The sequence below is a fragment of the Rhodanobacter sp. FW106-PBR-R2A-1-15 genome, assembly GCF_058789735.1.
Genome location: NZ_JBYTEM010000008.1, coordinates 1 through 54197, shown reverse-complemented (window position 1 = coordinate 54197; position 54197 = coordinate 1). Strand labels below are relative to the sequence as shown.

Sequence of the window (54197 nt, the reverse complement as noted above, 5' to 3'; positions counted from 1 at the left end):
CTCTGGCCGAGGTGCGCCCCTGGCTCAACGACGGCGCGCCGGAGACGCGCCACCAGGGTTTCCCGGTAGTGGACGAGAGCGGCCGGGTGTACGGCGTGCTGACCAGGCGCACTCTGCTCGATCCGCAGTGGCACTACACCCAGACCCTCGGCGAGCTGGTGACGCGCGAGCCCATCGCGGTCAACGAGAACCACTCGCTGCGCGAGGCGGCCGACCACATGGTGGCCGAGAAGGTGGGGCGGCTGATCGTGGTGGGCAAGGACGACTCGCGCAGGCTGGTGGGCATCCTCACCCGCGGCGACATCCTTGCCGCCCATGCGCGGCGCCTGCGCGAGGCGCGCGAGTCCTCGCGCCACCTGCGTTTCCGCGACGGCCTGAAACCACGCCCGGCTGCCGGCGACCTGATGGAAGGCTACGGGCACGCCCGCGGTTCGAAGAAGCGCTGAGGCAGACAGAGGCGGCGGCCCGCTGCGCCGGGCCGCCCACGCCTCACATCTCGCGGTCGCCGATCAGCACCACGTCCGCCGGCCTCCGCGCGAACAGGCCGACCGTGACGATGCCGGGCAGCTGGTTCAGCTCGCTCTCCAGCGCGGCCGGGTCGACGATCTGCCAGCCGTGCACGTCGATGATCCAGTTGCCGTTGTCGGTGGTGACGCCGTCGCGCCACACCGGCTGGCCACCGCGCTTGACGATCTCGCGGCCGATCAGGCTGCGCGCCATCGGGATCACCTCGATCGGTACCGGGAACTTGCCGAGCAGCTCGACCCGCTTGCTGGAGTCGATGATGCAGACGAACTTCTCGCTGGCCGCCGCGACGATCTTCTCGCGGGTCAGCGCGGCGCCGCCGCCCTTGATCAGCCGCTTGTACGGATCGCACTCGTCGGCGCCGTCGACGTAGAGCGTCAACGGGCCGGTGGCGTTGAGATCGAGCACCGGAATGCCCAGCTTCTTCAGCTGCGCGGTGGACTGCTCCGAGCTGGACACGGCGCCCTGGATGCGCTGCTTCAGGTCGGCCAGCGCGTCGATGAAGAACGCCACGGTGGAGCCGGTGCCGACGCCGACGATGGCGCCATCCTCGACGTAGCGGATCGCGGCTTCGCCGGCCAGGCGTTTTTCGTTGGCATTGCTCATGGATGGGGTCCGGTGCAAGAGGGTCGGGCAGCGCTCATTCCAGCGCGAGGATGTATTTCCAGTGCGCGGCATCGACCGGCATCACCGACAGCCGGTTGCCCTTGCGCAGCAGCGGCATGTCGGCCAGCGCGTCGTGGCCCTTCAGCTCGTCCAGGCTGATCGTGCGCTTGAGCTTCTTCACGAACTTCACGTCGACCAGCATCCAGCGCGGGTTGTCGCGCGAGCTGCCGGGGTCGAAGTATTTGCTCTTGGGGTCGAACTGGCTGGGGTCGGGGTAAGCGTCGGTGGCGACCTCGGCGATGCCGACGATGCCGGGCACGGCGCAGTTGGAGTGGTAGAAGAACACCTTGTCGCCGGGGCGCATGTCGTCGCGCATGTAGTTGCGCGCCTGGTAGTTGCGCACGCCGTCCCAGGCTTCGCGCTTCTTGCGCTTGAGGTCGTCGATCGAGAACGCGTCCGGTTCGGACTTCATCAGCCAGTGGTTCACGCGGCGGTCTCCGGGTGGGGGGCTGGCGCGTGGCAGTCGATAAGTTCGCGCTCGGTGGCGACGAAATCGAGCGGAACGTCCCATTCTGCCTCCTCGATCGCGGGCAGTTCCTGGAACGCGTAGGCGATGCCGACCAGCAGCGGTTCGGTCGGGCGTACCTGCTCGTTGAGGAAGGCGAAGCTGCGGTCGTAGTAGCCGCCGCCGTGGCCGAGCCGGTGGCCGTGGCGATCGAAGCCGAGCAGCGGCACCAGTATCAGGTCGAGCTGGAACGGCTCCAGCAGTTCACCCGGCGCGACCGGCTCGGGTATGCCGTAGCGGTTCGGCTGCACCTCGTCGCCGGCTTGCCAGGGCGCGAAGCGCAGCTGTCGGCCCGCCGTGATCACCGGCAGCAGGAACTGCTGGCCGCGGCCGGCCAGCGGCGCGATCGCCAGATTCAGCGGCAGCTCGCCGTGGCTGGCCCAGTAGCCGGCCACGCGGGTATCGGTGAGGTATTCGGGCAGCTGCTCAAGGCTGCGACGCAGGCCCTGGGCAGCGGCGATGCGCTCGGTCGGCGGCAGGGCGCGACGCTGGTCGGCCAGGCGTTGGCGAAGCTCGCGTCGTCGGGCGAGGGCGTCCACGGTGCGCGCAACTCCGTCGTGGTGCGCCCCGTTCGTCGCTGGACGAACGGGGCGGGGGAATGAGTGGCGTCAACCGCGATGCCGCTGCCCGCCGAACGACCTTGATCCACGATGGATCAGGTGGGAGAGCTACATGGCCTCAAGGCTTTCCGCACGTGGCGGACATGCACAACAGCCGATGTGAAGCCGACCCGGGGCCGTATTTAGGAACAAGGCAAATGTAACGGCGTGCTGGCGCACATCGCAGAAAACGCCGGGGCCGATTTTAGGCGCTTGTTCCGGAATGTGCCACTGCCGGCGAGCGTGCGGACCGCTGTTCAGCGCCGCAGCGGTTCGCCGTCGAGCGCGGCATCGAGCTTGCTTCGCAGCGTGGCGAGGCCGTCGCTGAGGCGGCGCTCCTGGTTGTCGTGCTGCTTGCGCAGGCTGAGGAATTCGTGCGCCACGCTGATCGCGGTAAGCACGGCCAGCCGCTCGAAGCTCGGCGCCTTGGCGTTGGCGCGCAGTTCGCGCATCTTGCGGTCGAGGAAGCCGGCGGCCTCGAGCAGGCCCTCGCGCTCTTCCGGCGCGCAGGCGATCAGGAATTCGCGGTCGATCAGTCGCAGTGCGACCGGTTCACTGCTGCTGGACATGGGCACGCTCAACCGTTGTTCTCTAGCGATTTGAGCCGCTGGATCATCGCCTCGACGCGGCTGCGGGCCTGCTCGTTGCGCGCCAGCAGGCCGGCGCGCTCGCCGGACAACTGTTCCTGGCTCTGGCGCAGGCTGCGGTTCTCCTCGGTGAGGCGACGCACCGTATCGAGCAGCCGGTCAAGCTGCCGGGCCAAGGCGGCCAGCTCTTGATGGACCGGATCGGTCTGGACGGGTTCGGGCGTGCTCATGTCCAAAACTATAACAGGACGCCGGCGGAAAACAGCCGGCTCGGTGGCGGTGCCGGGCTGCATTAGACTGGCGGCCATTTCCTGCAGGAGCATCGCCATGGCGGCACCCGAATTCGTGGGCCACGACGAGATCGACGCGCTGGTCGGGCGTCTGCGCCTGGGCACCACGGCCAGCGAGCTGCATGGCTCGCTAAGCGGCTACCTGGCCGGCGGCGGCTCGTTGCGCGGCAGCCCGGTGCTGGCCGCGCTGCAACTGGATGGCGAGGTCGCCGACGTCGGCGCGCAGGACCTGGCCCTGCTCGACCGGCTGGCCCGGCAGAGCGAAGCCGAATTGGCCGATGCCGAGCTGGGCTTCGAGCCGCTGCTGCCGGAAGACGACCGCCCGCTGGCCGAACGCGCCGAGGCGATGGTCGACTGGTGCCGCGGTTTCCTGGGCGGTTTCGGTCTGGCTGGCGCCGCGGCGCACGCGCAGCTGTCGGAGGAGGCGCAGGAGGTGTTGCGCGATCTCGGCACGGTGGCCGCCTCGTCGTTCGATTTCGGCGATGAAGACGAGGACGAGGACGCGCTGGTCGAGGTGCAGGAGTTCGTGCGCGTCGCGGCGATGTTGCTGTACGCCGAATGCGCGGCGCCCGACCCGTCGTCCAGCGGCCGCGTGCATTGATCCCTGATGCCTCGAAACTGGCTGCGCTGGCGATCGGCGCGGAGGAGTTCGCGCGACGGCGCCGCCAGCTGATGCAGATGGCCGGCGAGGATGCCGTGGTGCTGGTCGCCGCCGCGCCCGAGCGCATGCGCAACGCCGACGCGGCGTGGCCGTACCGGCAGGATTCGGACTTCCATTACCTGGCGGGTTTCCCCGAGGCCGACGCCATGCTGGCACTGCTGCCGGGGCGCCGGCACGGCGAGGCGGTGCTGTTCTGCCGCGAGCATGATCCGGCGCGCGAGCGCTGGCACGGCCCGTCGATCGGCACCGAGCGGGCGGTGGCCGACTTCGGGCTGGACGACGCCTTCCCGATCGAGGACATCGACGACATCCTGCCCGGCATGATCGAAGGGCGCAGCCGCGTGTACTGCCACTTCGGCCGCGAGCCGGATTTCGACGCGCACCTGCTCGGCTGGATGCGCCGCCTGCGCCAGCTGCGCGGCGGCGGCGTGGTGCCGAAGGAGTTCGTGGCGCTCGGCCACCTGCTGCACGACCTGCGCCTGTACAAGTCGCGCGCCGAGCTGAAGCTGATGCGCACGTCCGCCGCGGTCGCCGCGGACGCGCACCTGGCCGGCATGCAGGCCGCCACGCCGGGCCGCCATGAGTACGAGGTGGAGGCCGAGCTGCTGCGGGTGGTGCGCAGCCGCGGCGCGGTGGCGGCGTTCCCGCCGATCGTCGCCGGCGGCGCGAACGCCTGCGTGATGCATTACCAGAGCAACCGCGCGCCGCTGCGTGCCGGCGAACTGCTGCTGATCGACGCCGGCGCCGAACTGGATTGCTATGCGTCCGACATCAGCCGCACGTTCCCGGTCAACGGCCGCTACAGCCGCGAGCAGCGCGCGCTGTACGAAGTGGTGCTGGCCGCGCAGCTGGCGGCGATCGAGGAGGTGCGGCCGGGGCGGCCGTTCGGCGCCGCACACACGGCGGCGGTGCGCGTGCTGGCCGAGGGCCTGTGCGAACTGGGCCTGCTCAAGGGCAGCGCCGACGAGGCGGTTGCGAGCGGCAGCTACCAGCGCTACTTCCCCGCCAAGACCGGCCACTGGCTGGGGCTGGACGTGCACGACGTGGGCGACTACCGGGTCGACGGCGAATCGCGCCTGCTCGAACCGGACATGGTGCTGACGGTGGAGCCGGGCCTGTACGTGCCGCCCGATGACCGCTCGGTGGCCGAACGCTGGCGCGGCATCGGCATCCGCATCGAGGACGACGTGGCGGTGACCCGCGACGGCCACGAGGTGCTGAGCGCCGCGGTGCCGAAGGAACCCGAGGCGATCGAGGCGCTGCTGGCCGCACGCGGGTGAACGGATTGGGGCGTCGCTAGGTCAGCGCGTCCGGCAGTTCGGAATCCTCGCGCTGGCGGTTCGCCTCGTCGGTGGCGTGCAGCTCGTACCACATCGCGTTGAGGATCGCGAAGGCGCAGGCCAGACCCAGGCCGAGGATCCATGAGAAGTACCACATGGTCAGACCACCTCCGGTTCGTTGCGCACTCAATAACCGCCATGCGCCTTGCGTACCTGTTCCAGCGTGACCCGCCCGCGCATCACCCGGTACACCCAGCCGGTGTAGAGGATCACCACCGGCAGCAATACCGCCGTGGCTACCAGCATCAGCTGCAGCGTGCCGCGGCTCGACGAGGCGTCCCACACGGTGAGGCTGGAACGCGGGTCGAGGCTGGACGGCAGCAGGAACGGAAACAGCGCGAAGCCGGCCGAGGCGATCGTGCCGCCGACCATCACGCTGCTGGCGAGGAAGCCTGCCATGTTGCGTCGGCCCACCAGCGCCTGCACGCCGACCGCCGCGGCCAGCGCCAGCAGCGGCGCGGCCCAGAACCACGGATATTGCAGGTAGCTGGCGAACCAGCTGCCGCCGACCGCGACCTGCTTGAACAGCGGGTTGGAAACACCTGCGGCCGCCGCCGGCCCGACGACCGCGTAGCCGGGCACGCCCCAGGCCAGCCACAGGCCGGCCAGCACGTACAGCGCGGCGAACACCAGCGTGGTCCAGCGCGCGATCGCCACCGCGCGCGCGGCGATCGCGTGGTCGGCTTTGAACGCCGCGAAGCACGCGCCGTGCGCCAGCAGCATGGCGAGCGAGATCAGTCCGCACAGCAGCGCGAACGGATGCAGCAGGTCGAGGAAGCCGCCATGCCAGCTCATGCGCAGGTCGTCGTCGAGGCGGAACGGCAGGCCGAGGAACAGGTTGCCGAACGCGACGCCGGCCAGCAGCATCACCGCCAGCCCGGAACCGGTCAGCACCCAGTCCCACAGCGAGGCCCAGCGCGCGTCGTGGATCTTGCCGCGGAAGTTGAAGCCGACCGGGCGCAGGATCAGCACCAGCAGCACCAGCGCGATGGCGAAGTACATGCCGGAGAACGACACCGCGTAGAGCATCGGCCACGCCGCGAAGGTGGCGCCGCCGGCCAGGATGAACCACACCTGGTTGCCTTCCCAGGTCGGCTCGATGCCTTCCAGCAGCACCTGCCGTTCCTCGTTGTCGCGCCCGAGCACCTTCAGCAGGCCGGCGACACCGAAGTCGAAGCCGTCCATGATCGCGAAACCGATCAGCAGCGTGCCCAGCAAGGCCCACCAGATCACCCGCAACGTGGCGTAGTCGAGCATGGCGATCTCCTCAGGGCCGGTCGGAGGAAAGGACGGTGGTCGCCGGCGGCCAGATGCCCAGCCCGTCCGGCCCCTTGCGCGCGAACTTCAGCATCAGCACCACGTCGACCACCGCCAGCGCGGTGTAGAACAGCACGAAGCCGCCGAGCGAGGTGAGGACCTGCCCCGTGCTCACCGCCGACACGCCCAACGCGGTGGGCAGTACGCCCTCGATCGCCCACGGCTGGCGGCCGTACTCGGCCACGATCCAGCCCAGCTCGATGGCGACCCACGGCAGCGGCAGGCTCCACAGCGCCAGCCGCAGGTACCAGCGCTGGCTGTCCAGCGTGCGCTTGCTAGCCTTCCAGAACGAGAGTGCGAGCAGCGCGATGAAATAGAAACCGCAGGCGACCATGATGCGGAACGACCAGAACAGCACCGGCACGTTCGGAATGGTGCTGTCGGCGGCCTGCTGGATGTCCGCCGGCGTGGCCCGGCGCGGGTCGTCCACGTACTTCTTCAGCAGCAGCGCGTAGCCGAGATCCTTGTCGTGCGCAGCGAGCGTCGCTTTCGCCTGTGCGTCGTCCTTGTTCCGGCGCAGCATCAGCATCGCGTCGTAGGCCTGGATGCCGTTGCCGATGCGTCCCTTCGCATCATTCACCAGTTCGTTGATGCCGGGCATTGTCTGGTCGAGCGAGCGGGTGCCGATCAGCCCCATCACCCACGGGATCTTCAGCGCGTAACGGGTGGTGCGCTGTCCCATATCGGGCAGGCCGAACACGGTGAACGGGGCCGGCGCCGGCTCGGTCTCCCACATCGCCTCGATCGCGGCCATCTTCATCTTCTGGTTCAGCGACACGCCGTAGCCGGATTCGTCGCCGAGCACCACCACCGACAGCGCCGCGGCCAGGCCAAAGCTGGCTGCCACCGTCATCGAGCGTTTGGCGAAGTCCACGTTGCGCCCGCGCAGCAGGTACCACGCGCTGATCGACAGCACGAACATCGCGCCCAGCACGTAGCCGGCGCTCACCGTGTGCACGAACTTCTCCTGCGCCACCGCGTTGAACAGCACCTCGGAGAACGAGGTGACCTCCATGCGCATCGTGGCAGGGTTGAACGCCGAGCCCACCGGGTGCTGCATCCACGCATTCGCCACCAGGATCCACAGCGCCGACAGGCTGGTGCCCAGCGCGAGGAACCAGGTCACCAGCAGGTGCTTGATCCGCGAGAGGCGGTCCCAACCCACGAAGAACACGCCGATCAGGGTGGCTTCGAGGAAGAACGCCATCAGCCCCTCGATCGCCAGCGGCGCGCCGAAGATGTCGCCCACGTAGTGCGAGTAGTACGCCCAGTTCATGCCGAACTGGAATTCCATGGTCGCCCCGGTGGCCACACCCATCGCGAAGTTGATGCCGAACAGCACGCCCCAGAACTGCACCATGCGCTTCCACACTTCGCGCCCGGTCATCACGTACACGCTTTCCATGATGGCCAGCATCCACACCAGCCCCAGCGTCAGCGGCACGAACAGGAAGTGGTACAGCGCGGTCAGCGCGAACTGCAGGCGCGACAACGTGACCACGTCGGCGTCGATCAGGATCATGGCTGGGCTTCCGGCGGTGCGGGCGAGGCAGGGGCCAGTCGTTGTGCGACCGCAGCCGGGCTGACGTCGGGTTTCGGCTGCGGCGCGAACACCATCCACCAGATCAGCGTGAGCGCCGCGAGCTTCAGCGCGACAATGCCGAACAGCTCGAGCGTCAGCCGCCGCAGCGGACGTGGTGCCGTCCGGAGGCTTGCGGGCGGAACGCTGGAAATCGCGGGACCGGACATGCTACGGATCCGTGCATCACCTGTTCGTCAGCATACGCCGCACGGATGTAGGCGCGGTGTGGACGAATATCGCAGCGGAGGCTGGTACCGGGCGCGGTGTCGGTCGCGATGGTCCGGCTCAGCTCAGCGCGAACGCGTCGCGCGTGAGGTTTTCCGGCGCGCCGTCGGTGCACACCACGTCATCCTCGATGCGGATGCCACCGTACTGGCGGAACGCGTCGACCTTCGCCCAGTCGACGTCGGCGGCGACCGGCTGGTTGCGCAGTTCGGCCAGCAGCATGTCGATGAAGTACAGGCCGGGCTCGATCGTCACCACCATGCCCGGTTCCAGCACGCGGGTCATGCGCAGGTACGGGTGGCCGTCCGGGCGCGCGATGCTGCCGCCGTGCTCGCTCTGCTGGAAGCCGGCGACGTCGTGCACCTGCAGGCCGATCGGGTGGCCCAGGCCGTGCGGGAAGAACGCGCTGCTGACGCCGGACTCGACCGCGCTTTCCGCGCTCATGCGGATGAAGCCGTGCTCGCGCAGCACGCCCGCGATGACGTGGTGGGCGTGGATGTGCAGCTCGGGGTAGCTCTGCCCGGCGCGCACCTTCGCCACGAAACCCTGCTGGGCGGCGTCGAGGCTGTCGATCAGCGCCTGGAATTCGGCCGCGTGGGGCGCGGCGTAGGTGCGCGTGATGTCGCTGGCGTAGCCGGCGGCGCTGGCGCCGGCGTCGATCAGGAACGAGCGGCTTTCATGCGGCGGTGTGCGGTCGAAGTGCGTGTAGTGCAGCACCGCGCCGTGTTCGTTCAGGGCCACGATGCTGGCGTAGGGCAGTTCGGCGTCGATCTGGCGCGCAGCGGCGAGGTAGGTCAGGTGGATGCCGAACTCGCTGCGGCCGGCGCGGAAAGCGGCCTCGGCGGCGCGGTGCGCGCGCGTGCCGATGCGGCTGGCTTCGCGCATCAGCGCCAACTCGTACGGGGTCTTGTACGAGCGGTGCCAGTGCAGGTAATCGAGCACCGCTGGCGGGTTGTTGACCTCCACGCCGTCGATGCCGGGGCAGGCCGGGGCAATCACCGCGCACCTGCCGGCCGGCAGCTGCGCGACGGCTTCCGCCGCGCTGCGCACGGTGACGATGTCGAAGTACTCGACCCAGTAGCCGCGCGGCGCTTCCGGCACTACGTGCCAGTAATCGCGCGGCTGCACGAACACCAGCTTCGGTTTCGCCCCCGGGGTGTACGCGACCCAGCTGCCCGGCGCGCCGTCCAGCGGCAGCCAGTGCCTGAAGTGCGGGTTGGCGATGAATGGGTAGTCCTGGTCGTCGAGGAACTTGCGCAGCGGCGTGCCGGCGGCGACCAGCAGGTGGTCGAAGCCGCCCAGCGCGAGGGCCTTGTCGGCGCGCTCGCGCAGGGTGGCCAGGTGGTGCGGATACAGCGAGCGGGGCGGCCTGCTCGTGCATGGTGACTCCTCGGCGGCGCGGGCGGATCGGCGGCGGCCAGTGGCCGCGTCGCGCGGGCGCCGGCGCGGCCCGTGAACGGGGAAGGGGAAACAGGTGACCATGATCGCGCGTACGCGCGCTGCCCGCCAGCGAACGACGGGCGGAGGCGGCTCAGAGCTTGTGAAGAAAACCACATCCCGTGGTTTTCTTCGATCGCGAGTCCGGTACACGCCCGGACCCGCTCACATGAAACAGTCACTGGCGTGACTGTTTCATGTTCGGCCGTCCCTGGCCGACCTGAGAGGTTGAAAAAATCACAACCTCTCAGTCCTGTGCCAGCCAGCTCTCGATGCGCGCGGCGTCGGCGTCGGTGATCGCCACGATGCGGTAGCCGGCCCAGATCTGCCCCGAACTGGCGGCGGCTTCATGCCACTGCTCCTGGATGCCGACTTCGATCGGTTGCGACGGCGCCAGCATTCGCTCCGCACCGGACAGCGTCAGGCTGACCTGGTACAGCGCTTCGCTGCGCGGCGCCTGCGCGCCGATCAGCAGCATGCCGGTCATCGACAGGTTGCCCAGGTGGCCGATCGGCAGGCCGCTGATCGCGTCGGTGACCACGGCGTTGGCGCTGGCGCGCTTGCGTTCGGCGCGGCGCTGGTCGCTGCTGCTCATCGGTGTGCGTCCTCCGGCGGGGCGTGGCGGCGTGGCGCGGTGGCCTGGCGCAGGCTGCCGGTGAGGCTGCGCCAGGCGCGGTCGAGCAGGCTCTCCGGTTGCGCCGGTACTTCGCAGGCGCGACCGCTGGCCACCTCGCGGGCCAGCTGCGCCAGGCTCGTCTCCTCGCCGCGCTGGCCGCGCTGGCTAACCAGCAGGCAATGCCCGGAGACCGGCGAGTACCAGGCCAGCTTGCGCCGGGCGATCCGCCCGCTGGCCGGGTCGACGAACTCGAACCAGCTGCCGAACGGCAGCTGGCGCAGGTGCTGTTCGATGTCCCGTTCACGCGGGCTGGGCTCCGGCGCCGCGGCTGGCGGCGCCAGCGCCGGTTTCTGCGGCGGAGCGGACTGCAATTCGCCGAGGCGCTGATGCTGCTTCAGGCGCAGCGCGAGGTCGGTGGTGCTGGGCAGCTCGCCGACAGGGTCGGGGGCACCCGCGCCGAGCAGCCGCTGCGCCACCTGCACGGCTTCCTCGGCGTGGATGCCGATCCGCTGCAGGCCGGCTTCCACCTCCGCCTGCAGCTGCCGGCGGTCGCCCACCGGCAGGCGGCCGAGCAACTGGTCGGTGATCGCCAGTTGCGTGTCGAACGCCTCGCTGTCCTCGCCATGCCGCAGCAGGGTCAGGGCCAGCACGTCGGACCAGGCGCGGTCGAGCAGGGCGCGCAACAGGCCGCGCGGCGGCGACAGCGCGAAGCGTTCGGCCATCAGTTCGCCGGCGCGGTGGCGGGCCTGGTCCAGCCGCTCGCGCCCCTGCGCGGCTTCCACGTGGCGCCGTTCGGCGGCCTGCGCCTTGCGCGTGAGCAGGGCCAGGTGGTGCTCGATGTCGGCCAGCAGCGTGGTGTACAGCCCCGCACTGGGCGGTTCCCGGCTGGCGCGGGCGACCAGTTGCTCGAGCTTGCTGGCGAGTGGGCGGTTGCTCTCGTCGTCGCTGCCGTCGAGCCAGTCGTTCGCGGCGGCAGTCACCGTGTCGAGCAGCCGGCGCGCCGGATGCTCGCGTTGCTCGAAGAAGCCGCGGTCGGTCACCGCCATGCGCAGTACCGGCAGTTGCAGGTCACCGAGCAGCTGGCGGGCGTTGCCGCCGCGTTGCAGCTGCTGGCCAAGCTGTTCGAACAGCCGCGCAACCAGTTCGACCTTGTCGCTCTGCTCGTCGCTCAAGCGGGTGCGTGGCGCGTCGCCGGGCTTGCCGGCGTTGAGCTGGGCCAGCAGCTCCTCGCGCAGCCGTGCCGCGCTGCGCAGTTCACGGCCGGCCTGGTCGGTGAGCTGGGCCAGGTGTTGCTGCAGCGCGCCCAGCGCGGATTGCAGCTCCTGTTCGCTGGCGGCGCGGCCGGCCGCCTGGCCGCTGACCCCGCTCTGGCTGGCGCGCTGGCGCGCGAGCAGGTCGCGCAGGGATTCAAGCACCTCGATCGGCGCGCCGCTGCCGGCGCTGACGCCGGTGTGGGGTGCGCCGGTGGGCGCGGCAGCCGGTTCGCTGGCCGCTGCAGCTCCGCTGCTGGCAACAGGGCGCGATCGTTTGCCGACGTGGCGCGGGATGGGGATGCTGCGCAGTTGCGGCAGGATGCCGTCGCCCTGCAGGTGCGCATTGATGACGTCGTACATCGGCGCCAGCGCCTGGATCACCCACTGGTCGAAGTGCTGCAGCAGCATCAACTGGTGCTTCAGCGGCAGTTCCAGCTCCGCCCCCGCCTCGTGGCAGGCCCGGGCCAGCGCGTAGGGACCCAGCGGCAGCGCCAGCCCCTCCAGTGGCGGTGCACCGATCAGCACCGCCAGCCGATGACCCAGCTCGTACAGCACACTGGCGTGGCGCACCTCGCCTCGGACGCCCAGCTGTTCCAGGCTCATCGACACTTCCTGCTCGCCGGGGTCGACCAGCGCCAGCGTCTGCCACGGCTTGGGGCTGGCGGCGGCCGGCGCGGACCGGGCGCTGTCGATGCCGTTGAACGCGCGGCCGATATGCAGGACGAAACGTTGCGTGTAGGCGGCGCGGCCCTGCAGCACACGCTGCCGGCTGGAGAAGCAGTCCTGCTGGTCGCCGGCATGGTGCGCGCGCTCGGCTTGCGCGAAAAGCTGCTTCTCGAACTCGCTCAGGCAGCGCCGCAGGGGTTCCTGCAAGCCTTCCACGCACTGATGGCAGCTGGCTTCCAGCAGGCGCTGCGTACGCGCCGGCCAATGCGCATTGCCGATGCGGCTGCCCTGATGCAACGCGGACGAATGACGTCGATCGTGCCCGACATCCATGCATGAACCCTGGTGAATCCCCCGAAGCGGCAAGTCTATGCCGGTTGCGGCAGCGACGCCATCCGCGCGGGTGGCCGCAGCGCGCTTTTCAGTCCAGGAAAAGGCCGATCACGTCGTTGAGGAAGCGCTGGCCCAGCGCGGTGGTGTGCAGCCGCTGCGGGTCGTCGTGCAGCCAGCCGTGCCGGCGCGCCGTTGACAGTGCGGCGGCGATGCGCGCCGACGGCAGGCCGGTGCGCTCGGCGAAGGCGGCCATCGGCACGCCGTGGACCAGGCGCAGCGCGTTGAGCATGTATTCGAACGGCAGCTCGTCCGCGCCGACCATGCTGTCGCCGCCGATCCGGTCCGGACCGCCGTTCGCTTGCATGTAGGCGCGCGGGTGGCGGCTCTTCCAACGCCGCCGCACCAGGCCGCTGGCCGCGTCGCTGAGCTTGCCGTGAGCGCCGGCGCCGATGCCGAGGTAGTCGCCGAATTCCCAGTAGTTGAGGTTGTGCAGGCAGCGTCGGTCAGGCCGGGCGTACGCGGAGATTTCGTACTGGCCGTAGCCGGCCTCGGCTAGGCGCGCCTCGCAGGCCTCCTGCATCGCCCAGGCGTGGTCGTCGTCGGGCAGCGGCGGCGGGTTGGCGGCGAACACCGTGTTCGGCTCCAGCGTCAGCTGGTAGTGCGAGATGTGCGTGGGCGCGAGCGCGACCGCGCGTTCCACGTCGGTCAGCGCACCATCGAGATCCTGCCGCGGCAGCGCGTACATCAGGTCGAGGTTGATGTTGGCGTAGCCGGCGTCCTGCGCCGATTTCACCGCGGCCTCGGCCTCGCTGGCCGAATGGATGCGGCCGAGCCGCCGGAGCTTGTCGTCGTCGAAACTCTGCACGCCGAACGAGATGCGGTTGACGCCGGCGGCGAGGTAGCCGTCGAAGCGGCCGTGCTCGACCGTGCCGGGGTTGGTCTCCAGGGTGATCTCGGCGTCGTCGGCCAGCGGCAGCCGCTCGCGCACGCCGTCGAGCAGGCGCGCGATCAGCTCCGGCGCGAACAGGCTGGGCGTGCCGCCGCCGAAAAAGATGCTGATCAGCGGGCGGCCTTCCAGCGCCGCGGCAAACTCGGCGCGGTCGGCGTCGAGGTCGGCCAGCAGGTGGCCGATGTAGGCGGCGTAGGGCGGCGGCTCGCTGCGCAGGCCGTGCGAGTTGAAGTCGCAGTACGGGCACTTCTTCACGCACCACGGCATGTGCACGTACAGCGACAGTGGCGGTGCGGTCAGCGACACGGCAGATGGCCGGGATGTGCGGATGTATCAGAGTAGTGGCGCATGAGGTCTCAGCAAGGCGACGGTCGCTGCCAGTTCGTGTCGCAAATAGCTGTCAAACAACTCTTCGGTCGTTCTCGGTGGGTTCTTGAGCGATGCGCGGTGACTGCGAACGGCCATAATCACGGCCGATCGGTCGATGCCGAAGGCATGCTCGATGAAGGTGTCGGGATGCTGTGCGGTGATTCCGTGTGGCGCGAGCGCGTTGTCAGGGAAATCCTTTAGGTTGTAGGTCACGATGGTTCCGGCGTGGCTGAAAATTGCTGCAGCAAGTATGTGGCGGTCGTCGGAATCGGGCAGGAGCAGCCCGTTCTCCAGATGTTCGTATCCCGTGATCAGGCAGTCGGGTATCGCTTCATCCATCAGTCGTCGAGTTCGCTCCAGATCGTCGCGGGAAAGATCGGGACGCTGGCGCACAATGCCCTGATCCATTCTTCGTGTACGCGCGCAGTCCAGCGCGCGCGGTACAAGCCACTCAGGGCGAGATGTAGCAAGAGATTGCGCAGGGATTCGCGGTACAACACGCAGGCGTCGAACATCGCGATGAAGTTCGACATGCCTCAATAGTCCAGATCGAGTTTTTGTGCCTGTTCGGCTAGGGCGTCCAGTGCTGCATGGCTCTGCATCAGACGTTGCTCGCGGTACGCCATCAGGTCGCGGAAATAGATACGTCGATGCGTGCCGACCTTGTGATGGGTCAGCTCGCCGCGATCGATCAAGCCGACCAGGTACGGCCGTGAGACGTTGAGAAAATCCGCGGCTTGCTGCGTGGTGAGCTCGGCATGGACCGGGACCAGGCTCATCGCGTTGCCTTCGGCCATGTTGGCGAGGATGTCTACCAGCATTCGCAGTGCCGCCACCGGCACCTCGATCTCCTGCTCGCCGTCGATCACGCGCAGGCGTGCGGTGGAGCCGTGGCCGATACAGGCCGCCAGCAGGCGGCTGCTGGTGCGCGCCAGTTCGGATTCCTGGGGAGTGGCGGGCGGGTTGACGAGTTGTTCGTTGCGCAGGGCGGTCATAGCAGAGCCTCCCGTGGATGGAGGACGAGCGTAACGCGGAATCGAAATAAACGCAATAAACGCAATAAACGCAAAAGCGAAACAAGCGAAAGAGGTACCTGTTAGTTGCGGCGCCAACATCGTGGCGGATGCTGCCTGCGGCCAGCACCTTCATGCAGCCCGACACCAAGTCGTGGTGTGGTAGCGGCGGCGCAGATGCTTGCCCGGATCAGGCCGGGCGAAGTTTCGCGTGCAATTGCGCCAGCGCCTGGCCGCGGTGGCTGAGCGTGTTCTTCAGCGCCGGCTCGAGTTCGGCGGCGCTGCGCGACTGGCCGTGCGGCAGGAACAGCGGGTCGTAGCCGAAACCCCGCTCGCCGCGCGGCGCATCGAGCACGCGGCCGTGCCAGCGGCCTTCGGCGATCAGCGGAGCGGGGTCGTCCGCGTGCTGCAGCAGGACCAGCGCGCAGAGGAAGAACGCGCCGCGCTGCGCCGCCTGCACGCCGTCCAGCGCGCGCAGCAGCTTGGCGTTGTTCGCCGCGCTGTCGCCGTGCTCGCCAGCATAGCGTGCGGAGTACAGGCCGGGCGCGCCATGCAGGTGATTCACGCACAGGCCGGAGTCGTCGGCCAACGCGGGCAGGCCGCTGGCGCGCGCGGCGTGGCGTGCCTTGAGCAGCGCGTTCTCGACGAAGCTGAGTCCGGTTTCTTCGGCGTCCTCGATGCCCAGGCTCGATTGCGTGACCACCTCGAAGCCGCTGTCGGCGAGCAGCGCATTGAACTCTGCGAGCTTGCCGCGGTTGCTGCTGGCCAGCACGATGCGCTGGGTCATGGACTCACTCCGTCAACCTTTGGAAATGCGTGTAGGGCGGGCACTGCCCGCCGGCTGCTGGGTGGCAGGACGATGGCGGGCAGTGCCCGCCCTACGCTATCGGGCCAGTGCCGCGCGTTGCGCCGCGACCAGTTCGCCGATGCCCTTCCCGGCCAGCACCAGCAGCGCGTCCATCTCGTCGCGGCGGAACGCGTGGCCCTCGGCGGTGCCCTGCACCTCGATGAAGCCGCCGCCGTCGTTCATCACCACGTTCATGTCGGTGTCGCAGTCCGAATCCTCGGCGTAGTCGAGGTCGAGCACCGGCACGCCCCTGTAGATGCCCACCGAGACCGCGGCGACCGCGCCCACCACCGGGTTGCGCCGCAGGTTCTCGCGCTTCATCAGCAGGTTCACCGCGTCCACCAGGGCCACGTAGGCGCCGGTGATCGCCGCGGTGCGGGTGCCGCCGTCGGCCTGCAGCACGTCGCAGTCCAGCGTGATCACGCGCTCGCCCAGTGCCTGCCGGTTGACGCAGGCGCGCAGGCTGCGGCCGATCAGCCGCTGGATCTCCATGGTGCGCCCGCCCTGGCCGCCGCGGGTGGCCTCGCGCTGGGTGCGCGTGTTGGTGGCGCGCGGCAGCATGCCGTACTCGGCGGTGATCCAGCCCTCGCCCTTGCCGCGCAGCCAGGCCGGCGCGCGGTCCTCGATGCTGGCGGTGCACAGCACGCGGGTATCGCCGAAGCTGACCAGCACCGAGCCTTCGGCGTGGCGGGTGTAGTGGCGTTCGATGCTGACGCTGCGCAGCTGGTCGCTGGCGCGGCCGCTGGGGCGGATGACGGAGTTCATGGGCGGTCCTGGGGACGCTTGGCCAGATTGGGCAACGCGGACCGGAGAGTTTACCATTGCATCCTTTCCCCATGTCCGGAAGACGCCGATGATCCGCAGCATGACGGCCTATGCCAGTGCCGAGAACACCGGCCCCGCCGGCACGCTCAGCTGCGAGCTGCGCACGGTGAACCACCGCTATCTCGAGCTGAGCCCGCGACTGCCGGACGACCTGCGCGGCTTCGAGTCGCAGTTGCGCGAGCGGGTGGCGGCCAAGCTGTCGCGCGGCAAGCTGGACCTGACCGTGCGCCGCACCAGCGATGCGCGCAGCGGCTCGCTGCAGGTGGATCATGCGCTGCTGTCGCGCCTGTCGGAGCTGAACCTGGACATGGCCGCGCTGTTTCCCGGGCTGCAGGTGCAGTTCACCGAGTTGCTGCGCTTCCCCGGCGTGCTGCAGCAGGCCGAGGCCGATCCGCAGGCGCAGCAGGCGGCCTTGTTCGACGTGCTCGATCGCGCGCTGGACGCGCTCGCCGCCACCCGCGAGCGCGAGGGCGAGAAGCTGGGCGCGATCCTGCGCGACCGGCTGGATGCGATCGAGCGCGTGGTGGCCGACGTGCGCGGCTGGATGCCGGAGATCCGCGCCGCGCTGCGCAGCCGGTTGGAAGCACGGCTGGCCGATTTGAAACAGCCGATCGAGCCGGGCCGGCTGGAGCAGGAACTGGTGCTGCAGATCACCCGCACCGACGTCGACGAGGAACTGGACCGGCTCAGCACGCACATCGGCGAGACGCGCCGCGTGCTCGGCCTGAAGGAACCGGTCGGCCGCCGGCTGGATTTCCTGATGCAGGAGTTCAACCGCGAGGCGAACACGCTCGGCTCCAAATCGGTCGACGCGCGCAGCACCAACGCAGCGGTGGAGCTGAAGGTGCTGATCGAGCAGATGCGCGAGCAGGTGCAGAACATCGAATGAACGCCCCGCTCGAAGGCACCCTGTTCGTGGTCGCCGCGCCCTCGGGTGCGGGCAAGTCCACCCTGGTCAACGCGTTGCTGGCGCGCGAGCCGGGGATCTCGCTGTCGGTGTCGCACACCACGCGGCCGCCGCGGCCGGGCGAGCAGTACGGGCGGCACTACTACTTCGTCGAGCGCGCCGAGTTCGAGCGCGAGATCGCCGAAGGCGTCTTCCTGGAACATGCCGAGGTGCACGGCAACCTGTACGGCACCTCGCGCACTGCGGTGCAGCAGCTGCTGGGGCAGGGCCGCGACGTGCTGCTGGAGATCGACTGGCAGGGCGCCCAGCAGATCCGCGCGAGCAAGCCCGATTGCGTCAGTGTGTTCATCCTGCCGCCGTCGCGGGCGGAACTTGAACGGCGCCTGCGCGGCCGTCGATCGGACAGCGCCGAGGTGATCGAGCGCCGCCTGCGCAATTCGCGCGGCGAGATCGCCCACGCGCACGAGTTCGACTACATCCTGGTCAACGACGTGTTCGACGAGGCGCTGGCCGGGCTGCAGGCGATCGTGCGGGCGGTGCGCCTGCGCAGCGCGCTGCAGTGGCAGCGGCATGAGGCGCTGATCGCCGAGCTGATGGCCGGAGCCTGAGACCCGTGACCGTTTTTACATGGTCTTCGCAGCGCGCTTCCATTACCTTGTCTCCTCTCCCCACGGCTTTCTCCGCCCATGACCGAAACCGTTCGCGCCACGCCTGACGACGCCACCCTGGTGCGCATCCGCGGCCTGACCACGGTGCTCGGCGGCAAGACCATCTTCGACGCGCTGGACCTGGACATTCCGCGCGGCAAGATCACCTCGATCATGGGCCCCAGCGGCACCGGCAAGACCACCCTGCTCAAGCACATCACCGGGCAGATGTACGCCGATGCCGGCAGCATCCACGTCGACGGCCGCAACGTGGCCGAGCTGTCGCGCGATGAGCTGTACAAGCTGCGCGAAGGCGTGGGCTACTTGTTCCAGAACTCCGCCCTGCTGACCGATTTCGACGTGTTCGAGAACGTGGCGTTCCCACTGCGCCAGCACACCAAACTGCCGGAGGTGCTAATCCGCAACCTGGTGCTGATGAAGCTGCAGGCAGTCGGCCTGCGCGGCGCGGCACGGCTGATGCCGAACGAGCTGTCCGGCGGCATGGCGCGACGGGTAGCGCTGGCGCGGGCGATCGTGTTCGACCCGCAGTTGATCCTGTACGACGAGCCGTTCGTGGGGCTCGATCCGGTCGCCCTGAACCAGGTGATCAAGCTGATCCTCACCCTGAACCGCACCCTGGGCATCACCAGCGTGGTGGTGTCGCACGAATTGGCTGCCGTGCAGCAGATGGCCGACCACGTGGTGCTGCTTTCCAACGGCAAGGTGGTGGCGCAGGGCGACCCGGCGACGATCGCCGACGACGGCTCGCCGTGGACGCGGCAGTTTTTCGGCGGCGAGGCGGACGGCCCGATCCCGTTCCGCTATCCGGCCGGCGACTACGCCACCGAGCTGGGCTTTGCCGGAGCGGCGAAATGAACGCACGCGCTCCGCGGCCCCGCAACGTGCTGACCCAGTCGCTGGCGCAGATCGGCGCCTGTGGCCTGTTCCTGTTGACCCTGCTGGCGGCGGTGCCGCGCAGCTTCCGCTACCTGCGCGAAACCATCCGCCAGCTGTGGTTCGTCGGCGCGATGAGCCTGACCATCATCATGGTCTGCGGCCTGTTCGTCGGCATGGTGCTGATGCTGCAGCTGTACCACGTGCTGTCGATCTTCGGCGGCACCTCGGCCAGCGGCATGGTAGTGGCGCTGTCGGTGTACCGTGAACTGGGGCCGGTGGTCACCGCGCTGCTGTTCGCCGGGCGTGCCGGCACCGCGGTCACCGCCGAGATCGGCCTGATGCGCGCCACCGACCAGATCTCGGCGATGGAGATGATGGCGGTCGACCCGGTCGCCTATGTCGCCACGCCGCGCTTCCTGGCCGGGCTGATCGCGATGCCGCTGCTGAGCTGCGTGTTCTGCGCCATGGCCATTTTCGGCGGCCACCTGGTCGGCGTGACCTGGCTCGGCATCGACAACGGTACGTTCTGGTCGAACATGACCGCCCAGGTCGACGTGCGTACCGACATCGTCAACGGCGTGCTGCTGAAGAGCCTTGCGTTCGGCGCGGTGGTGTCGCTGATCGCGGTGTTCCAGGGCTTCACCACGCCGCCGACCAGCGAAGGCGTGGCCTACGCCACCACGCGCACCGTGGTGGCGTCGTCGATCGCCATCCTGGCGCTGGATTTCGTCCTCACCGCCTTCCTGATGTGACCGCCATGACTTGTCGTTTTCCGAGGATTCTGCCGTGAGCCAACCGAGAAGTTCCTACGCCGTCGGCACCGGCCTGTTCATCGTGCTCGGCTTTGCCGCGCTGGCCTACCTGGCCACCCAGACCAGTTCGGTGGCGAACGTGCGCCAGGGCGACAGCTACGTCGTCGACGCGCAGTTCACCAACATCGGCCAGCTGAAGGAGCGCGCGCCGGTGAAGGTGGCCGGTGTGCGCGTGGGCCAGGTGCAGTCGATCACGCTGCAGCCGGGCCGCGACGTGGCCGAGGTGAAGCTGTCGATCGACAAGCTCCACGACAGGATCCCGCAGGATTCGGTGGCGACCATCTTCACCAGCGGCCTGCTCGGCGACCAGTACGTGGGCATCGAGTACGGCAGCGCGAAGCAGGTGGTGGCGGCCGGCGGCACGCTGGCGCGCACCAAGTCGACCCAGCCGCTGGAGGAGATGCTGGGCAAGTTCTTCGGCGCCGGCGGCGTGGTCGACAACGTCGGCGGCAGCTATGCAGTGAAGGCGAGCTTCACCAACGTCGGCACGCTGTCGGCCGGCGCGCCGGTGAAGATGGCCGGCGTGGTGATCGGCAGCGTGCAATCGGTGCATGCCGACCCGGTCAAGTTGAACGCCGACGTGGTGCTGTCGATCGACAAGCGCTACGACGCGATTCCCGACGATTCCTCCGCTGCGGTGTTCACCAGCGGTTTGATCGGCAGCCAGTATGTTGCGATCCAGCCGGGCGGTTCGCCCGACGCGCTCAAGGACGGCGACGAGATGATCCTGACCCAGTCCGCGTTGCAGCTGGAGGACTTGATCGGCAAGTTCCTGGTCAACGGTTCGCCCGGCGACAAGAAAGACGCCGGCAACGGCAACAAATAAAATAGCCCGCCATTCCCCGCCGGCTCGCCGAGCCGGTTAGCCCAAGGAGTTACCCATGTTGCGCAGACTGGCTCTTGCCACCGCCATCGCATTCGGCGCCGTCGCATTCGGCGCTGTCGCCACGGTTCCGGCGTTCGCCCAGGCGGTCCCCCCGGTCGCAGCCCCGGCGGCGACCCGGCTGGCTCCGGTGCAGGTCGTGCAAGCCATCGCCGACCAGCTGGCCACGGCGATCGAGGGGCATCGCGACGAGCTGAAGAGGAACCAGGAGAAGCTCATCAGCGTCATCGACGAGGCGTTCCTGCCGCACTTCGACATCGACTACGCCTCGATCCTGGTGCTCGGCCAGCATGCCCGCGAGGCCACCCCGGCGCAGCGCGAGCGCTTCGCCCGGGCGTTCTACAACTCGATCACGCACCGTTACGCCGAGGGCCTGTTGAACTACACCCGCGGCCGGGTCAAGGTGCTGCCGTTCAACGGCGATCTCAACGACAAGCGCACCGTGGTGCGCACCCAGGTGGTACTGGACGACGGCAAGCTGGTGTCGGTCGACTATGCCTTCCGCAAGGGGCGCAACGGTGACTGGAAGGCCTACGACGTGATCATCGAGGGCATCTCCTACGTCACCAACTACCGCAATCAGGTGGACGCGGAGATCCGCAAGGTCGGCGTCGAGCAGCTGATCAGCAATATCGAAACGCAGGGCTCCAAGGCGCTGGACGTGATGGCCAAGGACAACAAGGACAAGTCGTGACGCAGGCCGCCGCAGACAGCTTCCAGCTGGACCTCGGCACGCCCGGCACGCTGGGCGTGCGCGGCGAGCTGAGCTTCGATACCGCGGCCGCTGCGTGGCAGGCGATCCGCGTTGCGCTGGCGGGCGGCCCGGTGTCGCGGCTGGACCTGGCCGGCGTGCGCCACAGTGACAGCGCCGGGTTGGCCTGCGTGCTGGCTGTCGCGGCCGACGCGACCCGTCGCGGTCAGGCGTTGCAGGTCGTGCACGTGCCGGCCGGCATGCAGTCGCTGGCCCAGGTCTGCGAGGTCGACCGGCTGCTCGGCTGAGCGAAGGCCCGGGGTCGCGCAACACAAAGAAGGGGCCGCGAGGCCCCTTCTTTGTGTCGACCATGCGCTGCGCTCAGGGCTGCTTGCTGGACGTTTCCGGGTGCTTGTTTTCCCACTGGTGCTGCTGGTCCAGCAGTTCCTCGGGGTCGAAATTCTTTTCGTTCAGGCCTTGCATCTGCTGGATGATCTCGACCGGCGGGTTGCCGTCGTAGATCTTGTACAGGCGCTGCTGGCGGTACGCGTCGCGGATGAATACGTAGGGATCGTAGGCGGATTGCAGGAAGCCCTCCGCGTCGATTCCGCGCGAGCGCAAGGTCACCAGGTATATCGCCTGTGGCACGTACTCCAGGCCATTGTAGTCATGGTTGACTGCATACAGGCTCAACGGGTCGAAGAAGTAGCTGTCGACCGGCAGACGCCAGATATCACGCGCGGTACTGGGGCCGAAGAACGGCAGCATCAGGAAGTCGCCTTCCGGGGCACCCCAACGCGCCAGGGTGACGCCGAAGTCGTTGTCTTCTATCGGCAGGCCAAGCTGGCTGGCCGGATCGAAGAAGCCGCCGACGCCCAGGGTCAGGTTCACCAGGAAGCGGCCGGTGCTCTGCAGCGCCTGCTTCGGACGCGCCTGCAGCAGGTCGTTGGCGACCGTGACCGGCATGCGGATATTGGTGAAGAAGTCGCTGAACGAGCGGCGTACCGGCGGATTGGTCACCTTGCGGTAACCCATCGCAACCGGGCGGATCACCGCCTGGTCCACCGCGTCGTTGAATTTGTAGGCGCCGCGGTTGTATTTCTCCAGCGGATCGTCGGTGCGCGGCTTGGCGATGGTGCAGCCGGCCAGCAAGATGATCGCGAGCACGGCCAACCAGCGGCGCAACTTGGGGAGTCGAAGCGGTGAGGGCATCGGTGCGGGGGTTCGCGTCGTGGGGGTAGTAAGTGTACTGTCTGGTTTTGTATCTTACACGGCTTTCAGCTGGCTTCCGGCGAGTGCGCCGCCGGTTCACGGCCAGCCCGCCATGATACGCGGCAGCCGCATTGCCAGCAAAGCATCCGCTCATCTACACTGTGAGGCCATATAAGTCGTTTTAATCCCTAAGGATTTCGCATGGCACGCATTACCGTGGAAGACTGCCTAGAGGTGGTCGACAACCGTTTCGAACTAGTACTGATGGCGACCAAGCGCGCGCGTCAGCTGGAAAAGGGCGCCGAGCCGGCCGTCAACCCCGACCATGACAAGCCGACCGTGCTGGCGCTGCGCGAGATCGCCGCCCGCCGCATCGACCAGGCCACCATCGACCAGATCGACAAGGCCGAGCGCGAGCGCGCCGAGCGCGAGGCGCTGGAGTGGGCCGCGGCCGAGGTTGACGACGACCTGTCCAAGGGCGGCGACGACTGATGGACGGCGGCTGCTGTAGCAAACGCACCTGTCGCGCCGGCAAGTCCGGTGCGGCGGTCGGCGCGCGCCGCGCAGCCAGCCGCTTCACCCCCGGCGAGGTGGGCGCCTGAGCAGGCGCCGGCAGCGAATGACTGCGGCCACCCACCCCGCCACGGTCGACCTCTCCGCGCTGCCGCCCTATGCGCTGGCCCTGAAAGAGCGCATTGCCTACCTGCCCGAGGTGCAGGTCGATCGCGTGCTGCGCGCGTTCCAGCTCGGCGCGCAGGCGCATGCCGGGCAGGAGCGCAAGAGCGGCGAGCCGTACATCACCCACCCGGTGGCGGTGGCCGGCATCCTGGCCGAACTCGGGCTGGATACCGAGACGATCATCGCGGCGATCCTGCACGACACCCTGGAAGACACCGAGCTCAGCCGCGAGATGCTGGCCACCGAGTTCGGCGAGGTGGTGGCCGAACTGGTCGATGGCGTCACCAAGCTGGACAAGATGCGCTTCGGCACGCGCCAGGAGGCGGATGCGGAAAGCTTCCGCAAGATGCTGCTGGCGATGGCGCGCGACATCCGCGTGATCCTGATCAAGCTGGCCGATCGCCTGCACAACATGCGCACGCTCGGCGCCAAGGACGCACCGTCACGCCGCCGCATCGCGCGCGAGACGCTGGAGATCTATGCGCCGATCGCGCAGCGCCTGGGCATGAACAAGTTCAAGGCGGAACTGCAGGATCTCGGCTTTCGCGCGCTGTACCCGGACCGCTACCGGGTGATCAGCGAACGCATCCGCGCCGCGTTGGGCAACCGGCGCGAGGCGATGGGCAAGATCGAGGCGGCGCTGTCCGCGCGGCTGGTTGCCGACCACCTGCCGGCGCGCGTGGTCGGCCGCATCAAGTCGTCGTGGAGCATCTATTCGAAGATGCGCAACGAGCATAAGAGCTTCGCCCAGCTGATGGACGTCTACGGCTTCCGCGTGGTGGTGGACAGCGCGATGAGCTGCTACATGGCGCTCGGCGTAGTGCATGCGCTGTACAAGCCGGTCGACCGCCGTTTCAAGGATTTCATCGCGATTCCCAAGGCGAACGGCTACCAGTCGCTGCACACCGTGCTGCTGGGCCCGTTCGGCGCGCCGATCGAGGTGCAGATCCGCACCGCCGAGATGGATTCGGTGGCCGAGCGCGGCGTGGCCGCGCACTGGGCCTACAAGACCGACTCGGGTCCGGCCAACAGCGCCCAGGCGCGGGCACGCGAGTGGCTGTCCTCGCTGGTCGACAGCTCGGCGAGCACGGTGTCGTCGTCGGAGTTCATCGAGAACGTCAAGATCGACCTGTTCCCCGACGAGGTCTATCTGTTCACTCCGCGCGGCGACATCCTGTCGCTGCCGCGCAACGCCACCGCGCTGGACTTCGCCTACGCCGTGCACACCGACGTGGGCGACCATGCGGTGGCCGCGCGCGTGGACAAGAAGCTGCTGCCGCTGCGCACCAAGCTGGAGTCCGGCCAGCTGGTGGAGATCATCACTGCGCCGTCGGCGGTGCCGAATCCGGCGTGGCTGGAAGTGGTGGTCACCGGCAAGGCGCGCACCGCGATCCGCCAGTACCTGAAGCACCTGCAGCACGAGGACGCGGTTGACTTCGGCCACCGCATGCTCGATCGCGCGCTGGACGCGCAGGGCAGCAGTCTGGACGGCATTCCGCCGGCGGTACTCGACCGTTTCCTGGAAACCTCCAAGCTAAAGCGGCTGGAGGAACTGCTGTCCGACATCGCGCTGGGCAACCGCATGCCCGACGTGGTCGCCAGCCAACTGCTGGCGTCGCGCGGCAGGAAGGCCGGCAAGCCGCACACGGCGGCGCACGCGCACGAGAAGATCCGCATCACCGGCGCCGAGCGTGGCGTGCTCAGCTTCGCCAACTGCTGCCATCCGCTGCCGGGCGACGAGATCATCGGCTACCTGTCCTCGGGCAAGGGCATCGTGGTGCACCGCGAGGAATGCCCGAACGTGGTCGAGCTGCGCAAGTCGCCCGAGCGCTGCGTGGCGATCGAGTGGGACCGCGACGTGCAGGGCGACTACCGCGCCGAACTGCGCATTGAGGTGACCAATCGTCCCGGCGTGCTGGCCACCGTGGCCGCCGCGATCGCCGCCGCCGACTCGAACATCGAGAACGTGGAGTATGTCGAGCGCGACGCCGTCGCGGCCACCCTGCTGTTCGCGCTGGAAGTGAAGAACCGCAAGCACCTGGCCGACGTGATCCGCCGCGTGCGCCGCACCGGGGTGGTCAGCGGCGCCTATCGCTACCCCTTGTGACTCGGGATTCGTTCGGAGCCTCAGCGTGCCGGAATGTGGGCAGGGGAGCTGCGACACGCTAATCTTCCCGGATCCGAATCCGAATCCCGAGGCCATCCATGTCCCGCAGCATCATCTCCACCGAGCAAGCCCCCGCCGCGATCGGCCCGTATTCGCAGGCCGTGCGTGCCGGCAATACCGTGTATTTCTCCGGGCAGATCCCGCTGGACCCGGCCACCGCAGCGCTGGTCGACGGCGACATCACCATGCAGACGCGGCGGGTGTTCGACAATCTCACCGCGGTGGCGGCGGCGGCTGGCGGCTCGCTGGCGCAGATCGTGCGCGTGGGCATCTACGTCACCGACCTGGCGAACTTCGCCGCGGTCAACGCGGTGATGGCCGAATACTTCCAGCAGCCGTATCCGGCACGTTCCACCATCGAGGTATCCGGCCTGCCGAAGGCGGCGCAGGTCGAGGTCGACGCGGTGATGGTGCTGGGCTGAGCATCATGGGCGTTGTGCGCCGACACGCGTTGTCGGCGCGTGGTTTACGACGGAAGGCGGCGCTCGGTTAGGCTTGCAGGCCATGGCCACCCGCACCATTCGCCCCGCTCTCGCCATCGATGCCGACCCGGGCCTCACCCCGGTAAGCGCGCTGCCGGGCGTCGGTCCGGCGCTGGCCGCGTCGCTGGCCCGGCTGGGGCTGGAGCGGGTGCAGGACCTGTGGTTCCACCTGCCGCTGCGTTACGAGGACAAGACCCGGATCACCGCGATCGCCGAGCTGCGGGTGGGCGAGCGGGCGCAGGTCGAGGGCGTGGTCGAGGCAGTCGAACGCGGCTTTCGCTATCGCCCGCAGCTGAAGGTGGCGATCGGCGACGCCAGCCGGCAGACCCTGCTGCTGCGTTTCTTCCACTTCAACCGTGCGCAGGCCGAGCAGTTGCTGCCCGGCACGCGGCTGCTTTGCTACGGCGAAGTACGCCACGGCGCGCAAGGGCTGGAGATGGTGCACCCCAACTACCGGCGCCTGGACGAGGCGGCGGCAGCCACCGTCGACGAGACGCTGAGCCCGGTTTATCCCACCACCGAGGGGCTGGGCCCGAAGCGGCTGGCCGGGGTGATCGGCAAGGCGCTGGCGCTGTTGCCGCCGGCGGCGCAGCTGGAGCTGATCCCGCAGGCGTTGTGCGCCCGGCATGGCCTCACCTCGCTGCGTGACGCGCTGCTGTACGTGCATCGTCCGCCGCCGGATGCGCGTCTGGACCAGCTGATGCTGGGCCGGCATCCGGCGCAGCAGCGGCTGGCATTCGAGGAACTGCTGACCCAGCACCTCAGCCTGAAACGGATGCGCGCGGCGGTACGCCAGCGGCGCGCGCCGAAACTGGGCGGCGCGGACGAGCTGCGCGGGCGCTTGCTGGCAGGCCTGCCGTTCCGCCTGACTGCGGCCCAGCAGCGCGTTGGCGAAGAGGTAGCGCGCGACCTGGCGCAGCCGCGGCCGATGCTGCGGCTGGTGCAGGGCGACGTCGGCAGCGGCAAGACCGTGGTTGCTGCGCTGGCGGCGCTCGCCGCCGTGGAGTCGGGCCACCAGGTCGCGCTGATGGCGCCGACCGAACTGCTGGCCGAGCAGCACCTGCGCAACTTCCGCCACTGGCTGCAGCCGCTCGGCGTCGAGGTGGAGTGGCTGGCCGGCAAGGTCACCGGCAAGGCGCGCAAGCAGGCACTGGCGCGGGTCGCCGAAGGCGCGCCGGTGGTGGTCGGCACGCATGCGCTGATGCAGGAGGGCGTGGCGTTTGCGCGGCTCGGCCTGGTGATCGTCGACGAGCAGCACCGCTTCGGCGTGCAACAACGGCTGGCGCTGCGCGACAAGGGCAGGGACGGCGAGCTGGTGCCGCACCAGCTGGTGCTGACCGCCACGCCGATTCCGCGCACGCTGGCGATGAGCGCGTATGCCGACCTGGACGTGTCGTCGATCGACGAGCTGCCGCCCGGGCGCACGCCGGTACAGACCATCGCGATCTCGAATGCGCGGCGGATCGAGGTGATCGAGCGCATCCACGCCGCCTGTGGCGAAGGGCGCCAGGTGTACTGGGTATGCACGCTGATCGAGGAATCCGAGCAGCTGCGGGCGCAGGCGGCCGAGGTGGCGTACGCCGAACTCTCCGCCGCACTCGCCGGCTTCAGGGTCGGCCTGATCCACGGCCGCATGAAGCCGAAGGAAAAGCAGGCGGTGATGGATGCGTTCAAGGCCGGCGAACTGGCCGTGCTGGTGGCGACTACAGTGATCGAGGTGGGCGTGGACGTGCCCAACGCCAGCCTGATGGTGATCGAGAACAGCGAGCGGCTGGGCCTGGCCCAGCTGCACCAGTTGCGCGGCCGGGTGGGGCGCGGCGCGGTGGCGTCGAACTGCGTGCTGCTGTACCAGCCGCCGCTGGGCCGGCTGGCGCGCGAACGGCTGCAGGTGATGCGCGACACCAGCGACGGTTTCCGCATCGCGGAGAAGGATCTCGAACTGCGCGGTCCCGGCGAGGTGCTGGGCACCCGCCAGACCGGCCAGCTCAGCTTCCGCATCGCCGATCTGGCCCGCGACGCGCACCTGCTGCCGGCGGTGCAGCAGGTCGGCGAGCATATGCTGGCCGAACACCCGCGCCAGACCACGCAATTGATCGAACGCTGGATCGGTGGCGCGGCGCGTTACGCGCATGCGTGATTTTTGCGATCATCCCTGACCGCAAAGATCAAACGGGCGGCCATCCCTGGCCGCACTTTTCAATTCTTGTGATCATCCATCCATGAGCAAGCCGCAACTCCTGATCGACACCGATCCCGGCGTCGACGACGCCCTGGCCGTCCTGATGGCTTACGCCCATGCCGACGTCGCCGGTCTCAGCATCGCCGCCGGCAACGTGGGACTCGGCCATACCGTGCGCAACGCGCGCACCCTGGTCGACCTGGTCGGCGCGGCGACGCCGGTGTTCGCCGGTTGTGCCGCGCCGCTGGTGCGCGCGGCGGACGAGGATGCCGCCTTCGTGCATGGCCAGGACGGTTTCGGCGACATTGGTTTTCCCGAGCCGGCCGCTGCGCTCGCCGCCGAGCCGGCCGCGCTGGCCCTGCTGCGGCTGACCCGCGAACGGCCGGGCGAGCTGACCCTGGTGGCGCTGGGGCCGCTGACCAACCTGGCGCTGGCGCTCAGACTCGATCCCACGCTGCCCGCGCGAGTGAAGCGGCTGGTGGTGATGGGCGGCGCGGTGACGGGCCACGGCAATACCGGCAAAGTGCCGGCGGAGTTCAACATCGGCTTCGACCCGGAGGCGGCGCACGTGGTGTTCGAGGCGTTCCCGGCGTTCGACCTGGTGGACTGGGAAGCCACCTTGCGGCATGCCTTCGACGATGCCGAATTCGACGGCTGGCTGGCGACCGGCGATCGGCGCGCGGCGTTCTTCGGCAAGATCGTGGCCATCGCGCGCCGCTACAATGCGCAGCATGATCGCCACGGGCTGGTAGCCGCCGACGCGCTGGCGATGGCGGTGGCGCTGGACCCCACCATCGTCACCCGCAGCGAAACCCGCGCCGTGGCGGTGGAACTGGACGGCGGCCTGACCCGCGGCGCCACCGTGGTCGACTGGAAGGGGCGGCTGGGTTGGCCGGCCCGGGCGAACATCGTGCTGGAAGTGGACCAGGCCCGCTTTGCCGCGATGGTGCGGTATGCGCTGGGCGTGCCTACCTGAGCGGACTTGCGGCGTTCCCGGCTTCGCCGCTACAATGCCGCTCTTTTCACCACCGCTTTAGAGCCAGCCATGAAGCCTGCTATCCATCCGAACTACATCCCGGTGGTGTTCCAGGACCTGTCGTCCGACTTCGCGTTCCTGACCAAGTCGACCATGTCCAGCAAGGAAACCATCAAGTGGGAAGACGGCAATGAGTACCCGCTGATCAAGGTGGATATCTCCAGCCATTCCCACCCGTTCTACACCGGCAAGCAGAAGACGCTGGACGTCGGCGGTCGCGTCGACAAGTTCCGCCGCCGCTATGCGGGTGCCATCAAGGAATAAGTGACGCGAGAGCCGGCGCCCGGGCGTCGGCTGCGCGGATTGCGGTTTAGGACACGGGGCAGGCGCAGGCCTGCCCCGTGTCTTTTTGCGTTGGCCATTCGACCATTCGCCATCGAATGCAAGCGCGACCTTGTGCGATAATGGTTGCTGAACTGGCGTCAGCGCGCCCGTTGCATCGCGTGTTTTCCCCGGCATGCCATGCCCAGCATTCCCTCGCCGGCCGGCGCTCCCCTCGCGGTTGCCGGCGGTGGCGACCCACATGTAAGGAGGTTTCCGTGTCCGATCTCAAGACCGTCAAGCTGGTGGATGAATCGAGCAAGCGCAGCAGCGAACTGCCGCTGGTCAGCGGTACGCTCGGCCCCGCGTGCATCGATATTGCCACGCTGTACAAGGACACCGGCCACTTCACCTACGACCCCGGCTACGGTTCGACCGCCAGCACCAAGAGCGCGATCACCTACATCGACGGCGACAAGGGCGTGCTGCTGTACCGCGGCTACCCGATCGAGCAGCTGGCGGAGAGCTCCAGCTTCCTGGAGGTGGCTTACCTGCTGCTCAACGGCGAGCTGCCGAAGCCGGCCGAGTTCGCCACGTTCGAGCACGACGTCGCGCACCACACGATGCTGCACGAGTCGCTGAAGAACTTCTTCCATGGCTTCCACCACGACGCACATCCGATGGCGATGCTGGCCGCTGCGGTGGCCTCGCTGTCGGCGTTCTACCACGACGACCTCAACGTCGACGACCCGGCCGACCGCAAGCTTGCCGCGATCCGCCTGATCGCCAAGATGCCGACCATCGCCGCCGCCTGCTACCGCTATTCGATCGGCTGGCCGATGCGCTACCCGCGCAACAACCTTGAGTACGTCGACCGCTTCCTGCACATGATGTTCGAGGTGCCGAGCGAGCCGCTGCAGATGAACCCGGTGGCGGCCAAGGCGCTCGACCTGCTGTTCATCCTGCACGCCGACCACGAGCAGAACGCCTCCACTTCGACCGTGCGCCTGGTCGGCTCCACCGGCGCCAACCCGTACGCGTCGATCGCCGCCGGTATCACCGCGCTGTGGGGGCCTGCGCACGGCGGCGCCAACGAGGCGGTGCTCAAGCAGCTGCAGGAAATCGGCACGCCCGACAACGTGGAGTCGGCGGTGCTGCGCGCGAAGGACAAGAACGACAGCTTCCGCCTGATGGGCTTCGGTCATCGCGTGTACAAGAACTTCGACCCGCGCGCGAAGATCATCCGCGAGATGTGCCACAAGGTGCTGGCCGAGCTGGGCGTCAACGACCCGCTGCTGGACGTGGCGATGAAGCTGGAAGAGGCGGCGCTGAAGGACGACTACTTCGTCGAGCGCAAGTTGTACCCGAACGTCGACTTCTACTCCGGCATCATCTACAAGGCGCTGGGCATCCCCACCGAGATGTTCACCGTGATGTTCGCCATCGCGCGCACCGCCGGCTGGATCGCGCATTGGATCGAGCAGCACGAAACGCCCGGATCGCGCATCGGCCGCCCGCGCCAGGTCTATATCGGCGCCGACGTGCGCAACTACGTGCCGACCGCGAAGCGCTGATCGCCCACGTGGCACCGATGAAAAGCCCCGGTCCTGGCCGGGGCTTTTTCGTGCGGCGAGGTGGCCCGGAATCAGCGCAATGCCGCACCCAGCCGCTGTTCGAAGGCCTGGTCGGCATTCTCGTCGAGCAGCATCTCCACCTGGGCCAGCGAGGCGCGCCGCATCGGCCGGTCGTCGGCGCGGCCCAGCGGAGCCTGGCGCAGCGCGTCGCGCGGCAGCACGGTGAGGTCGAACGGCAGCTCGTCGGCGGCGAACAGCAGCACCGGGTATTCGGGCTGCTCGTCGCGGCTGTAGCGCAGCCGGCGCACCTGGGTCTCGACCGGCACGCCGCGTTCGCGCAGGTACAGCACGACCGCTTCCGGGTCGTCGCTGTACACGTGCAGGCACACCGCTGAATGCGCGTCGGCGGTGCCTTCGAGCACGCTGCCGACCAGGCGCGGCTCGAACGCGGCGAGAAAACGCATCGCCTCGACCGCCGCCTCGCGGCGCTGGCGCAGCAGCTGCGGCTGGCGGTCGGCGAGGAACAGCCGCTGGTGCTCACGCAGCGCCTGTTCGATCTCCAGGTTGCGCGGCAACGCCTGCGCATCGAGGATGCCCAGCCGCTCGGCGGCCTTCAGCTTGGCATGGTGGAAGTCGCGGATGCCGTGTTCGCTCATCAGCCGCGCGGCTTCCTGGGCCACCCGCAGGCGGTTGCGCTGCAGGCGGTCATGCGCGTGGATGCGGTGGTGGTCGCCTCGGGACATGGCGCATTCCTCAACGATGGTGGGCGACGGCCGGGGCGGGTCTCGCCCCGGAGGGCATCAGAAGATGTCGTAGGCGTGCTGCTGGTCCTGCTCCTTCTGCTGGGCGGCCTGGCTGCGCAGGCGGTCGACGTCTTCCACTCTGAATATCTCGTTGATGCCGTCGGGGTCGCTGGTGGCGGTGGGCAGCCCGCTGTAGCGGTTGATCCATACCGTACTGATTCCCGGTGGCATCGGCAACGTGCTCGACGGCTGCCCCTTGAGCACGCTGCCCATGTAGGACATCCAGATCGGCAGCGCGGCCTTGGCGCCGAACTCGCCGCGGCCGAGCGAGCTGTAGTCGTCGAAGCCCACCCACACGGCGGTCGACAGCTCGCCGTCGAAGCCGACGAACCAGGCGTCGCGGTGGTCGTTGGTGGAGCCGGTCTTGCCGGCCAGGTCGTCGCGCTCCAACGCGCGTGCGGCCGAGCCGGTGCCGCGCAGGATCACGTCCTTCATCAGTGAGGTGACCAGGTAGTCGTTGCGCGCCTCGATCACGCCCGGCGCGAGTACCGGCGGATGCGCGCCTTCGCCATGCGCGTCGGCCGGCAGCACCGCGTCGCCGACGCCGTCGACGCTGCCGGACTCGGCGGGCGCGGTGGACGAGGCGCTGGCCAGGCCGTTGGCGGGCGCGGGGTTCATCCCGGCCGGTGGCGGGCCGGGTGGCTGCGTGTCGAGCAGGCGCTCCTGGCAGTTGCGGCAGGCGCGCGCGGGGTTGGCCAGGTACACCGGCTGGCCGTTGCGGTCGTCGATCTCGTGGATGAAGTACGGCGTGACCAGGTAGCCGCCGTTGGCGAACACCGCGTAGCCGCGGGCCATGCCCATCGGTGACACCGAGGCGGTACCCAGCGCCATCGACAGGTTGGCCGGTATGGCGTCCTGCGAGAAGCCGAAGCGGGTGGCGTATTCGCGCATGTAGCGCACGCCGACGGCGTCCAGCAGGCGCACCGAGACCAGGTTCTTCGACTGCACCAGCGCTTCGCGCAGGCGCATCGGCCCGGCGAACTTGTCGTCGTCGTTGGAGGGCGTCCAGATCCCGTTCGGACGCGAAGGGTCGGGCAGCGCGAGCGGCGCGTCGTTGATGATCGAGGCGGGGGTGAAACCGCGCTCGAACGCCGCCGAGTACAGGTAGGGCTTGAAGCTGGAACCGGGCTGGCGCGCCGCCATCACTGCCCGGTTGAACTTGCTGCGCACGAAGTTGAAGCCGCCCACCAGCGCCTGGATCGAGCCGTCCTCCGGCGCGACCGAGGCCAGCGCGGCCTGCGCAGCCGGAATCTGCGCCAGCTGCCACTCGCCCTTGTCGTCGCGCGCCAGCCGGATGATGTCGCCGCGCTTGAGTACGCCGTCGACCCGGCTCGGCGCCGCGCCGACGCGGTCGTCGTTGATGTGCGGGCGCGCCCAGCTGACAGTGGCGAGGTCGAGGATCACGCTCTCGCGGCTGGACAGGTAGACCGTGGCCTGCTTTGCGTCGCTGGCCGTGACGATGCCCGGCTGCATGCCGGAGACGCTGGTGTAGGCGGACAGCAGGCTGTCCAGCTCCGCCTCGCCGGCGCCGGCAGGCAGCTCCTGGTGGGCTTCCGGCCCGCGCCAGCCGTGCCGGCGGTCGTAGGCGATCAGCCCGTCGCGCAGCGCTTCCACGGCGGCCTGCTGGCGGCCGCTCTGCAGCGTGGTCCTGACCACGTAGCCTTCGGTCAGCGCGTCGTTGCCGAAGCGGTCGAGCACCTGCCGGCGCACCATCTCGGCCAGGTACGGGGCGTCCACCTCGATCGGCTGCTCGTGCGGGTAGGCGCGGTTCGGTTCGGCGATCGCCTGCTCGTACACGGCCTTGGTGATGTAGTCATGGCGCAGCATTTCGCTCAGCACCCAGTTGCGTCGGGCGATCGCGCGCTTCGGGCTGTTGATCGGGTTGACCGCCGAGGGCAGCTGGAAGGTCGAGGCGATCAGCGCGCATTCGGCCACGGTCAGCTGGTCCAGCGTCTTGCCGTAGTAGTACTCGGCGGCCGCGGCCACGCCGTACGAGCGATGGCCGAGGAACATCTTGTTGAGGTACAGCTCGAGGATCTGGTCCTTGCTGAGCTCGTGCTCGATGCGCAGCGCGATGAAGATCTCGGTGAGCTTGCGCGAGTAGAGCTTCTCCGGGCTCAGGAAGAAGTTGCGGGCGACCTGCTGGGTGATCGTCGAGCCGCCGGGGCCCTTGTCGCCGCCGGTCACGAGCACGTGCCAGCCGGCGCGCGCGATGCCGTGCCAGTCCACGCCGGGATGGTGGTAGAAGTCCGCATCCTCGGCCGACAGCACGGCGTGCTTGAGCCGGTCGGGCACCTTCCCGATGTCCACCGGGATGCGCCGGGTCTCGCCGAAACTGGCGATCAGCTTGCCGTCGGCGCTCAACACGCGCAGCGGCACCTGCATCGGGTAGTTCTTCAATTCGGCCACCGAGGGCAGCCTCGGCGCGATCAGCCAGTACGCCACACCCACCGCGACCACTGCAAGGAGCAAACCGGAAAAGGCCAGGGCCAGAGCCCAGCGCAGCAAGCGTTTGAAAATTTGCATGGTGTGGGGATAGCGAGACCTGAGTCAAAACACGGCAGAGTATAGATGTAGGAGTATTTCCGGCATGAGGAGCGGTCGACCAAACCCAAAGGCTGGTCCGGCAAAGCAAGGGTCGGGCCGATCGGAGCTTCCCCATAAATGTGGCGGGGATCACGCCAATTACTTGAGAAAGTTCCTGTAGGCCATTGCCATTGCGTTATTTTTTCGATTTAATGCCATTGCGTACCCCGCCAGGATTCTGGCTACGGGCGTCAGCGGCAAGGGGGAAACACCGTGGGGCTTTTTACAGCGAAGAAGCCGGCGCTGATTGGTGTCGACATCAGTTCGACTGCCGTCAAGCTGCTGCAGCTAAGTCAGGCGGGCGGCCGTTATCGCGTTGAGCATTACGCGGTCGAGCCGCTGCCGCCGAACGCCGTGGTCGAGAAGAACATCGTCGAGATCGAGGCGGTGGGCGATGCGATCCGTCGCGCGCTGGCACGCTCGGGCTCCAAGCTCAAGCACGCTTCCGCCGCGGTGGCCGGGTCGGCGGTGATCACGCGCATCATCCCGATGACCGGCGACCTTTCCGACGACGACCTGGAAGGCCAGATCCAGGTCGAGGCCAATCAATACATCCCGTACCCGATCGACGAGGTCAGCCTCGACTACGAGGTGCTCGGTCCGGTCCGCGACAACCCCGACATGAACAACGTGCTGCTGGCCGCCTCGCGCACCGAGAACGTGGACATGCGCGTGGCTGCGTTGGACCTCGGCGGACTCACCGCCAGCGTGATCGACGTCGAGGCATTCGCGATGGAGAACGCCTTCGCGATGATTGCCGACCAGCTCAACGTGGGTCGCGACGCGCTGGTGGCGGTAGTCGACATCGGCGCCACCATGACCACGCTGTCGGTGCTGCGCAACCAGCGCACGATCTACTCGCGCGAGCAGGTGTTCGGCGGCAAGCAGCTGACCGACGAGATCATGCGCCGCTTCGGGCTGTCCTACGAGGAGGCCGGCCGCGCCAAGCGCAAGGGCGGCCTGCCCGAGTCCTACGAGACCGAGGCGCTGGAGCCGTTCAAGGAATCGCTGATCCAGCAGATCAGCCGCTTGCTGCAGTTCTTCTTTGCCGGCAGCGAGTACAGCAAGGTCGACCAGGTGGTGCTGGCCGGCGGTTGCGCCTCGATCGAGGGGCTTGGCCAGATGCTGGAGGAGCAGCTCGGCGTGCCCTGCGTCGTCGCCAACCCGTTGGCGCGCATGTCGCTGTCGCCGCGGGTCCAGGCACAGTCGCTGGCGCAGGACGCCCCCGCGTTGATGATCGCGGTCGGCCTCGCCCTGAGGAGCTTCGACTGATGGCACACGTCAACCTACTTCCGTGGCGCGCCGCACGGCGCAAGCAACGCGAACGCGAGTTCTACATGCAGCTCGGTGCCGCCTTCGTGGTGGGTCTGGGCGTGCTGCTGTTGTGGATTTTCTGGATGGACCAGCGCATCAACAACCAGAACGACCGCAACACCTACCTGCAGACCGAGATCAAGCAGCTCGACGTGCGCATCGCCAAGATCAAGGACCTTGAGAAGGTGCGCGAGCACCTGCTGGCACGCAAGCAGATCATCGAGCAGCTGCAGGCCGACCGCTCGCAGATGGTGCACCTGTTCGACGAGCTGGTGAAGACGATTCCCACCAGCGCGCGGCTGAGCGGGCTGAAACAGGGTGGCCAGGCGATGTCGCTCGACGGCGTGGCGCAATCCAACGCCAGTGTCGCCGAGTACATGCGCAACATCGAAGGCTCGCCCTGGATGGGCCATGCCGACCTGCGCAAGACCGAGAACACCCATAACGGCAGCCGCATGCCCTATACCTTCGGGCTGAACGTGACGCTGAACAAGCCGAAGGCCGACGAGACCGACAAGGTGTCGGTGCTGCCGGGCGCCGCTGCTCCCGCTGCGGCGGCGACGGTGCCCGCCGCGGCAACCGCGCCGGTGGCTGCTCCCGTGGCGAAGTCTGCGACGACGGCCGTTCCGGAAACCAAGCCGGTGAGTGCGCCAACTGCCGCGGGAGGTGCCGGATCATGAGTTTCCTCCACGATATCCAGAACCTCGACCGCAACAACGTCGGTGGCTGGCCGCAGACGGTCAAGATCTTCTTCACCGCGCTGCTGTTCGGCTTCGTGCTGCTGGTGGGTTGGTACTTCTTCGTCAGCGACCAGCAGGACAGCCTGAAGACGCTGGCCGGCAAGGAAGACCAGCTCAAGCAGGAGTTCTCCACCAAGCAGGCCAAGTCGGTCAACCTGGAGGCGCTGCAGCAGCAACTCGACGAGATGCAGGACATGCTGCGCCAGCTGCTGCGCCAGCTGCCCAGCAAGACCGAGATGCCCGAGCTGCTGGTCGACATCTCGCAGACTGCGCAGGCCGCCGGTCTGGAGAGCGACCTGTTTCAGCCCGGTGCGGAGACGCCGAAGGATTTTTACGCGGAAAAACCGATTGCCCTGAAGTTTACCGGCACCTACCACCAGTTCGGCACCTTCATCAGCGGCGTGGCCTCGCTGCCGCGGGTGGTGATCCTGACCCTGCACGACGTCTCGTTGACGCCGAAGTCGCCGGGCAAGGACGGCACCTCCAACGGCCAGCTGGTGCTGCAGGGCACCGTGAAGACCTACCGCTACCTGGATGACGAGGAAAGCGCCGCCGCGAGCAAGGGCAAACCGGCCGGGGGGGCGAAGTGATGAACATGTCTGCTGCAATCACGCCCACCCGCATCGCCCGGCTGATGCTGATGCTCGGCGCCGCGCTGATGCTCGCCGGATGCACCCGCGGCATGTCGGACCTGCGCACCTGGGTCGCCCAGGAAAAAGCCAAGAAGGGCGCGCCGATCCAGCCGCTGCCGGTGATCAAGACCTTCGAGACGTTCACCTACACCGACCAGGACCGGCGTGATCCGTTCAGCCCGAGCACGGCCGAGATGGACAACAGCGCCGCCGCCAGCGGACCGCGGCCGGACGCCAACCGCGCCAAGCAGCCGCTGGAGCTGTTCGCGCTGGACAGCCTGAAGATGGTCGGCACGGTCGGCACCGGCGCGAGCATGGAGGTGCTGGTCAAGGATCCGGGTGGCGTGATCCATCGCGTTCATGACGGCGAGTACATGGGCCAGAACTACGGACATATCACTGCGATCAGCGAAGACCACATTGAGCTGGTCGAGCTGGTATCCAACGGTAATGGTGGCTGGATGGAACGTCCCGCCAGCGTCGCGCTCGACGCGAAATAAGGAATACAGGGGCAGATGCAATGACCAACCAAATCCAATCCGTCCGGGGCCGTGTCATGCGCCATGCGAGCCGTTACTTGTTGCTGGGCCTGCTGGTCGCCGGTGCCACCTGGGCCAGCGCCGCGATGGCGGCCACCACCACGCTGAAGAACATCAGCTACGACGCCCTGCCCGGCGGCAGCGTCGAGCTGCACATGGACTTCGGCGATGGCCCGGTGCCGCAGCCGAAGATCTTCACCACCGGCAATCCGCCGCGCATCGCGGTCGACTTCGCCGACACCGACAACGCGGCCCCGCGCCATCTGGACATCGGCAAGGGCTCGACCTCCGGCGTGTCCGCGGTGGCGGCCGGCGGCCGCACCCGGGTGGTGGTCGAGCTGATGCGCGAATCGAGCTACCGCTCGCGCGTCGAGGGCAACAGTCTGGTACTGACCGTCAACAACGGCGGCGCCGACCAGTCGGTGACCACCGCGGCCACGATCGACCCGACCAAGGCGTTGCCGTCGTCGTCGGCTGGTCCGGCCATCTCCAACATCGACTTCCGTCGCGGCCCGAACGGCGAAGGCCGCGTGCTGGTCAACTTCAGCGGCAGCGGCGCGAATGCCGAGATGACCCGCAAGGGCGACAAGGTGCTGGTCAGCATCGACCACGCCAACCTGCCGGCCAACCTGGCCCAGCGGCTGGATACGCTGGACTTCGCCACGCCGGTACAATCCATCGTCACCCGCGCTGGCAACGGCGGCGGCGCACGCATGGAAATCACGGTCAAGGGCAACGTCGAGACGTCCGCCTACCAGACCGCCGACCAGTACGTGGTCGAGGTGGCGCCGAAGAAGGCCGAGGCCGCCAAGGACGCCAAGCTGGCCCGGCTGGGCCAGGAGCCGAGCTACAACGGCAAGCGCGTCACCTTCAACTTCCAGGATATCCCGGTGCGCTCGGCGCTGCAGCTGATCGCCGATATCTCCGGCCTCAACCTGGTCGCCTCCGACAGTGTCGGCGGCAGTGTCACCCTGCGCCTGGTCAACGTGCCGTGGGATCAGGCGCTGGACGTGATCCTGCGCGCGAAGAGCCTGGACAAGCGCCGCAACGGCAACGTGGTGTGGGTCGCGCCGCAGGCCGAACTGGCCAAGTACGAACAGGACCTCGCCGACGCCAAGCTGAAGGCGCAGGACACCGCCGAACTGGTCACCGACTACGTGCCGATCAGCTACGGCAAGGCGGCCGACATCGCCAAGCTGCTGACCAGCGGCAGCATGCAGGGTGGCGGCGGTGCCGGCGGCAGCGGCAATACCCAGCGCGGCTTCCTGTCGCCGCGTGGCAGCGTGTCGTTCGATACGCGCACCAATACGTTGTTGCTCAACGACACGCCGGACAAGATCAAGCAGCTGCGTGAGCTGATCGCGGTGCTGGACAAGCCGGTGCAGCAGGTGCTGATCGAATCGCGCATCGTGGTCGCCAGCGACGACTTCACCCGCGAGCTGGGCGCGAAGTTCGGCGTCAACGGCCGCATCAACAACACCGAGTTCCAGAACGCCGCCACGGCCACGCCGGCGCTGACCGCTGGCCTCGGCGGCGGCAACGTGACTTCGGGCGGCCTCAACGTGAACCTGCCGGTCACCCCGGCGGCCGGCACCTTCGGCCTGGCCATCCTCGGCGCCAACTACGCGATCGACCTGGAGCTCTCCGCGGCCCAGACCGAGGGCCGTGGCGAGGTGATCTCCAGCCCGCGCGTGATCACCGCCAACCAGCAGGAAGCGGTGATTCGCCAGGGCCAGGAAATCGGCTACGTCACGTTCCAGAACAGCGCCGGCAGCGGCGCCGGCAGCGGCACCGCCACGGTGCAGTTCAAGGACGCCGTGCTGGAGCTGAAGGTGACCCCGACGATCACTGCCGACAACCGCGTCTACCTGATGATCAACGTCAAGAAGGACGCGCTGGCCGGTTACGTGGACGCGCCAGGAAGCGGCAAGATCCCGACCATCGATACCCGCGAGATCAACACCTCGGTGCTGGTCGACAACGGGCAGACCGTGGTGCTGGGCGGCATCTACGAGATCAACAAGGCCAACACCATGACCAAGGTGCCTGGTCTGGGCGATATTCCCGGCGTCGGCGTGCTGTTCCGCAAGACCTCACGGACCAACACCAAGGCCGAGCTGCTGATCTTCGTGACGCCGCGCATCCTCAGCGAAACGCTGCAGTAAGCGCGCACGCTGGCCATGAAAGAGGCGGCTTCGGCCGCCTCTTTTTTTGCGCGCGCCCGCGAAGCGGCCGCGGGCCGATTAAACTTCCAAGGTCGCCGATGGTCTGTAGCACGCCATCCGGTTCGGCGGCATCCGGCCTTCCGGGCCGCGCCGCCGTCACGCCAAGCACGGAACCCGCTCATGGATATGCCCGAAACCCCGACGCCCAGCCGCCTGCAGCAGTCCTTCGTGCAGCTGCGCGGCGACCTGCAGCAATGCATCATCGGCCAGCCGCACCTGATCGACTGCCTGCTGGTGGCCCTGCTCGCCGATGGCCACCTGCTGGTCGAGGGCGCGCCGGGCCTGGCCAAGACCACCGCGGTGAAGGCGCTGGCGGCGCGCATCGAGGCGGACTTTCACCGCGTGCAGTTCACCCCCGACCTGCTGCCGGCCGACCTCACCGGCACCGACGTGTTCCGCCCGCAATCCGGCAGCTTCGAGTTCGAGCGCGGCCCGCTGTTCCACAACATCATCCTCGCCGACGAGATCAACCGCGCGCCGGCCAAGGTGCAGTCGGCGCTGCTGGAGGCGATGGCCGAGCAGCAGATCACCGTCGGCCGCCGCACCTGGCAGCTGCCCGAACTGTTCATGGTGATGGCGACGCAGAACCCGATCGAGCAGGAGGGCACCTTCACCCTGCCGGAGGCCCAGCTCGACCGTTTCCTGATGCACGTGACGATCGGCTATCCGGATGCCGTCGCCGAACTGGCGATCCTCAAGCTCGCGCGCGAGCAGGCCAATCGTCGCGCCCATCCGGTCGCCGCCCCGCCGGCGTTGCTCAGCCAGGCCGACGTGTTCGCCGCGCGCGATGCGGCGATGGCAGTGCACATGGCGCCGGCGCTGGAGGAATACCTGACCCAACTGGTGCTGGCCACCCGCGACGCGGGCCGCTACGGCCCGGAGCTGAAGCGCTGGATCGCCTGGGGCGGCAGCCCGCGCGCCACCATCGCGCTGGACCGCTGTTCGCGCGCGCAGGCGTGGCTGGCCGGCCGCGATTACGTATTGCCGGAAGACGTGCACGCGATCGCCCACGAGGTGCTGCGCCATCGCGTGCTGCTCAGCTACGAGGCGGAAGCCGAAGGCGTGCGCCCGGACCAGGTGATCGAGCGCCTGCTGGATCTCGTGCCGCTGCCGTGAACGCCGTCGTGTCACATCGTGCGGACGGTGACGGCCGCAGCCGGGTCGCGCTGGCCGAGCTGATCGCGCTGCGCGCGCGGGTCGGCCGTGCGCGCCTGGCGCCGCTGCTCAGCCGCACCGCGCGCAGCGGCCAGCAGTCCAGCCGTCTGTACGGTCGCGGCATGGACTACGCGGAATCGCGCGTCTACCAGGCCGGCGACGACGTGCGCCGGCTCGACTGGCGGCTCACTGCGCGCAGCGGCAAACTGCACACCAAGCTGTTCCAGGAAGACCGCGAAGGCTGCCTGCTGATCCTGCTCGACACCCATGCCAGCATGCGCTTCGGCACCCGCGTGCGCTTCAAGTCGGTGCAGGCGGCGCGCGCCGCCGCCGCCGCCGCGTGGTATGCGGTGCGCGCCGGTGAGCGGGTCGGGGTGATGGCGTTCGGCCACGCCGACCAGTTGCTGCGGCCGCAGGCCGGGCCGCGCGGTGCGCTGGCGGTGTGCGGCGCGCTGGCCGAATGGGGCGCGCAGCCGGTGTCCGATCGGGTCGAGCCGCTGTCCGATGCGCTGGCCCGCGCTGGTCGCGTGCTGCACGGCGCCAGCCGCGTGCTGCTGGTCAGCGATGGCTTCAGCGCCGACACCGCCGCACGGCAGCGCCTGCTCGACCTGGGCCGGCATGCCGGGATCAGCGTGCTGGTGGTGGCCGATGCGCTGGAACTGGCGCCGGCGCCGCCCGGACGCTATCCGCTGGAACACGCCGGTGAGCGCTGCGAAGTGCTGCTGCAGTCCGAGCGCCAGCGCGGCGATTTCCAGCGTGCGCTGGGCGTGGGCGCGGCGCGACTGGGCGAACTGGCGCAATCGCTGCGCCTGCGCTGGAACAGCATCGACACCACCGCCGATGCGTTCGAGGCGGTCAGCGGCCTGCTCGGCGCGAGGAAATCGGCACGATGAACGTGCCCCCTCCCGCGGCATCGTCCGGCCCCGACTTGCGCGATATCCACCTGCCGCCCGAGCCGCCCTGGTGGCCGCCTGCGTTGGGCTGGTGGCTGCTCACCATACTGGCGCTGGCGTTGCTGCTGGCCGGTATCTGGTGGTGGCGCCGATACCGCCGCGCGCTGCGTCAGCGCCGGCAGGTGTTGCGGGAACTCGATCGGCTCGCGCAGCAGCACCAGCGCGACGGCGATGCAGCAGCGCTGGCGGGTGGGCTGCACCAACTGCTGCGTCGGGTGGCGCGCCGGCACGATGCGCTGGCAGTGCAGCAACGCGGCGACGCCTGGCGGCAAACGCTGGCGCGGGTGCCGGTCGACGTCGCCACGCTGGAGCGGCTGCTGGCGCTGGACCAACAGATCTATCGGCCGCCCACTGCGTTCGATCACGCGGTCGCGATCGCCGCCGTGCGCCGCTGGCTGCAGCTGGCGTTGAAGCCCGCGGCGTGGAAGCCGGCCGCGACGGAGCGCGCCGATGCCTGAATTCGCCTGGCCCTGGGTGATCGTGTTGCTGCCGCTGCCGTGGCTGCTGCGCCGCTGGCTGCGTCCGGCGGCGCCGGGGCAGGCGCTGCACCTGCCGCAGCCGGGTGTGCGATTGGCGACGGTCGCCGGCCACCGCGCGCGCGGTGCCACGCCGTGGCTGCTGGCGCTGGCCTGGCTGTGCTTGCTGGCCGCGGCGGCGCGGCCGCAATGGGTGGGGCCGGCGCAGGCGCAGCAGCGCAGTGGCCGCGCGTTGATGCTGGCGGTGGACCTGTCCGGCAGCATGCGTACCGGCGACATGCAGCTGGCGGGCCAGCCAGTGAGCCGCTTCGGCGCGGTGGAGGCGATCGCCGGCGATTTCATCAGCCGCCGCAGCGGCGACCAGATGGGCTTGATCCTGTTCGGCAGCCAGGCCTTCCTGGTGACGCCGCTGACCTACGACCTCAGCGCGGTGCGCGCGCAGCTGCAGGGCGCGGCGGTGGGCCTGGCCGGCACCGAGACGGCGATCGGCGACGCCATCGCGGTGGCAGTGAAGCGGCTGGCCGCGCTGCCCGAGCAGGCGCGCGTGCTGGTGCTGCTCACCGACGGCGTCAACAACGCCGGCAGCATCGCGCCACGCGACGCGGCACGCGCGGCGAAGGCCGCCGGCGTGCGCATCTACACCATCGGCATCGGCGCCACGCGCATGCGCATTCCCGGTTTCTTCGGCAGTCAGCTGGTCAACCCCTCGGCCGACCTCGATGCGGACATGCTCACTGACATCGCCACGCAGACCGGCGGGCGCTTCTTTCGCGCCACCGACAGCGGCCAGCTGGCCGATGCGTATCGCGCGATCGACGCGCTGGAACCGATGCCGCAGCACGGCCCCAGCTTACGTCCGCGGCACGAACTGTTCCGCTGGCCGCTGCTGGCCGCGGTCGCGTTGCTGTTGCTGGTGATCGTGCCGCGCCGTTTCGCGCGCGCTCGGGAGTTGCCGGCATGAACGAACTGCTGCAGCAGTTCCATTTCCTGCGGCCGTGGTGGCTGGCCGCGCTGCTGCTGTTGCCGCTGCTGGGCTGGTTCGGCGTGCGCCGCAACGTGGCTCAGGTGGAACTGTCGCGGCTGGTCGACGCCGAACTGCTGCCGCACCTGCTGTACGGGCGCGCCGGCAACCGCAGCTTGCCGTTGTGGCTGTTCGCGCTGGGCTGGATATTGTGCGCGCTGGCCCTGGCCGGGCCGACCTGGAGCCGCGTGGAGCAGCCGCTGTACGCCAGCCGCGCCGCGCAGGTGGTGGCGATCTCGTTGTCGCAGCACATGCTGGCGCGCGACGTGGCGCCAAGCCGGCTCGACCGCGCGCGCTACAAGGCGCGCGACCTGTTGCACGCCAACCAGGACGGCCTCAACGCGCTGATCGGCTATGCCGGCGAGGCGTTCGTGGTGGCGCCGCTGACCTCCGATGCGCATAGCCTCGACGACCTGCTCGCGGCGATGGCGCCGGACACCATGCCGGTGGACGGCGACAACGCGGCCGCGGCGATCGAACGCGGCGTGGCGCTGATCCAGGACGCCAAGGCTGGCGGCGGTTCGCTGGTACTGATCACCGACCAGGTCGAGGTAACCGCCACGGCCGCCGCGCGCAAGGCGGATGCAGCGGGTGTGCGGGTCTCGGTGCTTGGCGTGGGCACGCCGCAGGGCGGCCCGGTGCCGCTGTCCGACGGCGGCTTCCTGCGCGACGCGCAGGGCGGCATGCTGCTGGCCCGTCGCGACGATGCCGCGTTGGCGGCGCTGGCCGCGGCCGGCGGCGGCCATTACGTGGCGATGGGCGCGGACCAGCGCGACGTCGACGCGCTGCATGCGCAACTGCAAAGCACCAGGGCGACGCTGGCAGACGGCCAGCACGGCGACCAATGGCAGGACCGCGGTGCGTGGCTGCTGCTGCCGCTGCTGCCGCTGGCGGCGCTGGCGTTCCGCCGCGGCTGGCTGCTGGTGCTGCCGCTGGCCGTATTGCCGCTGTGGCCGGGCACGGCCGCGGCGACGAGCTGGCACGACCTGTGGCGGCGCCCCGACCAACAGGCCGCGCAGGCCTTGCGCGCGGGCGATGCGAAGCGGGCGCAGCAGCTCGCGCGCGATCCGGCCTGGCGCGGCGCGGCGGCGTATCGCGCCGGCGACTACGCCGCTGCGGCGCAGGCGCTGCCGCAGGCGCCCGGCAGCGACGCGGCGTACAACCTCGGCAACACGCTGGCGAAGCAGGGCGAATATCAGCAGGCGCTCGCGGCCTATGACCGTGCACTGAAACTCGATCCGGCGAACGCCGACGCCAAGGCGAACCGCCAGGCGGTCGAGGACTGGCTGCGCCGCCAGCAACAGCAGCCGTCGGACCAGAAGGAACACGAAGGCCACGGCGGCAAGCAGAACCAGTCGTCGCAGGGCGAGCAGGGCAAGAGCGGCAAACAGGATGCGAAGGACTCGGCGTCCGCGCCGGACAACGCCGGGCCTTCAGGTCAGCCAGGCCAGAACGGCAAGTCGCAAGAACAGGACCCGTCCGGCAAGGACGCATCGCAGCAGGGCAAGTCCGGGCAGGGCGGCGCCGCTCTGCCCAAACCGCAGAGCGCGCAGCAGCAGGCCGAGCAGAAGGCGCAAGCGGAACAGGCGCAGCAGGCCCTGAAGCAGCAGATGGACGCCGAGTTGGCGAAGCCGGGCGACGATAAGGCCGGGCACCAGCTCGGTACGCTGGCCAAGGACGACCCGCAGGCGAAACTGCCGGCCGACCTGCGCCATGCCCTGCAGCGCGTGCCGGACGATCCCGGCGCGCTGCTGCGGCGCAAGTTCGAACTGGAATACCAGCAGCGCCACGGCGGCGCGCCGAGCGAGGATCAACAGCCGTGAAGTTCCGACATGTCGTGCATGGGTGCCTGCTGATGCTGGCGCTGGTTCCGGCGCTGGCCGGTGCCGCCGAGGTGACCGCCACGCTGGATCGCGACCACGTGCAACTGGGCGAGACAGTGACGCTGAACGTGCGCGTGCAGGGCGACACCGGCGCCGCGGCGCCCGATCTGCGCGCGCTGAACCAGGACTTCCAGCTGCTCGGTACCTCACAGAACAACAGCCTCAGCGTGGTCAACGGCCGGGCCAGCGCCGAGCTGACCTTCGGCGTGGCGTTGCGGCCGCGCCACGTCGGCGTGCTGCAGATTCCCGCGCTCAGCGTGGCCGGCAGCCGCACGGCGCCGCTGCAACTCACCGTGACCGCCCCAGACTCGACCGCGGCGGTCGCCACCCAGCGCGACGTCTTCATGGAATCGCAGGTCGAGCCGGCGCATGGCTACGTCGGCCAGCAGCTGACCTACGTGGTGCGCCTGTACTACGCCAACCGCATCGGCGGCGACGCACCGTCACCGCCGCAGGTCGATGGCGTGGAAGTCAGCGCGCTCGGCAAGGGCCTGAACTACGACGCCGAGCGCGGCGGCCGTACCTATCACGTGCTGGAGCAACGCTACGCGCTGATCCCGCAGCACGCCGGCAAGGTCGAGATTCCGCCGGTGGATTTCCAGGGCGAGGCCGCCGACCCGCGCGATCCCAATAGCTTTTTCGGCGCCACCGTGCCGGTCAGCGCCAGCGCGCCCGCACAGACGATCGAGGTGAAACCGGCACCGGCCGACTGGGGCGGTAGCGCATGGCTGCCCGCGCGCCAGCTGAGCCTGAGCCTGGACGGCTGGCCGACCGCGCAGAGCGCGTCGCCGCGGGTCGGCCAGCCGCTCAACCTGACCATGAACCTGCAGGCCAGCGGGCTGTCGTACGAAGCGCTGCCGGCGCTGAGCCTGCCGCCGCTGGACGGCGCTACGGTGTATCCGGACAAGCCGGTCACCGGCAACCGCCAGGACGGCCAGTGGGTCATCGGCCGGCGCCAGCAGTCGTTCGCCATCGTGCCTGAACACGCCGGCATGCTGACCATTCCCGCCACCACGCTGAAGTGGTGGAACGTGCTGACCGACAAGGTGGAAGTAGCGCAGATCCCCGCGCACAGCATCAGCGTACTGCCGGCGATCGGTGCGGCTGCTGCCGCCGCGCCGTCCGCACCAGTCGAAGCGGTGGGCAGCGCCGCCGCCACACCCAGCCCGGTGGCGCCCGCCACCATGCCATGGCGCCGGATCGCGCTGGCCAGCCTCGGCCTATGGCTGCTCAGCGTGCTGGCCTGGTGGCTGTGGCAGCGCCGCCGGCGCGCCTCGCCGGTGACGCCGCCGGCCGCAGCGCGCACTTCGGCGCGCAACGGCCAGCTGGCCTTCCTCGCCGCGGCGCGCGGCAGCGATGCGGCCGCGCAAGTACGCACCCTGCTGGCCTGGGCGCGCGCGGAACGGCCGGCGATCCAGCACCTGGGCGAGTTGTCGGCGGCGCTGGACGACGCCGCGCAGCGCACTGCGATCGAAACCCTGCAGCAGCGCCACTACGCTGCCGCGCCGTCACCCGATGCCGGCGTGAACCTGGCCGAAGCGTTCAAGCGCGGCTTCGCCTGGCGTGCCGTCGTTGCCGGCGAGGACTCCGGGCTGGCGCCGCTATACCCATTCAAGCTGCACTGAGAGGTTGTGATTTTTTCAACCTCTCAAACCGGCCACAGTCCGCCGTTTTCCGCACGCATGGCCACGAGGCAAGGAGCAAAGCGCTGTAGGGCGGGCACGGCCCGCCGGCTTTTGCCGGTGCGGCCGAGGGCGGCAGACAGGTTTTCCACCGGGCAGGTGCAGATCGGCGGGCGGTGCCCGCCCTACACCGTCAGCGCGTGCTGGAACACCGCGCGCATGCCTTCGCTGAAGCAGCACAGCGTCACTTCGATGTCGTCCGCGGCGGCCAGCTCGTCGCGCAGCGTGGCCACCGCCACTGCAGCAGCCTGCGCGGCGGGGTAGCCGTAGACGCCGCAGCTGATCGCCGGGAATGCGATGGTGCGCAGTTGTTGCCCACGCAGCAGGTGCAGCACGTTGCGGTGGCAGCGCGCCAGCAGCTCGGCTTCGCCGTCGTCGCCGCCACGCCAGACCGGCCCGACCGTGTGGATCACCCAGCGCGCGGGCAGCGCGAAGCCGGGCGTGATGCGCGCCTCGCCGGTGGGGCAGCGTACGCCGGGAGCGATCTCCGGCAGCGCACGGCAGGCCTTGAACAGGGCCGGGCCGGCGGCGCGGTGGATCGCGCCATCCACCCCGCCGCCGCCGAGCAGGCTGGGGTTGGCCGCGTTGACGATGGCGTCCAGCGCCAGGCGGGTGATGTCGGCATGGATGACTTTGATGGGCATGGGGCGGCGGCTTACCTTATGCTTCGGACAGGCATTGGCGCGGCGGAGCGGCAACGGACCATGGCGAAAACGGAAGACCTCTCCTTCGGCTACCTGCTCAGCGACGTGACCTTGCTGTTCCGCAAGCATTTCGACCGGCGCGCGGTGAAATTCGGCTTGACCCGCGCGCAGTGGCGCGCCACCAAGGTGTTGTACCACCGCGAGGGCCTGCGGCAAACCGAGCTGGCCGAATTCCTGGAAATGGAGCCGATCGCGGTGGGCCGGGTGATCGACCGGCTGCAGGCGGCCGGCTTCGTCGAGCGCCGGCCGGACCCGAAGGACCGCCGCGCCTGGCGGCTGTACGTCACCGAGCAGGCGCGGGTGATCGTAGGCGACATGGAACTGATCGCGCGCGAGCTGCGCAAGGACGCCACCCGCGGCATCGACCACGACGAGCTGCAGCAGGCGTTGGCGGTGATCGGCCGGATCAAGGACAACCTGCAGGCGCTGGAGCAGGGCGAGCCGGGCACGCCGTGATCCGTGCCTGCGGCACTGGCCAGTGCCATTGGTCGCGGTCTCTCGTGAGCCGATCCGCGGTGTAGTGGGGACCGGCGTGGTGCGGGACGGGTCAACCCGGAGCCAGTGCATGCGTTGTCGTGAGCTTGGCGCATAGTCGTCGGCCCTGCGGTTCCCAGCCGCACCCGCATCGCCACCGCGCGTGGCGCGAAGATCGAGAAGCCTCGCGCATGTCCTGGAAAAAAAATCGCCCTCGTCGTGGTTGCCTTGCTGGCGGTCGCGCTGGTCGTGCGCTTCGGACGCGGCGGCGGTGACAGCGCCGAGCAGGCTGCCAGGACGCTGGCGGCGGTGCCGGTCGAGGCGGTCAGCGCCACCTTGCAGAGCGACCGCGCCGCGCAGGAACTGGCGCAGACCCAGCTCGACTATGCGCGCATCGTCGCCCCGTTCGACGGCATCGCCGGCGCGCCGCTGGTGTGGCCGGGCACGCAGATCAGCACCGACAGCACCAACCTCGTGGTGCTCAACCAGGTCGAGCCGGTGCGCGTGGCGTTCAACATCCCCGAGGACAGCCTGCCCGCCGTGCGCGCCGCGCTGATCAGTGGCGCGCTCGCCGTACAGGTGACCGTCTCCGGCGACCAGGCACGCCGCTGGCCGGTACGCTGGAATTCGTCGACAACGCGGTTGACGCCACCACCGGCACCATCGTGCTGAAGGCGCGCTTCGACAATGGCGAACACCCGCTCACCCCGGGCCAGTTCGTGCGGGTGATGCCGCCCACCACGCGCCTGGCCGGCGTGGTCAGCATGCCGGTGCAGGCGCTGCAAAGTTCCAGCAGCGGCAGCTTCGTGTTCGTGCTCGGTACCGATGGCAAGGTGCAGCAGCGCTACGTCACGCCCGGCCCGACCAGCGCCGGGCGCGCGGTGATCGACAAGGGCCTCAAGGCTGGCGAGCAGGTGGTCACCGAGGGCCAGATGCTGCTGGTCGACGGCAGCGCTGCCACCGTCAAGCGGAGCTGATCGGATGAACATCCCCGAGCTCTGCATCCGCCGCCCGGTGATGACCCTGCTGCTGATGACGGCGCTGCTGGTGTTCGTGATCTACCCGTTCCTCGGCAACCTGTCCGCCACGCTGATCCCGGCGGTGCGCCGCCGATCTCGGTGCTCGGCACGTTCGGCGTGATATACGCGCGCAGTACCAGTACACGCTGCAGTCGGTGAACCTCGACCAGTTGTACGAGTGGAGCGGCAAGGTGACCCGTGCATTCGCCGCGCTGCCGGGCTTCGAGCACGTCGCCAACGCCTCGCTCGACCTGTTCGCCTCCGTCGGCATCGTGATGCTGATCGGCATCGTCAAGAAGAACGCGATCATGCTGATCGACTTCGCGCTGGAGCGGCAGCGCGAGGAAGGTATGGCGCCGGCGCAGGCCGTCGCCGACGCCTGCCGCGTGCGCTTCCGCCCGATCGTGATGACCACCATGGCGGCGATGGCCGGTACGCTGCCGATCGCGTTGGGGCTCGGCGCCGGCGCCGAGGTACGCCGCTCGCTGGGTCTGGCGGTGGTCGGCAGCCTGCTGTTCTCGCAGGTGCTCACGCTGTACCTGACGCCGGTGATCTATCTGTGAATGGACCAGCTGCGGCGGCGCTTCCGGCGCGCGAGCCTGCCCGCGCGGGCGGCGTAGCTTGCGATATCCAGCCGCGCGCAACTAGGCTGAGCGCTCCGTCATCGAGGGAGCGGATATGCGCAGCCCGAGCACGATCGCCATCGTATTCGCCGCCGCCAGCGTGGTCGCCTGCGTCCATGCCGGCACCCCCGCGTCGATGGATGCCGCCGCACTGCAGGCCTGGGCCGGCAAGCCGTGGGACAAGGCCACGCTGATGCATACCACGGTGGATGTGGGCCGCTATCGCGGCGTGCCGGTGATTGCCGAACACCCCTGTTCGGACGTCTGCCCGCAGTACACCGTGCGCATCATCCACTACCAGCTGCCGCCGGAGGCCTTGTGCGCCAGCGTGGGCGGCGTCGAGAAGGAAGTGCTGGTGCCGATCGCGATCACCGTGATGCCGAAGACGTTTTGCATACCCGAGCCGCTGGTGGCCTCGGGGGCGTACTACGCGAAGTAAGCGGTGCTTTGCTCCTCCCCCTGCTGCGCATGGGGAGGTTGGGAGGGGGTCGCTTTTGATCTTGGGTCCTGTCTGAAGAGTGACCCCACCCCGGCCCTCCCCTGCAACGCAGGGGAGGGAGCACCGCTGTTTTTATTCGCCGGCGCCGTCCTTCGCGAAGGCGCCCAACGCGGAGCCGAAATCGCCCTTGGCCTGCGCCGCCATGTACGAGAACGCCGCGTACACCGCCACGTTCTGCGCCAGTTCCTTCGGGTCGATCTTGTCCAGCGTGTCGTTCGGAGTGTGGTGCCAGTCGAAGTACCTGGTGCCGTCCTGGGTCAGCGACAGCGCGGCCATGCCCTTGGCGTGCATCTGCGACAGGTCCGAACCGCCGCCGCCGGGGCGCTCGGTGTCGTAGGCCACGCCGACCGGCTCCAGCACCCTGGCGATCTGCGCGATGGCGTCGCGTGCCGCGGGCTTCACGCTGGCGCTCATGCGCCAGATCGGGCCGGCGCCGAAGTCCGACTCGGTGCCGAGCTGGAACTTCGCCACCTCCTTCGCGTGCTTGTCGGCGTAGGCGCGACCACCCCACAGGCCCATCTCCTCGTTGGCGAACGCGATCACCCGGATGGTGCGGTCGGGGCGCTGCGGCAGCTCGCGGATCAGCTTGCCGGCGGCCATCGCGATGGCCACGCCAGCGCCGTCGTCGATCGCGCCGGTGCCCAGGTCCCACGAGTCGAGGTGGCCGCCGATCGCCACCACCTGGTCGGGGTGCTTGCGACCGGTGATCTCGCCGATCACGTTGGCGCCGGTGTACTCGCCGACCACGCCGCAGTCGAGGTCGAGCTTCAGCGTGACCGGCTTGCCGTAGGCCAGCACGCGGGTGAGCTGGTCGGCGTCGGGGTTGGCCAGCGCGGCGGCGGGGATCGCCTTGGTCGAGTCGCGGAAGCCGGCGACGCCGGTGTGCGGCGCGCGTTCGTGTACGTCGGTGCCGGCCGAGCGCAAGAGATAGCCGGTCGCGCCCTTCTCCGCGGCGAGTACCGGGCCGGCCACGCGTACCGCCGAGCCCATGCCGTAGCCGTGGCCGTCCTTCGCACGCTGCATACGGTAGTCGACGTAGACGATCCGGCCCTTGACGCTGGCCGGGTCGGCCGCCTTCAGCGCGTCGAGGCTGTCGAACCTCACCACCTCGGCGCTCAGCCCGCCCTTCGGCGTGCCGGGCGAATAGCCCAGTGCGGTCAGCGTCAACGGCTGCGGAAACGGCGCCACGATCGCGGCGTGCTCGCTGCGGCGGACCCACAACGGGTACGTCACCGGCTCGGTGTAGACCTTGTCGTAGCCGAGCTCCTTGAACTTCGCCACGGCCCACTCGACCGCGCGGCGGTCGGCCACGCTGCCGGGCAGGCGCGCGCCGACCTCGGTGGTCAGCGACGCGGTGACCTTGTACGCGGTGTCGTCGTGCAGCGCCTGGTCGCGCAGTTGTTCGGCCGTCTTTACGGCCGCGACGGGGATCGTGGTAGCGGCGCTGGCGATGCCGCTGGCCAGCAGGCCGGCGGCAAGCAGGGTGAGGGGGAGACGGCGCATCGGGGAACTCCGCTGGGTAAACCCCGATTATGGCGTGGTCGCCGGTTGCCGCTTAGGCCAGAGGTCATGGGTGGCCGAATGCATTTGTAGGAGCGCACCCTGTGCGCGATGCTCTTCGTCACGTAGCGAAGAGCATCGCGCACAAGGTGCGCTCCCGCGCGAGCTATGGCTTGTTCTTCAGCAGGTCGCGGATCTCGGTCAGCAATACCACGTCGGCCGGCGGCGCGGCGGGCGCTGCTTCCTGCTTGCGGCTGAGCTTGTTGATCGCCTTGACCATCATGAAGATCGCGAAGGCGATGATGATGAACTGGATCAGCGTGTTGATGAAGGCGCCGTACTGGATCGCCACCTCGGCCACCTTGTGCGCCGGGTTGGTGTTGTCGGCCGGCTTGAGCACCCACTTCAGCTGGCTGAAGTCGATGCCACCGGTGAGCCAGCCGATTGGCGGCATGATGATCTGGTCGACCAGGGAGGTGACGATCTTGCCGAACGCACCGCCGATGACCACGCCGACCGCCAGGTCGATCACGTTGCCGCGCATGGCGAAGGCCTTGAACTCGCTGATCATGCTCATGCTGTGTCTACTCCCCTCGGGTTGGGCCGGATGGCGGGACGACTTTAGCGTGCCAACCTAGGCGCGCCCAGATGAAGGCGGCGTGGAAGCGTCAGACGATGCGGCCGTGCAGTTCCGCCACACCCACCAGCTCGGCGTGGAAGCGGTCGCCGCGCTGCAGTGCGGCCACGCCGGCCGGGGTGCCGGTGAACACCAGGTCGCCGGCCTTCAGCTCGAACAGCGTGGACAGCGCCGCCAGGATGTGCGGCACGTCGTGCACCATTTCACCCAGCGTGGCCTGCTGGCGCGGTGCGCCGTTCACGCTGAGCCGCAGCACGGTCTGTGCGTCCACCGTCGCCTCGTTGGCCGGGCGCAGCGCGGAGACCGGGGCGGAGTGGTCGAAGCCCTTGGCCACGTCCCAAGGGTGGCCCTTGGCCTTGGCCTGCGCCTGCAGGTCGCGGCGGGTCAAGTCCAGGCCCACGCCGTAACCCCAGATCAGCGCCGCGGCCTGGTCGGGGCTGAGGTCGCGGCCGCCGGCACCGAGTGCCACCACCATCTCCACCTCGTGGTGCAGGTCGGCGGTGGCCTGCGGGTAGGGCACGTCGGCGCCATCGGCGACCACCGCGTCGGCCGGCTTGCAGAAGAACATCGGCGTGGCCTGGTCCACCGTGGCGCCCATCTCGCGCGCGTGTTCGGCGTAGTTGCGCCCGATGCAGAACACCCGGCGGATCGGGAAGCGCTGGTCGGAGCCGAGGATCGGCAGGCTGGGGACGGCGGGCGGGATGATGGCGTAGTTCATGGCCGCAAGCGTAGCAAAGCCGGGCCGGGCGTGGCGCCGGATGCCGCCCGCCGCGGCGTGTCGATTCGCTGCGTTCCCGTTCGTCGTCTGCAGGGGAGCCGTCCGGTGGCGGATGACAGCTGTCACCGCCGATGGTTGATGCCGTGCTCTGACAGCAATCCGGCATGTCGCCCATGCTGTGCCTCGTCATCTGGAACATGGCCGTTGAAACGGGAGTGGATGTGGACAACGCCGATCTGTTGAAGGAACTGCGCATCGAGCGCCACCAGCGCGAAGACCACGGGCGCAACCCGGGGCGCTGGCGCAGAACGAGCGCGACGCCGCGCGCCAGCGCGAGCTGGCGGCGCAGGGGCTGGTGCCGAAACAGGCGGTCGAACAGGCGTGCACCCTGGCCGACACACGCGCGCCCAGCTCGCCGCGTAACAGAAGCAGGTGGCCGCCGCCGACGCCCAGGCCGCGGTGGCGCAGGTCAACTTCGACTATTGCGCGGTGCGCGCGCCGTTCGACGGCGTGGTCACCACCAAGGACGCGCAGATCGGCGAGATCATCTCGCCGCTGTCCGCCGGCGGCGGCTTCACGCGCACCGGCGTGGGCACTACCGTCGCCACGCGCGCCCGTGAGATCGCCACGCTGCCCGCGATTGGCTTCCGCGGCCCGCCGGTGGTGGTGGCAGTGATGCTGGAGACCATGCTGCTGGCGTTGCTGGGCGGTATCGGCGGTGGCTTGCTGGCCTGGCTGGTATTCAACGGCTACAGCGCCTCGACCCTGGCCCAGGGCGCGGTCGGCACGCTCAGCTTCAAGCTGGCGGTGACCGCGGCGCTGCTGTGGACCGGCCTGAAGTGGGCGCTGGCGATCGGCTTCATCGGCGGCCTGTTCCCCGCCGTGTGCGCCGCGCGGTTGCCGGTCACCACCGCACTGCGCGAGCCGTAATTCCAGCTTGTCGCAGGAGCCCGCTGGCGGGCGATGCCTTCGCTCAAGAGCAT

59 protein-coding genes, 1 other RNA gene and 2 pseudogenes (1 of these 62 running past the window's edge) are annotated in these 54197 nt (G+C 68.9%); 35 read left to right on the top strand and 27 right to left on the bottom strand.

The genetic code is table 11. The annotated features are described in order from the left end of the window. On the top strand, positions 1 to 446 hold the end of the coding sequence (locus AC3WTD_RS06485; protein ID WP_492613276.1) for a chloride channel protein. It extends 1525 nt beyond the left edge of the window; 446 of the gene's 1971 nt are visible here — the last part of the coding sequence; its start codon lies off the left edge, out of view; its stop codon occupies positions 444 to 446. A 43-nt stretch (positions 447 to 489) separates the two neighbouring features. On the opposite strand, the gene rpiA is transcribed toward AC3WTD_RS06485, so the two are convergent. The 6 genes from rpiA to AC3WTD_RS06455 all read right to left on the bottom strand — a co-directional run bounded on the left by rpiA (position 490) and on the right by AC3WTD_RS06455 (position 3112). Next, positions 490 to 1131 carry a ribose-5-phosphate isomerase RpiA gene (gene rpiA, locus AC3WTD_RS06480; RefSeq protein WP_027492255.1) on the bottom strand — a complete coding sequence of 214 codons (642 nt, stop codon included), beginning with the start codon at positions 1129 to 1131 and terminating at the stop codon, positions 490 to 492. A gap of 34 nt (positions 1132 to 1165) precedes the next feature. Further along, positions 1166 to 1603, bottom strand: coding sequence for an EVE domain-containing protein (locus AC3WTD_RS06475; RefSeq protein WP_221174189.1), 438 nt, complete (start codon positions 1601 to 1603; stop codon positions 1166 to 1168). Positions 1604 to 1614: 11 nt separating this feature from the next. After that, the gene (locus AC3WTD_RS06470; RefSeq protein ID WP_235642398.1) at positions 1615 to 2235 is read right to left on the bottom strand and encodes a 5-formyltetrahydrofolate cyclo-ligase; all 621 of its coding nucleotides are present in this window, start codon (positions 2233 to 2235) and stop codon (positions 1615 to 1617) included. Between the two features lie 66 nt (positions 2236 to 2301). Next, positions 2302 to 2488: non-coding RNA, 6S RNA (gene ssrS, locus AC3WTD_RS06465), on the bottom strand. A 64-nt stretch (positions 2489 to 2552) separates the two neighbouring features. Then, positions 2553 to 2864 carry a cell division protein ZapA gene (locus AC3WTD_RS06460; RefSeq protein ID WP_008435090.1) on the bottom strand — a complete coding sequence of 104 codons (312 nt, stop codon included), beginning with the start codon at positions 2862 to 2864 and terminating at the stop codon, positions 2553 to 2555. A gap of 8 nt (positions 2865 to 2872) precedes the next feature. Beyond that, a complete protein-coding gene (locus AC3WTD_RS06455; protein WP_037089350.1) occupies positions 2873 to 3112 on the bottom strand; it encodes a TIGR02449 family protein in 240 nt (79 codons plus the stop codon). A 97-nt stretch (positions 3113 to 3209) separates the two neighbouring features. Between AC3WTD_RS06455 and AC3WTD_RS06450 the strand changes: the two genes are divergently transcribed. Both AC3WTD_RS06450 and AC3WTD_RS06445 read left to right on the top strand, forming a co-directional pair. After that, entirely contained in the window at positions 3210 to 3773 is a 564-nt protein-coding gene (locus AC3WTD_RS06450) for a UPF0149 family protein (RefSeq protein WP_492613275.1), read from the top strand. Then, a complete protein-coding gene (locus tag AC3WTD_RS06445; RefSeq protein ID WP_027492251.1) occupies positions 3770 to 5113 on the top strand; it encodes an aminopeptidase P N-terminal domain-containing protein in 1344 nt (447 codons plus the stop codon). Before AC3WTD_RS06450 ends, AC3WTD_RS06445 begins: the two co-directional genes overlap by 4 nt. A gap of 16 nt (positions 5114 to 5129) precedes the next feature. On the opposite strand, the gene cydX is transcribed toward AC3WTD_RS06445, so the two are convergent. From cydX to rph, 13 genes are all read right to left on the bottom strand, one after another. Then, the gene (gene cydX / locus AC3WTD_RS06440; protein WP_008435083.1) at positions 5130 to 5270 is read right to left on the bottom strand and encodes a cytochrome bd-I oxidase subunit CydX; all 141 of its coding nucleotides are present in this window, start codon (positions 5268 to 5270) and stop codon (positions 5130 to 5132) included. 29 nt (positions 5271 to 5299) lie between these two features. Next, positions 5300 to 6430 carry a cytochrome d ubiquinol oxidase subunit II gene (gene cydB, locus AC3WTD_RS06435; RefSeq protein WP_492613274.1) on the bottom strand — a complete coding sequence of 377 codons (1131 nt, stop codon included), beginning with the start codon at positions 6428 to 6430 and terminating at the stop codon, positions 5300 to 5302. Between the two features lie 10 nt (positions 6431 to 6440). Next, complete coding sequence (locus tag AC3WTD_RS06430) at positions 6441 to 8012, bottom strand: cytochrome ubiquinol oxidase subunit I (protein ID WP_492613273.1); 1572 nt, start codon at positions 8010 to 8012, stop codon at positions 6441 to 6443. Continuing rightward, positions 8009 to 8239, bottom strand: a complete 231-nt coding sequence (cydP, locus tag AC3WTD_RS06425; protein ID WP_492613272.1) for a cytochrome oxidase putative small subunit CydP — start codon at positions 8237 to 8239, stop codon at positions 8009 to 8011. The genes AC3WTD_RS06430 and cydP overlap by 4 nt, the downstream gene beginning before the upstream one ends. 118 nt (positions 8240 to 8357) lie before the next feature. Next, positions 8358 to 9779 carry a Xaa-Pro dipeptidase gene (pepQ, locus tag AC3WTD_RS06420; RefSeq protein ID WP_492613271.1) on the bottom strand — a complete coding sequence of 474 codons (1422 nt, stop codon included), beginning with the start codon at positions 9777 to 9779 and terminating at the stop codon, positions 8358 to 8360. A 202-nt stretch (positions 9780 to 9981) separates the two neighbouring features. Continuing rightward, positions 9982 to 10329 (bottom strand): PilZ domain-containing protein, encoded by a 348-nt coding sequence (locus AC3WTD_RS06415; RefSeq protein WP_492613270.1) that lies wholly within the window; start codon positions 10327 to 10329, stop codon positions 9982 to 9984. Further along, positions 10326 to 12602 (bottom strand): DUF1631 family protein, encoded by a 2277-nt coding sequence (locus AC3WTD_RS06410; protein ID WP_492613269.1) that lies wholly within the window; start codon positions 12600 to 12602, stop codon positions 10326 to 10328. The genes AC3WTD_RS06415 and AC3WTD_RS06410 overlap by 4 nt, the downstream gene beginning before the upstream one ends. An 88-nt stretch (positions 12603 to 12690) precedes the next feature. Beyond that, entirely contained in the window at positions 12691 to 13857 is a 1167-nt protein-coding gene (gene hemW, locus AC3WTD_RS06405) for a radical SAM family heme chaperone HemW (RefSeq protein WP_027492895.1), read from the bottom strand. A 27-nt stretch (positions 13858 to 13884) separates the two neighbouring features. Continuing rightward, positions 13885 to 14259: a VapC50 family PIN domain-containing toxin gene (locus AC3WTD_RS06400; protein ID WP_221174209.1), complete on the bottom strand. Its 375-nt coding sequence runs from the start codon at positions 14257 to 14259 to the stop codon at positions 13885 to 13887. Further along, the gene (locus AC3WTD_RS06395) at positions 14259 to 14453 is read right to left on the bottom strand and encodes a hypothetical protein (protein ID WP_492613268.1); all 195 of its coding nucleotides are present in this window, start codon (positions 14451 to 14453) and stop codon (positions 14259 to 14261) included. Before AC3WTD_RS06395 ends, AC3WTD_RS06400 begins: the two co-directional genes overlap by 1 nt. Positions 14454 to 14456: 3 nt before the next feature. After that, the gene (locus AC3WTD_RS06390; RefSeq protein ID WP_492613267.1) at positions 14457 to 14915 is read right to left on the bottom strand and encodes a helix-turn-helix domain-containing protein; all 459 of its coding nucleotides are present in this window, start codon (positions 14913 to 14915) and stop codon (positions 14457 to 14459) included. A gap of 208 nt (positions 14916 to 15123) precedes the next feature. Beyond that, positions 15124 to 15720, bottom strand: coding sequence for an RdgB/HAM1 family non-canonical purine NTP pyrophosphatase (gene rdgB / locus AC3WTD_RS06385; protein WP_492613266.1), 597 nt, complete (start codon positions 15718 to 15720; stop codon positions 15124 to 15126). Positions 15721 to 15816: 96 nt separating this feature from the next. Then, positions 15817 to 16545, bottom strand: coding sequence for a ribonuclease PH (gene rph, locus AC3WTD_RS06380; protein WP_027492892.1), 729 nt, complete (start codon positions 16543 to 16545; stop codon positions 15817 to 15819). Positions 16546 to 16633: 88 nt separating this feature from the next. Here rph and AC3WTD_RS06375 point away from each other — a divergent pair, with 88 nt between their 5' ends. The 7 genes from AC3WTD_RS06375 to AC3WTD_RS06345 all read left to right on the top strand — a co-directional run bounded on the left by AC3WTD_RS06375 (position 16634) and on the right by AC3WTD_RS06345 (position 21750). After that, positions 16634 to 17494, top strand: coding sequence for a YicC/YloC family endoribonuclease (locus AC3WTD_RS06375; protein WP_492613265.1), 861 nt, complete (start codon positions 16634 to 16636; stop codon positions 17492 to 17494). Next, positions 17491 to 18120, top strand: coding sequence for a guanylate kinase (gmk, locus tag AC3WTD_RS06370; protein ID WP_492613264.1), 630 nt, complete (start codon positions 17491 to 17493; stop codon positions 18118 to 18120). Before AC3WTD_RS06375 ends, gmk begins: the two co-directional genes overlap by 4 nt. A gap of 78 nt (positions 18121 to 18198) precedes the next feature. Continuing rightward, positions 18199 to 19035 carry an ABC transporter ATP-binding protein gene (locus AC3WTD_RS06365; protein ID WP_027492890.1) on the top strand — a complete coding sequence of 279 codons (837 nt, stop codon included), beginning with the start codon at positions 18199 to 18201 and terminating at the stop codon, positions 19033 to 19035. Continuing rightward, on the top strand, positions 19032 to 19808 hold the full coding sequence (gene mlaE, locus AC3WTD_RS06360) for a lipid asymmetry maintenance ABC transporter permease subunit MlaE (RefSeq protein ID WP_027492889.1): 777 nt from the start codon (positions 19032 to 19034) through the stop codon (positions 19806 to 19808). The genes AC3WTD_RS06365 and mlaE overlap by 4 nt, the downstream gene beginning before the upstream one ends. A 34-nt stretch (positions 19809 to 19842) precedes the next feature. After that, positions 19843 to 20694, top strand: coding sequence for an outer membrane lipid asymmetry maintenance protein MlaD (gene mlaD, locus AC3WTD_RS06355; protein ID WP_027492888.1), 852 nt, complete (start codon positions 19843 to 19845; stop codon positions 20692 to 20694). Between the two features lie 55 nt (positions 20695 to 20749). Further along, entirely contained in the window at positions 20750 to 21445 is a 696-nt protein-coding gene (locus tag AC3WTD_RS06350; protein ID WP_027492887.1) for an MlaC/ttg2D family ABC transporter substrate-binding protein, read from the top strand. After that, the gene (locus AC3WTD_RS06345) at positions 21442 to 21750 is read left to right on the top strand and encodes an STAS domain-containing protein (RefSeq protein WP_027492886.1); all 309 of its coding nucleotides are present in this window, start codon (positions 21442 to 21444) and stop codon (positions 21748 to 21750) included. The genes AC3WTD_RS06350 and AC3WTD_RS06345 overlap by 4 nt, the downstream gene beginning before the upstream one ends. 73 nt (positions 21751 to 21823) lie before the next feature. Here AC3WTD_RS06345 and AC3WTD_RS06340 read toward each other — a convergent pair whose 3' ends face one another. Then, positions 21824 to 22654, bottom strand: a complete 831-nt coding sequence (locus AC3WTD_RS06340) for an MlaA family lipoprotein (RefSeq protein WP_037089767.1) — start codon at positions 22652 to 22654, stop codon at positions 21824 to 21826. Positions 22655 to 22855: 201 nt separating this feature from the next. Between AC3WTD_RS06340 and rpoZ the strand changes: the two genes are divergently transcribed. From rpoZ to AC3WTD_RS06305, 7 genes are all read left to right on the top strand, one after another. Then, positions 22856 to 23146 carry a DNA-directed RNA polymerase subunit omega gene (rpoZ, locus tag AC3WTD_RS06335; protein WP_007509529.1) on the top strand — a complete coding sequence of 97 codons (291 nt, stop codon included), beginning with the start codon at positions 22856 to 22858 and terminating at the stop codon, positions 23144 to 23146. A gap of 127 nt (positions 23147 to 23273) precedes the next feature. Further along, a complete protein-coding gene (locus AC3WTD_RS06330) occupies positions 23274 to 25439 on the top strand; it encodes a RelA/SpoT family protein (RefSeq protein WP_027492884.1) in 2166 nt (721 codons plus the stop codon). A gap of 98 nt (positions 25440 to 25537) precedes the next feature. Next, a complete protein-coding gene (locus tag AC3WTD_RS06325; RefSeq protein ID WP_027492883.1) occupies positions 25538 to 25921 on the top strand; it encodes a RidA family protein in 384 nt (127 codons plus the stop codon). Between the two features lie 82 nt (positions 25922 to 26003). After that, positions 26004 to 28118 (top strand): ATP-dependent DNA helicase RecG, encoded by a 2115-nt coding sequence (gene recG, locus AC3WTD_RS06320; RefSeq protein WP_492613263.1) that lies wholly within the window; start codon positions 26004 to 26006, stop codon positions 28116 to 28118. Between the two features lie 82 nt (positions 28119 to 28200). Next, the gene (locus AC3WTD_RS06315; protein ID WP_492613262.1) at positions 28201 to 29136 is read left to right on the top strand and encodes a nucleoside hydrolase; all 936 of its coding nucleotides are present in this window, start codon (positions 28201 to 28203) and stop codon (positions 29134 to 29136) included. Between the two features lie 69 nt (positions 29137 to 29205). Beyond that, entirely contained in the window at positions 29206 to 29460 is a 255-nt protein-coding gene (locus AC3WTD_RS06310; RefSeq protein WP_027492880.1) for a type B 50S ribosomal protein L31, read from the top strand. A gap of 275 nt (positions 29461 to 29735) precedes the next feature. Continuing rightward, positions 29736 to 31031, top strand: a complete 1296-nt coding sequence (locus AC3WTD_RS06305; protein ID WP_492613261.1) for a citrate synthase — start codon at positions 29736 to 29738, stop codon at positions 31029 to 31031. 71 nt (positions 31032 to 31102) lie between these two features. Here the strand turns inward: AC3WTD_RS06305 and AC3WTD_RS06300 are convergent, their stop codons facing one another. Together AC3WTD_RS06300 and AC3WTD_RS06295 are read right to left on the bottom strand one after the other, a co-directional pair. Further along, positions 31103 to 31774 carry a hypothetical protein gene (locus AC3WTD_RS06300; protein WP_027492878.1) on the bottom strand — a complete coding sequence of 224 codons (672 nt, stop codon included), beginning with the start codon at positions 31772 to 31774 and terminating at the stop codon, positions 31103 to 31105. A 57-nt stretch (positions 31775 to 31831) separates the two neighbouring features. Further along, positions 31832 to 34360 (bottom strand): penicillin-binding protein 1A, encoded by a 2529-nt coding sequence (locus AC3WTD_RS06295; RefSeq protein ID WP_492613260.1) that lies wholly within the window; start codon positions 34358 to 34360, stop codon positions 31832 to 31834. A gap of 273 nt (positions 34361 to 34633) precedes the next feature. Here AC3WTD_RS06295 and AC3WTD_RS06290 point away from each other — a divergent pair, with 273 nt between their 5' ends. The 11 genes from AC3WTD_RS06290 to AC3WTD_RS06240 all read left to right on the top strand — a co-directional run bounded on the left by AC3WTD_RS06290 (position 34634) and on the right by AC3WTD_RS06240 (position 46983). Continuing rightward, the gene (locus AC3WTD_RS06290) at positions 34634 to 35692 is read left to right on the top strand and encodes a pilus assembly protein PilM (protein WP_492613259.1); all 1059 of its coding nucleotides are present in this window, start codon (positions 34634 to 34636) and stop codon (positions 35690 to 35692) included. Beyond that, positions 35692 to 36414 (top strand): PilN domain-containing protein, encoded by a 723-nt coding sequence (locus AC3WTD_RS06285; protein WP_492613258.1) that lies wholly within the window; start codon positions 35692 to 35694, stop codon positions 36412 to 36414. The genes AC3WTD_RS06290 and AC3WTD_RS06285 overlap by 1 nt, the downstream gene beginning before the upstream one ends. Beyond that, positions 36411 to 37064, top strand: a complete 654-nt coding sequence (locus AC3WTD_RS06280) for a type IV pilus inner membrane component PilO (RefSeq protein ID WP_027492874.1) — start codon at positions 36411 to 36413, stop codon at positions 37062 to 37064. The genes AC3WTD_RS06285 and AC3WTD_RS06280 overlap by 4 nt, the downstream gene beginning before the upstream one ends. Beyond that, positions 37064 to 37606, top strand: coding sequence for a pilus assembly protein PilP (locus AC3WTD_RS06275; RefSeq protein WP_027492873.1), 543 nt, complete (start codon positions 37064 to 37066; stop codon positions 37604 to 37606). The genes AC3WTD_RS06280 and AC3WTD_RS06275 overlap by 1 nt, the downstream gene beginning before the upstream one ends. A 56-nt stretch (positions 37607 to 37662) precedes the next feature. Next, entirely contained in the window at positions 37663 to 39810 is a 2148-nt protein-coding gene (locus AC3WTD_RS06270) for a type IV pilus secretin PilQ (RefSeq protein ID WP_492613257.1), read from the top strand. A 180-nt stretch (positions 39811 to 39990) separates the two neighbouring features. Continuing rightward, positions 39991 to 40986 carry an AAA family ATPase gene (locus tag AC3WTD_RS06265; protein ID WP_492613256.1) on the top strand — a complete coding sequence of 332 codons (996 nt, stop codon included), beginning with the start codon at positions 39991 to 39993 and terminating at the stop codon, positions 40984 to 40986. Continuing rightward, a complete protein-coding gene (locus tag AC3WTD_RS06260; RefSeq protein ID WP_492613255.1) occupies positions 40983 to 41918 on the top strand; it encodes a DUF58 domain-containing protein in 936 nt (311 codons plus the stop codon). The genes AC3WTD_RS06265 and AC3WTD_RS06260 overlap by 4 nt, the downstream gene beginning before the upstream one ends. Further along, positions 41915 to 42436: a DUF4381 family protein gene (locus AC3WTD_RS06255; protein ID WP_492613254.1), complete on the top strand. Its 522-nt coding sequence runs from the start codon at positions 41915 to 41917 to the stop codon at positions 42434 to 42436. Before AC3WTD_RS06260 ends, AC3WTD_RS06255 begins: the two co-directional genes overlap by 4 nt. Beyond that, positions 42429 to 43415, top strand: coding sequence for a VWA domain-containing protein (locus AC3WTD_RS06250; protein ID WP_492613253.1), 987 nt, complete (start codon positions 42429 to 42431; stop codon positions 43413 to 43415). Before AC3WTD_RS06255 ends, AC3WTD_RS06250 begins: the two co-directional genes overlap by 8 nt. Then, complete coding sequence (locus AC3WTD_RS06245; protein ID WP_492613252.1) at positions 43412 to 45298, top strand: tetratricopeptide repeat protein; 1887 nt, start codon at positions 43412 to 43414, stop codon at positions 45296 to 45298. Before AC3WTD_RS06250 ends, AC3WTD_RS06245 begins: the two co-directional genes overlap by 4 nt. After that, positions 45295 to 46983 carry a BatD family protein gene (locus AC3WTD_RS06240; protein ID WP_492613251.1) on the top strand — a complete coding sequence of 563 codons (1689 nt, stop codon included), beginning with the start codon at positions 45295 to 45297 and terminating at the stop codon, positions 46981 to 46983. Before AC3WTD_RS06245 ends, AC3WTD_RS06240 begins: the two co-directional genes overlap by 4 nt. Positions 46984 to 47165: 182 nt before the next feature. On the opposite strand, the gene AC3WTD_RS06235 is transcribed toward AC3WTD_RS06240, so the two are convergent. Further along, positions 47166 to 47684 (bottom strand): O-acetyl-ADP-ribose deacetylase, encoded by a 519-nt coding sequence (locus tag AC3WTD_RS06235; RefSeq protein ID WP_492613250.1) that lies wholly within the window; start codon positions 47682 to 47684, stop codon positions 47166 to 47168. Between the two features lie 60 nt (positions 47685 to 47744). On the opposite strand from AC3WTD_RS06235, the gene AC3WTD_RS06230 reads away from it, so the two are divergent. From AC3WTD_RS06230 to AC3WTD_RS06205, 6 genes and pseudogenes are all read left to right on the top strand, one after another. After that, positions 47745 to 48200: a MarR family winged helix-turn-helix transcriptional regulator gene (locus AC3WTD_RS06230; RefSeq protein WP_027492865.1), complete on the top strand. Its 456-nt coding sequence runs from the start codon at positions 47745 to 47747 to the stop codon at positions 48198 to 48200. 237 nt (positions 48201 to 48437) lie between these two features. Continuing rightward, positions 48438 to 48890 carry a hypothetical protein gene (locus tag AC3WTD_RS06225; RefSeq protein ID WP_492613249.1) on the top strand — a complete coding sequence of 151 codons (453 nt, stop codon included), beginning with the start codon at positions 48438 to 48440 and terminating at the stop codon, positions 48888 to 48890. Continuing rightward, positions 48827 to 49195 carry an efflux RND transporter periplasmic adaptor subunit gene (locus tag AC3WTD_RS06220; protein WP_492613304.1) on the top strand — a complete coding sequence of 123 codons (369 nt, stop codon included), beginning with the start codon at positions 48827 to 48829 and terminating at the stop codon, positions 49193 to 49195. The genes AC3WTD_RS06225 and AC3WTD_RS06220 overlap by 64 nt, the downstream gene beginning before the upstream one ends. Positions 49196 to 49199: 4 nt before the next feature. Continuing rightward, on the top strand, positions 49200 to 49358 hold the full coding sequence (locus AC3WTD_RS06215) for a hypothetical protein (protein ID WP_185754641.1): 159 nt from the start codon (positions 49200 to 49202) through the stop codon (positions 49356 to 49358). Positions 49359 to 49467: 109 nt separating this feature from the next. Beyond that, positions 49468 to 49800 (top strand): annotated as a pseudogene (locus tag AC3WTD_RS06210) (efflux RND transporter permease subunit); the annotation flags it as partial. Between the two features lie 115 nt (positions 49801 to 49915). Next, the gene (locus tag AC3WTD_RS06205; RefSeq protein ID WP_492613248.1) at positions 49916 to 50299 is read left to right on the top strand and encodes a hypothetical protein; all 384 of its coding nucleotides are present in this window, start codon (positions 49916 to 49918) and stop codon (positions 50297 to 50299) included. A 132-nt stretch (positions 50300 to 50431) separates the two neighbouring features. On the opposite strand, the gene AC3WTD_RS06200 is transcribed toward AC3WTD_RS06205, so the two are convergent. The 4 genes from AC3WTD_RS06200 to AC3WTD_RS06185 all read right to left on the bottom strand — a co-directional run bounded on the left by AC3WTD_RS06200 (position 50432) and on the right by AC3WTD_RS06185 (position 53495). After that, on the bottom strand, positions 50432 to 51862 hold the full coding sequence (locus AC3WTD_RS06200) for a M20/M25/M40 family metallo-hydrolase (RefSeq protein WP_492613247.1): 1431 nt from the start codon (positions 51860 to 51862) through the stop codon (positions 50432 to 50434). A gap of 163 nt (positions 51863 to 52025) precedes the next feature. Next, positions 52026 to 52436 (bottom strand): large-conductance mechanosensitive channel protein MscL, encoded by a 411-nt coding sequence (gene mscL, locus AC3WTD_RS06195; protein WP_027493210.1) that lies wholly within the window; start codon positions 52434 to 52436, stop codon positions 52026 to 52028. Between the two features lie 91 nt (positions 52437 to 52527). Further along, positions 52528 to 53214, bottom strand: coding sequence for a fumarylacetoacetate hydrolase family protein (locus tag AC3WTD_RS06190; RefSeq protein WP_492613246.1), 687 nt, complete (start codon positions 53212 to 53214; stop codon positions 52528 to 52530). Positions 53215 to 53336: 122 nt separating this feature from the next. Continuing rightward, complete coding sequence (locus AC3WTD_RS06185) at positions 53337 to 53495, bottom strand: hypothetical protein (RefSeq protein WP_185754665.1); 159 nt, start codon at positions 53493 to 53495, stop codon at positions 53337 to 53339. 319 nt (positions 53496 to 53814) lie between these two features. On the opposite strand from AC3WTD_RS06185, the pseudogene AC3WTD_RS06180 reads away from it, so the two are divergent. Continuing rightward, a pseudogene (locus AC3WTD_RS06180) lies at positions 53815 to 54144 on the top strand (ABC transporter permease family protein); the annotation flags it as partial. Positions 54145 to 54197: the final 53 nt, after the last annotated feature.

Excerpts from the sequence above, each read along its gene's own strand:
- AC3WTD_RS06275 (WP_027492873.1), top strand. The coding sequence starts at position 37,064 with ATGAACATGTCTGCTGCAATCACGCCCACCCGCATCGCCCGGCTGATG.
- rph (WP_027492892.1), bottom strand. The coding sequence starts at position 16,545 with ATGAACTCCGTCATCCGCCCCAGCGGCCGCGCCAGCGACCAGCTGCGC.
- mscL (WP_027493210.1), bottom strand. The coding sequence starts at position 52,436 with ATGAGCATGATCAGCGAGTTCAAGGCCTTCGCCATGCGCGGCAACGTG.
- AC3WTD_RS06285 (WP_492613258.1), top strand. The coding sequence starts at position 35,692 with ATGGCACACGTCAACCTACTTCCGTGGCGCGCCGCACGGCGCAAGCAA.
- AC3WTD_RS06315 (WP_492613262.1), top strand. The coding sequence starts at position 28,201 with ATGAGCAAGCCGCAACTCCTGATCGACACCGATCCCGGCGTCGACGAC.
- AC3WTD_RS06295 (WP_492613260.1), bottom strand. The coding sequence starts at position 34,360 with ATGCAAATTTTCAAACGCTTGCTGCGCTGGGCTCTGGCCCTGGCCTTT.
- rpiA (WP_027492255.1), bottom strand. The coding sequence starts at position 1,131 with ATGAGCAATGCCAACGAAAAACGCCTGGCCGGCGAAGCCGCGATCCGC.
- AC3WTD_RS06395 (WP_492613268.1), bottom strand. The coding sequence starts at position 14,453 with ATGTCGAACTTCATCGCGATGTTCGACGCCTGCGTGTTGTACCGCGAA.
- AC3WTD_RS06235 (WP_492613250.1), bottom strand. The coding sequence starts at position 47,684 with ATGCCCATCAAAGTCATCCATGCCGACATCACCCGCCTGGCGCTGGAC.
- gmk (WP_492613264.1), top strand. The coding sequence starts at position 17,491 with ATGAACGCCCCGCTCGAAGGCACCCTGTTCGTGGTCGCCGCGCCCTCG.
- rpoZ (WP_007509529.1), top strand. The coding sequence starts at position 22,856 with ATGGCACGCATTACCGTGGAAGACTGCCTAGAGGTGGTCGACAACCGT.
- AC3WTD_RS06430 (WP_492613273.1), bottom strand. The coding sequence starts at position 8,012 with ATGATCCTGATCGACGCCGACGTGGTCACGTTGTCGCGCCTGCAGTTC.
- AC3WTD_RS06300 (WP_027492878.1), bottom strand. The coding sequence starts at position 31,774 with ATGTCCCGAGGCGACCACCACCGCATCCACGCGCATGACCGCCTGCAG.
- recG (WP_492613263.1), top strand. The coding sequence starts at position 26,004 with ATGGCCACCCGCACCATTCGCCCCGCTCTCGCCATCGATGCCGACCCG.
- AC3WTD_RS06350 (WP_027492887.1), top strand. The coding sequence starts at position 20,750 with ATGTTGCGCAGACTGGCTCTTGCCACCGCCATCGCATTCGGCGCCGTC.
- AC3WTD_RS06190 (WP_492613246.1), bottom strand. The coding sequence starts at position 53,214 with ATGAACTACGCCATCATCCCGCCCGCCGTCCCCAGCCTGCCGATCCTC.
- AC3WTD_RS06400 (WP_221174209.1), bottom strand. The coding sequence starts at position 14,259 with ATGGATGAAGCGATACCCGACTGCCTGATCACGGGATACGAACATCTG.
- AC3WTD_RS06255 (WP_492613254.1), top strand. The coding sequence starts at position 41,915 with ATGAACGTGCCCCCTCCCGCGGCATCGTCCGGCCCCGACTTGCGCGAT.
- mlaE (WP_027492889.1), top strand. The coding sequence starts at position 19,032 with ATGAACGCACGCGCTCCGCGGCCCCGCAACGTGCTGACCCAGTCGCTG.
- AC3WTD_RS06215 (WP_185754641.1), top strand. The coding sequence starts at position 49,200 with ATGAACATCCCCGAGCTCTGCATCCGCCGCCCGGTGATGACCCTGCTG.
- AC3WTD_RS06310 (WP_027492880.1), top strand. The coding sequence starts at position 29,206 with ATGAAGCCTGCTATCCATCCGAACTACATCCCGGTGGTGTTCCAGGAC.
- rdgB (WP_492613266.1), bottom strand. The coding sequence starts at position 15,720 with ATGACCCAGCGCATCGTGCTGGCCAGCAGCAACCGCGGCAAGCTCGCA.
- AC3WTD_RS06375 (WP_492613265.1), top strand. The coding sequence starts at position 16,634 with ATGATCCGCAGCATGACGGCCTATGCCAGTGCCGAGAACACCGGCCCC.
- AC3WTD_RS06365 (WP_027492890.1), top strand. The coding sequence starts at position 18,199 with ATGACCGAAACCGTTCGCGCCACGCCTGACGACGCCACCCTGGTGCGC.
- AC3WTD_RS06475 (WP_221174189.1), bottom strand. The coding sequence starts at position 1,603 with ATGAAGTCCGAACCGGACGCGTTCTCGATCGACGACCTCAAGCGCAAG.
- AC3WTD_RS06330 (WP_027492884.1), top strand. The coding sequence starts at position 23,274 with ATGACTGCGGCCACCCACCCCGCCACGGTCGACCTCTCCGCGCTGCCG.
- AC3WTD_RS06455 (WP_037089350.1), bottom strand. The coding sequence starts at position 3,112 with ATGAGCACGCCCGAACCCGTCCAGACCGATCCGGTCCATCAAGAGCTG.
- AC3WTD_RS06270 (WP_492613257.1), top strand. The coding sequence starts at position 37,663 with ATGCGCCATGCGAGCCGTTACTTGTTGCTGGGCCTGCTGGTCGCCGGT.
- AC3WTD_RS06205 (WP_492613248.1), top strand. The coding sequence starts at position 49,916 with ATGCGCAGCCCGAGCACGATCGCCATCGTATTCGCCGCCGCCAGCGTG.
- AC3WTD_RS06410 (WP_492613269.1), bottom strand. The coding sequence starts at position 12,602 with ATGGATGTCGGGCACGATCGACGTCATTCGTCCGCGTTGCATCAGGGC.
- AC3WTD_RS06230 (WP_027492865.1), top strand. The coding sequence starts at position 47,745 with ATGGCGAAAACGGAAGACCTCTCCTTCGGCTACCTGCTCAGCGACGTG.
- AC3WTD_RS06325 (WP_027492883.1), top strand. The coding sequence starts at position 25,538 with ATGTCCCGCAGCATCATCTCCACCGAGCAAGCCCCCGCCGCGATCGGC.
- cydX (WP_008435083.1), bottom strand. The coding sequence starts at position 5,270 with ATGTGGTACTTCTCATGGATCCTCGGCCTGGGTCTGGCCTGCGCCTTC.
- AC3WTD_RS06460 (WP_008435090.1), bottom strand. The coding sequence starts at position 2,864 with ATGTCCAGCAGCAGTGAACCGGTCGCACTGCGACTGATCGACCGCGAA.
- AC3WTD_RS06415 (WP_492613270.1), bottom strand. The coding sequence starts at position 10,329 with ATGAGCAGCAGCGACCAGCGCCGCGCCGAACGCAAGCGCGCCAGCGCC.
- cydP (WP_492613272.1), bottom strand. The coding sequence starts at position 8,239 with ATGTCCGGTCCCGCGATTTCCAGCGTTCCGCCCGCAAGCCTCCGGACG.
- AC3WTD_RS06245 (WP_492613252.1), top strand. The coding sequence starts at position 43,412 with ATGAACGAACTGCTGCAGCAGTTCCATTTCCTGCGGCCGTGGTGGCTG.
- AC3WTD_RS06280 (WP_027492874.1), top strand. The coding sequence starts at position 36,411 with ATGAGTTTCCTCCACGATATCCAGAACCTCGACCGCAACAACGTCGGT.
- AC3WTD_RS06250 (WP_492613253.1), top strand. The coding sequence starts at position 42,429 with ATGCCTGAATTCGCCTGGCCCTGGGTGATCGTGTTGCTGCCGCTGCCG.
- AC3WTD_RS06450 (WP_492613275.1), top strand. The coding sequence starts at position 3,210 with ATGGCGGCACCCGAATTCGTGGGCCACGACGAGATCGACGCGCTGGTC.
- pepQ (WP_492613271.1), bottom strand. The coding sequence starts at position 9,779 with ATGGTCACCTGTTTCCCCTTCCCCGTTCACGGGCCGCGCCGGCGCCCG.
- AC3WTD_RS06265 (WP_492613256.1), top strand. The coding sequence starts at position 39,991 with ATGGATATGCCCGAAACCCCGACGCCCAGCCGCCTGCAGCAGTCCTTC.
- AC3WTD_RS06340 (WP_037089767.1), bottom strand. The coding sequence starts at position 22,654 with ATGCCCTCACCGCTTCGACTCCCCAAGTTGCGCCGCTGGTTGGCCGTG.
- AC3WTD_RS06390 (WP_492613267.1), bottom strand. The coding sequence starts at position 14,915 with ATGACCGCCCTGCGCAACGAACAACTCGTCAACCCGCCCGCCACTCCC.
- AC3WTD_RS06200 (WP_492613247.1), bottom strand. The coding sequence starts at position 51,862 with ATGCGCCGTCTCCCCCTCACCCTGCTTGCCGCCGGCCTGCTGGCCAGC.
- cydB (WP_492613274.1), bottom strand. The coding sequence starts at position 6,430 with ATGCTCGACTACGCCACGTTGCGGGTGATCTGGTGGGCCTTGCTGGGC.